Source organism: Anaeromassilibacillus sp. SJQ-1, from assembly GCF_046693725.1.
In the GTDB taxonomy this organism is placed as follows: Bacteria; Bacillota; Clostridia; order Oscillospirales; family Acutalibacteraceae; genus Anaeromassilibacillus.
The window spans coordinates 50,001-107,001 of sequence record NZ_JBKEIV010000010.1 but is presented as its reverse complement, the minus strand read 5'-3'; the positions used below and the strand labels follow the sequence as shown (position 1 = coordinate 107,001).

Annotated in this window: 51 protein-coding genes, 1 rRNA gene and 8 pseudogenes (1 of these 60 running past the window's edge); 35 read left to right on the top strand and 25 right to left on the bottom strand. The window is 47.5% G+C overall.

The window, feature by feature from the left end; all coding sequences use genetic code 11:
* Window positions 1-460: 460 nt before the first annotated feature.
* The 10 genes and pseudogenes from ACGCCZ_RS03510 to ACGCCZ_RS03465 form a co-directional block, all read right to left on the bottom strand.
* A complete protein-coding gene (locus ACGCCZ_RS03510) occupies window positions 461-1,255 on the bottom strand; it encodes an amidohydrolase family protein (RefSeq protein ID WP_411655298.1) in 795 nt (264 codons plus the stop codon).
* Between the two features lie 145 nt (window positions 1,256-1,400).
* Window positions 1,401-1,661 carry a 30S ribosomal protein S18 gene (gene rpsR, locus ACGCCZ_RS03505; protein WP_054323638.1) on the bottom strand — a complete coding sequence of 87 codons (261 nt, stop codon included), beginning with the start codon at window positions 1,659-1,661 and terminating at the stop codon, window positions 1,401-1,403.
* 40 nt (window positions 1,662-1,701) lie between these two features.
* Window positions 1,702-2,193, bottom strand: coding sequence for a single-stranded DNA-binding protein (locus ACGCCZ_RS03500; RefSeq protein WP_054323637.1), 492 nt, complete (start codon window positions 2,191-2,193; stop codon window positions 1,702-1,704).
* Window positions 2,194-2,198: 5 nt separating this feature from the next.
* Complete coding sequence (gene rpsF / locus ACGCCZ_RS03495; RefSeq protein ID WP_054323636.1) at window positions 2,199-2,513, bottom strand: 30S ribosomal protein S6; 315 nt, start codon at window positions 2,511-2,513, stop codon at window positions 2,199-2,201.
* Window positions 2,514-2,634: 121 nt separating this feature from the next.
* Window positions 2,635-3,510, bottom strand: coding sequence for a UTP--glucose-1-phosphate uridylyltransferase GalU (galU, locus tag ACGCCZ_RS03490; protein WP_085531956.1), 876 nt, complete (start codon window positions 3,508-3,510; stop codon window positions 2,635-2,637).
* A gap of 115 nt (window positions 3,511-3,625) precedes the next feature.
* On the bottom strand, window positions 3,626-4,705 hold the full coding sequence (locus ACGCCZ_RS03485) for an RING finger protein (RefSeq protein WP_085531958.1): 1,080 nt from the start codon (window positions 4,703-4,705) through the stop codon (window positions 3,626-3,628).
* A 346-nt stretch (window positions 4,706-5,051) separates the two neighbouring features.
* On the bottom strand, window positions 5,052-5,309 hold the full coding sequence (locus ACGCCZ_RS03480) for an HPr family phosphocarrier protein (protein ID WP_054323633.1): 258 nt from the start codon (window positions 5,307-5,309) through the stop codon (window positions 5,052-5,054).
* Between the two features lie 305 nt (window positions 5,310-5,614).
* The gene (locus ACGCCZ_RS03475) at window positions 5,615-7,537 is read right to left on the bottom strand and encodes a PTS fructose transporter subunit IIABC (protein ID WP_411655297.1); all 1,923 of its coding nucleotides are present in this window, start codon (window positions 7,535-7,537) and stop codon (window positions 5,615-5,617) included.
* A 32-nt stretch (window positions 7,538-7,569) separates the two neighbouring features.
* A pseudogene (gene pfkB, locus ACGCCZ_RS03470) lies at window positions 7,570-8,423 on the bottom strand (1-phosphofructokinase).
* The gene (locus ACGCCZ_RS03465; RefSeq protein ID WP_411655296.1) at window positions 8,317-9,192 is read right to left on the bottom strand and encodes a DeoR/GlpR family DNA-binding transcription regulator; all 876 of its coding nucleotides are present in this window, start codon (window positions 9,190-9,192) and stop codon (window positions 8,317-8,319) included. Before ACGCCZ_RS03465 ends, pfkB begins: the two are co-directional and overlap by 107 nt.
* A 415-nt stretch (window positions 9,193-9,607) precedes the next feature.
* On the opposite strand from ACGCCZ_RS03465, the gene ACGCCZ_RS03460 reads away from it, so the two are divergent.
* The 5 genes and pseudogenes from ACGCCZ_RS03460 (at window position 9,608) to ACGCCZ_RS03440 (ending at window position 14,597) form a co-directional block, all read left to right on the top strand.
* On the top strand, window positions 9,608-10,855 hold the full coding sequence (locus tag ACGCCZ_RS03460) for an aminopeptidase (RefSeq protein WP_054323631.1): 1,248 nt from the start codon (window positions 9,608-9,610) through the stop codon (window positions 10,853-10,855).
* Between the two features lie 31 nt (window positions 10,856-10,886).
* Window positions 10,887-11,831, top strand: coding sequence for an L-lactate dehydrogenase (locus tag ACGCCZ_RS03455; RefSeq protein ID WP_085531966.1), 945 nt, complete (start codon window positions 10,887-10,889; stop codon window positions 11,829-11,831).
* 353 nt (window positions 11,832-12,184) lie between these two features.
* The gene (locus ACGCCZ_RS03450) at window positions 12,185-12,409 is read left to right on the top strand and encodes a FeoA family protein (RefSeq protein ID WP_054323630.1); all 225 of its coding nucleotides are present in this window, start codon (window positions 12,185-12,187) and stop codon (window positions 12,407-12,409) included.
* 3 nt (window positions 12,410-12,412) lie between these two features.
* Window positions 12,413-14,417: pseudogene (feoB, locus tag ACGCCZ_RS03445) on the top strand (ferrous iron transport protein B).
* Between the two features lie 18 nt (window positions 14,418-14,435).
* Window positions 14,436-14,597 carry a FeoB-associated Cys-rich membrane protein gene (locus ACGCCZ_RS03440; protein WP_082402131.1) on the top strand — a complete coding sequence of 54 codons (162 nt, stop codon included), beginning with the start codon at window positions 14,436-14,438 and terminating at the stop codon, window positions 14,595-14,597.
* Between the two features lie 182 nt (window positions 14,598-14,779).
* On the opposite strand, the gene ACGCCZ_RS03435 is transcribed toward ACGCCZ_RS03440, so the two are convergent.
* Window positions 14,780-15,352, bottom strand: a complete 573-nt coding sequence (locus ACGCCZ_RS03435) for a uracil-DNA glycosylase (RefSeq protein ID WP_085531970.1) — start codon at window positions 15,350-15,352, stop codon at window positions 14,780-14,782.
* 1,002 nt (window positions 15,353-16,354) lie between these two features.
* Here ACGCCZ_RS03435 and ACGCCZ_RS03430 point away from each other — a divergent pair.
* The 3 genes and pseudogenes from ACGCCZ_RS03430 to pdxT all read left to right on the top strand — a co-directional run bounded on the left by ACGCCZ_RS03430 (window position 16,355) and on the right by pdxT (window position 18,714).
* Window positions 16,355-16,924: a PduL/EutD family phosphate acyltransferase gene (locus ACGCCZ_RS03430; protein WP_054323628.1), complete on the top strand. Its 570-nt coding sequence runs from the start codon at window positions 16,355-16,357 to the stop codon at window positions 16,922-16,924.
* Between the two features lie 279 nt (window positions 16,925-17,203).
* Window positions 17,204-18,078: pseudogene (pdxS, locus tag ACGCCZ_RS03425) on the top strand (pyridoxal 5'-phosphate synthase lyase subunit PdxS).
* 3 nt (window positions 18,079-18,081) lie between these two features.
* Window positions 18,082-18,714 carry a pyridoxal 5'-phosphate synthase glutaminase subunit PdxT gene (gene pdxT, locus ACGCCZ_RS03420; protein WP_411655295.1) on the top strand — a complete coding sequence of 211 codons (633 nt, stop codon included), beginning with the start codon at window positions 18,082-18,084 and terminating at the stop codon, window positions 18,712-18,714.
* Window positions 18,715-18,881: 167 nt separating this feature from the next.
* Here the strand turns inward: pdxT and ACGCCZ_RS03415 are convergent.
* Window positions 18,882-20,059 (bottom strand): annotated as a pseudogene (locus ACGCCZ_RS03415) (DegT/DnrJ/EryC1/StrS family aminotransferase).
* A 291-nt stretch (window positions 20,060-20,350) separates the two neighbouring features.
* Between ACGCCZ_RS03415 and ACGCCZ_RS03410 the strand changes: the two are divergent.
* The 14 genes and pseudogenes from ACGCCZ_RS03410 to ACGCCZ_RS03345 all read left to right on the top strand — a co-directional run bounded on the left by ACGCCZ_RS03410 (window position 20,351) and on the right by ACGCCZ_RS03345 (window position 31,844).
* A pseudogene (locus ACGCCZ_RS03410) lies at window positions 20,351-20,960 on the top strand (acyltransferase).
* Window positions 20,961-22,088 carry a DegT/DnrJ/EryC1/StrS family aminotransferase gene (locus ACGCCZ_RS03405; RefSeq protein WP_085531979.1) on the top strand — a complete coding sequence of 376 codons (1,128 nt, stop codon included), beginning with the start codon at window positions 20,961-20,963 and terminating at the stop codon, window positions 22,086-22,088.
* Window positions 22,089-22,123: 35 nt separating this feature from the next.
* Window positions 22,124-23,443 carry a nucleotide sugar dehydrogenase gene (locus ACGCCZ_RS03400; protein ID WP_054323623.1) on the top strand — a complete coding sequence of 440 codons (1,320 nt, stop codon included), beginning with the start codon at window positions 22,124-22,126 and terminating at the stop codon, window positions 23,441-23,443.
* A gap of 130 nt (window positions 23,444-23,573) precedes the next feature.
* Window positions 23,574-24,680, top strand: coding sequence for a Gfo/Idh/MocA family protein (locus ACGCCZ_RS03395; protein ID WP_054323622.1), 1,107 nt, complete (start codon window positions 23,574-23,576; stop codon window positions 24,678-24,680).
* 3 nt (window positions 24,681-24,683) lie between these two features.
* A complete protein-coding gene (gene wecB / locus ACGCCZ_RS03390) occupies window positions 24,684-25,766 on the top strand; it encodes a non-hydrolyzing UDP-N-acetylglucosamine 2-epimerase (RefSeq protein WP_054323621.1) in 1,083 nt (360 codons plus the stop codon).
* Window positions 25,767-25,841: 75 nt separating this feature from the next.
* The gene (locus tag ACGCCZ_RS03385; RefSeq protein ID WP_411655294.1) at window positions 25,842-26,636 is read left to right on the top strand and encodes a glycosyltransferase family 4 protein; all 795 of its coding nucleotides are present in this window, start codon (window positions 25,842-25,844) and stop codon (window positions 26,634-26,636) included.
* Window positions 26,566-27,024 (top strand): glycosyltransferase, encoded by a 459-nt coding sequence (locus tag ACGCCZ_RS03380; RefSeq protein ID WP_411655341.1) that lies wholly within the window; start codon window positions 26,566-26,568, stop codon window positions 27,022-27,024. Before ACGCCZ_RS03385 ends, ACGCCZ_RS03380 begins: the two co-directional genes overlap by 71 nt.
* A 235-nt stretch (window positions 27,025-27,259) precedes the next feature.
* A complete protein-coding gene (locus ACGCCZ_RS03375; protein ID WP_054323714.1) occupies window positions 27,260-27,667 on the top strand; it encodes a Fur family transcriptional regulator in 408 nt (135 codons plus the stop codon).
* A gap of 29 nt (window positions 27,668-27,696) precedes the next feature.
* Window positions 27,697-28,242 carry an NADH peroxidase gene (locus ACGCCZ_RS03370; RefSeq protein WP_054323620.1) on the top strand — a complete coding sequence of 182 codons (546 nt, stop codon included), beginning with the start codon at window positions 27,697-27,699 and terminating at the stop codon, window positions 28,240-28,242.
* Between the two features lie 228 nt (window positions 28,243-28,470).
* Entirely contained in the window at window positions 28,471-28,737 is a 267-nt protein-coding gene (locus ACGCCZ_RS03365; RefSeq protein ID WP_411655347.1) for a hypothetical protein, read from the top strand.
* Window positions 28,622-28,969 (top strand): COG2426 family protein, encoded by a 348-nt coding sequence (locus ACGCCZ_RS03360; RefSeq protein ID WP_411655293.1) that lies wholly within the window; start codon window positions 28,622-28,624, stop codon window positions 28,967-28,969. The genes ACGCCZ_RS03365 and ACGCCZ_RS03360 overlap by 116 nt, the downstream gene beginning before the upstream one ends.
* 14 nt (window positions 28,970-28,983) lie before the next feature.
* Complete coding sequence (locus ACGCCZ_RS03355; RefSeq protein ID WP_411655292.1) at window positions 28,984-29,886, top strand: aminoacetone oxidase family FAD-binding enzyme; 903 nt, start codon at window positions 28,984-28,986, stop codon at window positions 29,884-29,886.
* Entirely contained in the window at window positions 29,880-30,245 is a 366-nt protein-coding gene (locus ACGCCZ_RS03350) for an NAD(P)/FAD-dependent oxidoreductase (RefSeq protein WP_411655291.1), read from the top strand. Before ACGCCZ_RS03355 ends, ACGCCZ_RS03350 begins: the two co-directional genes overlap by 7 nt.
* A pseudogene (locus tag ACGCCZ_RS03345) lies at window positions 30,136-31,844 on the top strand (NAD(P)/FAD-dependent oxidoreductase). The gene ACGCCZ_RS03350 and the pseudogene ACGCCZ_RS03345 overlap by 110 nt, the downstream one beginning before the upstream one ends.
* Before the next feature lie 72 nt (window positions 31,845-31,916).
* On the opposite strand, the gene ACGCCZ_RS03340 reads toward ACGCCZ_RS03345, so the two are convergent.
* Window positions 31,917-32,426: a nitroreductase family protein gene (locus tag ACGCCZ_RS03340; protein WP_054323615.1), complete on the bottom strand. Its 510-nt coding sequence runs from the start codon at window positions 32,424-32,426 to the stop codon at window positions 31,917-31,919.
* 189 nt (window positions 32,427-32,615) lie between these two features.
* Between ACGCCZ_RS03340 and ACGCCZ_RS03335 the strand changes: the two genes are divergently transcribed.
* Together ACGCCZ_RS03335 and ACGCCZ_RS03330 are read left to right on the top strand one after the other, a co-directional pair.
* Window positions 32,616-33,221, top strand: a complete 606-nt coding sequence (locus ACGCCZ_RS03335) for a polysaccharide deacetylase family protein (RefSeq protein WP_411655290.1) — start codon at window positions 32,616-32,618, stop codon at window positions 33,219-33,221.
* A gap of 41 nt (window positions 33,222-33,262) precedes the next feature.
* Window positions 33,263-33,526 carry a hypothetical protein gene (locus ACGCCZ_RS03330; protein WP_411655289.1) on the top strand — a complete coding sequence of 88 codons (264 nt, stop codon included), beginning with the start codon at window positions 33,263-33,265 and terminating at the stop codon, window positions 33,524-33,526.
* Window positions 33,527-33,653: 127 nt separating this feature from the next.
* Here ACGCCZ_RS03330 and ACGCCZ_RS03325 read toward each other — a convergent pair whose 3' ends face one another.
* Window positions 33,654-34,772 carry a DUF3810 domain-containing protein gene (locus ACGCCZ_RS03325; RefSeq protein WP_411655288.1) on the bottom strand — a complete coding sequence of 373 codons (1,119 nt, stop codon included), beginning with the start codon at window positions 34,770-34,772 and terminating at the stop codon, window positions 33,654-33,656.
* Between the two features lie 312 nt (window positions 34,773-35,084).
* Between ACGCCZ_RS03325 and ACGCCZ_RS03320 the strand changes: the two genes are divergently transcribed.
* The 3 genes from ACGCCZ_RS03320 (at window position 35,085) to ACGCCZ_RS03310 (ending at window position 40,157) form a co-directional block, all read left to right on the top strand.
* Window positions 35,085-36,752, top strand: a complete 1,668-nt coding sequence (locus ACGCCZ_RS03320; RefSeq protein ID WP_082402128.1) for a Na/Pi cotransporter family protein — start codon at window positions 35,085-35,087, stop codon at window positions 36,750-36,752.
* Between the two features lie 146 nt (window positions 36,753-36,898).
* Window positions 36,899-37,390 (top strand): hypothetical protein, encoded by a 492-nt coding sequence (locus ACGCCZ_RS03315; protein WP_085531997.1) that lies wholly within the window; start codon window positions 36,899-36,901, stop codon window positions 37,388-37,390.
* 139 nt (window positions 37,391-37,529) lie between these two features.
* Window positions 37,530-40,157: a valine--tRNA ligase gene (locus ACGCCZ_RS03310; RefSeq protein ID WP_411655287.1), complete on the top strand. Its 2,628-nt coding sequence runs from the start codon at window positions 37,530-37,532 to the stop codon at window positions 40,155-40,157.
* 66 nt (window positions 40,158-40,223) lie between these two features.
* On the opposite strand, the gene ACGCCZ_RS03305 is transcribed toward ACGCCZ_RS03310, so the two are convergent.
* Complete coding sequence (locus ACGCCZ_RS03305; protein ID WP_411655286.1) at window positions 40,224-41,669, bottom strand: potassium/proton antiporter; 1,446 nt, start codon at window positions 41,667-41,669, stop codon at window positions 40,224-40,226.
* Between the two features lie 181 nt (window positions 41,670-41,850).
* On the opposite strand from ACGCCZ_RS03305, the gene ACGCCZ_RS03300 reads away from it, so the two are divergent.
* From ACGCCZ_RS03300 to ACGCCZ_RS03285, 4 genes are all read left to right on the top strand, one after another.
* On the top strand, window positions 41,851-43,164 hold the full coding sequence (locus ACGCCZ_RS03300; protein WP_054323612.1) for a bifunctional folylpolyglutamate synthase/dihydrofolate synthase: 1,314 nt from the start codon (window positions 41,851-41,853) through the stop codon (window positions 43,162-43,164).
* Between the two features lie 175 nt (window positions 43,165-43,339).
* Window positions 43,340-43,675, top strand: a complete 336-nt coding sequence (locus tag ACGCCZ_RS03295) for an STAS domain-containing protein (RefSeq protein WP_054323611.1) — start codon at window positions 43,340-43,342, stop codon at window positions 43,673-43,675.
* Window positions 43,659-44,102 carry an anti-sigma F factor gene (gene spoIIAB, locus ACGCCZ_RS03290; RefSeq protein ID WP_054323610.1) on the top strand — a complete coding sequence of 148 codons (444 nt, stop codon included), beginning with the start codon at window positions 43,659-43,661 and terminating at the stop codon, window positions 44,100-44,102. The genes ACGCCZ_RS03295 and spoIIAB overlap by 17 nt, the downstream gene beginning before the upstream one ends.
* Entirely contained in the window at window positions 44,095-44,745 is a 651-nt protein-coding gene (locus tag ACGCCZ_RS03285; protein WP_054323609.1) for a sigma-70 family RNA polymerase sigma factor, read from the top strand. Before spoIIAB ends, ACGCCZ_RS03285 begins: the two co-directional genes overlap by 8 nt.
* Window positions 44,746-44,853: 108 nt before the next feature.
* On the opposite strand, the gene vanT is transcribed toward ACGCCZ_RS03285, so the two are convergent.
* The 6 genes from vanT to ACGCCZ_RS03255 form a co-directional block, all read right to left on the bottom strand.
* Window positions 44,854-45,975 carry a serine racemase VanT catalytic subunit gene (gene vanT / locus ACGCCZ_RS03280; protein ID WP_054323608.1) on the bottom strand — a complete coding sequence of 374 codons (1,122 nt, stop codon included), beginning with the start codon at window positions 45,973-45,975 and terminating at the stop codon, window positions 44,854-44,856.
* Window positions 45,942-46,976: an acyltransferase family protein gene (locus ACGCCZ_RS03275; protein WP_054323607.1), complete on the bottom strand. Its 1,035-nt coding sequence runs from the start codon at window positions 46,974-46,976 to the stop codon at window positions 45,942-45,944. The genes vanT and ACGCCZ_RS03275 overlap by 34 nt, the downstream gene beginning before the upstream one ends.
* Window positions 46,966-47,160 (bottom strand): hypothetical protein, encoded by a 195-nt coding sequence (locus ACGCCZ_RS03270; RefSeq protein ID WP_054323606.1) that lies wholly within the window; start codon window positions 47,158-47,160, stop codon window positions 46,966-46,968. The genes ACGCCZ_RS03275 and ACGCCZ_RS03270 overlap by 11 nt, the downstream gene beginning before the upstream one ends.
* The gene (locus tag ACGCCZ_RS03265; RefSeq protein ID WP_411655285.1) at window positions 47,157-47,735 is read right to left on the bottom strand and encodes a D-alanyl-D-alanine carboxypeptidase family protein; all 579 of its coding nucleotides are present in this window, start codon (window positions 47,733-47,735) and stop codon (window positions 47,157-47,159) included. The genes ACGCCZ_RS03270 and ACGCCZ_RS03265 overlap by 4 nt, the downstream gene beginning before the upstream one ends.
* On the bottom strand, window positions 47,732-48,880 hold the full coding sequence (vanG, locus tag ACGCCZ_RS03260) for a D-alanine--D-serine ligase VanG (RefSeq protein WP_082402126.1): 1,149 nt from the start codon (window positions 48,878-48,880) through the stop codon (window positions 47,732-47,734). Before vanG ends, ACGCCZ_RS03265 begins: the two co-directional genes overlap by 4 nt.
* A 212-nt stretch (window positions 48,881-49,092) precedes the next feature.
* Window positions 49,093-49,623, bottom strand: coding sequence for a GNAT family N-acetyltransferase (locus ACGCCZ_RS03255; RefSeq protein ID WP_054323604.1), 531 nt, complete (start codon window positions 49,621-49,623; stop codon window positions 49,093-49,095).
* A 261-nt stretch (window positions 49,624-49,884) separates the two neighbouring features.
* On the opposite strand from ACGCCZ_RS03255, the pseudogene ACGCCZ_RS03250 reads away from it, so the two are divergent.
* Window positions 49,885-50,364, top strand: a pseudogene (locus ACGCCZ_RS03250) (flavodoxin).
* Window positions 50,365-50,479: 115 nt separating this feature from the next.
* Complete coding sequence (locus ACGCCZ_RS03245; protein ID WP_411655284.1) at window positions 50,480-51,610, top strand: aldo/keto reductase; 1,131 nt, start codon at window positions 50,480-50,482, stop codon at window positions 51,608-51,610.
* Window positions 51,611-51,930: 320 nt separating this feature from the next.
* On the opposite strand, the gene ACGCCZ_RS03240 is transcribed toward ACGCCZ_RS03245, so the two are convergent.
* From ACGCCZ_RS03240 to ACGCCZ_RS03230, 3 genes are read right to left on the bottom strand one after another with little or no spacing between them, the layout of a single operon-like run.
* Window positions 51,931-52,569: a DUF4097 family beta strand repeat-containing protein gene (locus ACGCCZ_RS03240; protein WP_411655283.1), complete on the bottom strand. Its 639-nt coding sequence runs from the start codon at window positions 52,567-52,569 to the stop codon at window positions 51,931-51,933.
* 41 nt (window positions 52,570-52,610) lie between these two features.
* Complete coding sequence (locus tag ACGCCZ_RS03235) at window positions 52,611-53,264, bottom strand: hypothetical protein (RefSeq protein ID WP_411655282.1); 654 nt, start codon at window positions 53,262-53,264, stop codon at window positions 52,611-52,613.
* The gene (locus ACGCCZ_RS03230; RefSeq protein WP_411655281.1) at window positions 53,261-54,112 is read right to left on the bottom strand and encodes an ATP-binding cassette domain-containing protein; all 852 of its coding nucleotides are present in this window, start codon (window positions 54,110-54,112) and stop codon (window positions 53,261-53,263) included. The genes ACGCCZ_RS03235 and ACGCCZ_RS03230 overlap by 4 nt, the downstream gene beginning before the upstream one ends.
* A 118-nt stretch (window positions 54,113-54,230) precedes the next feature.
* On the opposite strand from ACGCCZ_RS03230, the gene ACGCCZ_RS03225 reads away from it, so the two are divergent.
* Complete coding sequence (locus ACGCCZ_RS03225) at window positions 54,231-55,016, top strand: MerR family transcriptional regulator (protein WP_411655280.1); 786 nt, start codon at window positions 54,231-54,233, stop codon at window positions 55,014-55,016.
* A gap of 220 nt (window positions 55,017-55,236) precedes the next feature.
* On the opposite strand, the pseudogene metA reads toward ACGCCZ_RS03225, so the two are convergent.
* Window positions 55,237-56,185, bottom strand: a pseudogene (gene metA / locus ACGCCZ_RS03220) (homoserine O-acetyltransferase MetA).
* A 474-nt stretch (window positions 56,186-56,659) separates the two neighbouring features.
* Between metA and ACGCCZ_RS03215 the strand changes: the two are divergent.
* Window positions 56,660-57,001 (top strand): 16S ribosomal RNA (locus tag ACGCCZ_RS03215); it runs 1,173 nt beyond the window's last position.

Here is a 57,001-nt window from a genome sequence, read left to right as displayed (position 1 = left end):
AAAGGTAGAGGTATAGTAAGTCCAACAGTTTGGCACATACCCAAAGGGGGACCCATAGCTCTGCTGGAGAGAATAAGAGCCCCTACGCGTCCAGGCAATGTGACAAATCAACAGCAATCGTCTCATATCAAAAGGCTTCTGCGCTGGTACATAAAACCTTCCGTTTATGGGGATTGTGGAACTGCAAATGCGAGGGAATTTATTGGAGAGGATTTGCCAATAGGAAACCCTAATGGCTCGTTCACAAGCCCACAGTTTAACAGGAATCCATGACTATGTACCTTTGATAATAGGAAAAACATCGGCAAACTGGATGGGTTCAGACAAAATCGATAGAGGAGAAAACTGGGAAAGGATGCCCCCTGGTGAAAGCCAAGGCTTCTAAATACGGACTAGCTGCTCGACCGTTTTCCGTTTGAAAAGCTTCAGTTTGCCGATGAATGTAAAAAACAATGAAATATCAGGGGGTCAGCCCTAACAGACGCTGAGCATTTTTAAAATAAATATTTTCTTTTTCACGATCGGAGAGATGTGTTCGCTCAATGAATGCAAATTCATCACAGGAACGGCTCCAGGGACAATCGCTGGCGAACAAAACCTGTTCAGAACCATGTTTGGACACAAGGCGTTCGAATTGTTCCGGAGAACATAGGCGGGCGGACATCGCGGTATCGATGAATAACGGCAAGCCCGCCACAAATTCTTCTGCTTCCTGATAACGGGCCATCCCTCCCATGTGTGCGGCGATCATTGTCATATGTGGAAACTGCTTGACCACCTTGGCAACAGCCTGTGGTGTCGCGTGGACCTGATTGGGAGAGAGAGGGTCCCAACCGGTATGGAAGGTTACCGGCAATTCAAGAGAAGAGATGGCATCGTAAATGGGAAACATTTTGGGATCATCAATAAAAAAATCCTGATAGTCGGGATGTAGCTTTACACCGTACAAACCGAGATCCTTGATCCGCTGTAGCTCATCCAGTGCATCCGGAGCATCTGGATGTACGGATCCGAAACGATAGATCACAGGGTCGTCAATGGATGCAGCCCAGTTGTTGACGATCGTCTGTTGACTTGGCTTAGTGGCAATATTCATTGCTATAGCGGCATCGACCCCCCAATCTTGTAATTTTTCTTTTGTATCAGTGAGAGTACCGTTTGTAAAGTAGGGACTTTTGCAGATATTGGAAAGATTGGTCAGCGCCTTTTGCGCAATTTTTTCTGAAAACATATGGATATGTGCATCTATTAACATAGTAAGACTCCTGTTCCAAAAGGGATTCCCCGTTGATTACCAAGGAATATGGCTTCATGCGGGATAATACAAAAAGGATGCGAGCGCAACGCACCCGCATCCTTTTTATGCAAAGCCCTATGGGGCCTGCGATATTCTAATTTTATCAGTCGCTACTAAACGGGAGCAGCGCAAGATGACGGGCGCGCTTGATTGCCACAGTCAGTTGACGCTGATGGCGCGCGCAAGTGCCGGTTACTCTGCGGGGCAGAATCTTTGCTCTCTCAGAGATAAAACGGCGCAATTTTGCGACATCCTTATAATCGATGGTTTCGATCTTATCTACGCAGAAGCTGCAAACCTTCTTGCGGCCTTTGCGCCCACCCGGACGGCGATTTTCGCGCTCGGGTCTATCACCATATGCCATAACGGAAACCTCCTTTTTCAGTCTTTTCGATCATTTAGGATTAGAACGGCAGATCATCGTCAGAGGGAATCTCCTCAAAATCACCCGTATTTCCACTTGTATAAGCGGGGGCGGGCTGTTCTGGGATCGGCTCTGTTCTGGAGTGATAATTGTTCTCGTAGTTGCCTCCGCCGTAATTCCCGCCAGCATAACTGCCTCCACCGGAGGAGTCGCGTTTGGGTTCAGCGAAATGGACGTTGTCCGCAACGATTTCAAAAGCTTTGCGCTTGTTGCCTTGACTATCCGTATACGTACGGGTCTGAATTGACCCTTGTACAGCAACCAACTGTCCCTTGCGGAAGTATTTGCATACAAAATCCGCTGTATTACGCCAAGCCACAATATCGATGAAATCGGTTTGCCGGTCAGCGCCGGATTTTACATACGAACGGTCTACGGCGAGTGTAAAACTCGTCACAGAAATGTCGTTGGCCGTATGACGCAATTCGGGATCGGCCACAAGGCGGCCCATCAAAACAGCAACGTTGAGCATTTCAATCACTCTTTCTTTGCCTTTTCAGGTTCTTTCTTGATGATCAAGGAACGAAGAACACCGTCGGTGATCTTGTAGATACGGTCCAGCTCTGCGGTGAAGGCAGGAACGCTCGTAAAGTCGATCAGAACGTAATAACCTTCCGCCTCTTTGTTGATCAAATAAGCAAGTCTGCGCTTGCCCCACTCGTCAACTGCTTCGACCGTACCGTTAGCAGCGATCAGATCCTTGAATTTCTGAACCAAGGATGCGATGCCGTCCTCTCCCAGCTTAGTGGAAAGAATGAAAACGGTCTCATAGGAATTTGTTACTTCTGGCATTGTGTTGCACCTCCTTTTGGACATTAGGCCCCGCATAAAAATCCGGGGCAAGGATAGAAAGCCACTTATATGGCTAACAAACCTATTATATCAGTCAAAGAACAACGAGTCAACTAAAATTTTACAGACTTTTGCTGATTTCTTTCAGATATGCGCGGAAAGCATCCCCGATTTCTGGATGGCGCAGTGCCACCTCGACAGAGGCCTGCATAATTCCCAGCTTGTTGCCCATGTCATAGCGAGTACCGGTAAAATCCACAGCAACCATCCCTTTGCTGCGGGCCATAGTGCCCATTGCGTCAGTCAACTGGATTTCACCGCCAGCGCCGGGTTGCGTGTTGTCCAAAATATCAAAAATATCGGGTGTAAGGACGCAACGCCCCAAGATCGAGAACAAGGATAAAATCTTGTCCGGCGTGGGCTTCTCCACCATGTCCGTACACTTATAGTAATTGTCGTGGATGGGGTCCACCTTTAGAGAGCTGTATTTGGTGATCGCTTCCGGTGTGACCTCTTTTACGCCTAACACACCAAGGCCAAATTCCTCGTAGGCGCGGATTAATTGGCCGCAGGCCGGGTCCTCACCGATGATTACATCATCGCCATAAAGGACGGCAAACGGTTCCTTTCCGACAAAGGAACGCGCACAGTTTACAGCATGGCCCAAGCCGCGCGTCTCTTTTTGACGGACAAAATAGATGTTTGCCATATGCGAAATATCGACAATTTCTTTTAGAATCTTTTCTTTTTCCGGCCCGCCGCTCGTCAGACGTGCTTCCAATTCCGGGACACGGTCGAAGTGGTCTTCGATCAGCCCCTTGCCGCGGTTGGTGATGATGAGAATGTCCGTGATTCCGGAGTGTACAGCTTCTTCCACAATATATTGAATAGCGGGCTTGTCCACAATGGGGAGCATTTCCTTCGGCATGGATTTTGTGGCCGGAAGCACGCGTGTGCCCAGACCGGCTGCGGGTATGACGGCTTTTGTTACCTTCACTGGAATTCCTCCTTAAAGTCATGATGGAACGCGCGTTGCGCCTGCTTTGATCTGTCTTTAGCCTATGTGCAAATATCCATACTATGCTTTCCAATGAGATGTATTTTCCCTACGTCTAATAGAGAAAGAGCTGGGGAAGATAGACAACCATCATGTAGCAAACCAGCAAACAGATGGCGAGGGATGTATTGACACCTCCATTTAACTGAAGGCGAACTGCGTAGTCCGACGGATCGGGATTTTCTTCCCGAAGGGTACGTATTTTGTGAATACAGTGATTCATGTACATACGGTTTCCATTCAGACCAACAAATAACATGATGATAAAACGGATGAGAGAGAGCAGGCTGGGAGTCCATACGAGGAAGATCTGCCAAGGCGCTTGCTGCATCAACAGAGACATAAACTGTACGGACTGTTCCATGGTTGGATAAGCAGCATTGATGTCGACACCGACCTGTTGCATCAAGTCCATAATGATGGGAGTGGCGAAATGATAGGAAACAAAGGTTGAAAGTACGTAGATCAGCAGCATAATACCGGTGAAAATAGCGCCCCACTTATACTGCTTGCGGTAAAGCATCCACCCACCGGTGAAAAGAAACGCAGAAAAATTAAAACGGTTCCGATGGTAACGCTTCCGATTAAAGAATGTCGGAAGATAGTACTGAGGGTTGGTCTGCACAAATTTTGCCACATCCCCTGCTGTAACTCCTTCGTCCAGTTGTTCGTCCTGTCCAACACCGCCCATTGGATCAAAGGCAAACGGATAGGGACCTGTGTATGGAGCATTGGGCGCACCGGGATTTTGATAGGGGGGCGGGTTGGGCACGCCGGGGTTCTGATAGGGCGGAGTGCTGTTATGAGGGGGGCCATAAGGGGAATATCCTCCCTTTGGCATTGGCCCATTGGATTCCGCGCCGCTCAACGGTTGGCCACATTGATCGCAAAAGAGCGCTTCGCGGGCATTCTTTTTCCCACAGCGCGGACAAGCTTTCCCCTCATCTGTTTCCGCATTCTGTTCGGGCGGTTTCCAAGCGTCCGGAGTTCCATGTTTATCTTCAAAGATACAATGTCCAGCTTGCTGATAGCAGGCACGGTGATAGGGCGCACCGCACTCCGGACAAACAACAATATCGTCGTCAGTGCCAAACGGTTTGCCGCACACAGGGCATTTCAAACCGGTATAATCCATTTGATGTCCTCCTTGTTGGGGGTCTTACGAGCCCACAATCCATTAATATAGTATTCTATCGTTTTTTAGGAGAAACTGCAAGCTTTCCAAGGATAAGTTTTCAGCCTATTCATAGTTTTTGAAGAATACGGCAAAGAAGAATACGGTAAATTGGATACTTTTTGGAGTTCCCTTCAAGGATGGACGGAATCGTGGGGGATAGATGTTTGAATGCTTGTTGAAAAAACGGCGTGTTACGGTATATGAAAGGAAATAACAGAGCGATTTTTATCCATAAATGAGTGAACGAATGACACAAAAAAGCAGCTCTTGGAAATTTCCAAGAGCTGCCCGGTTGCATTATAGTTTACAGATTCTCTTTAAAGAATGCCTCTAGTGCAGGAGCCGCCGTATCTTCATCTGCACCTTCCACACATACTGTAACGGTCTCGCCCTTTTTAGCAGCAAGGCCCATCACGGAGAAAATCTTCTTTGCATCACCGCTTTTATCATCCTTTTTGATGGTGACAGCACTGGCAAATTCCTTCGCCTTCTTGACAAGCAGACCGGCCGGTCTGGCGTGGATTCCCTCTGCGTCGGTAATGACATACTGAAATTCCTTCATATCGAATATCTCCTTGTCTTTCAATTGGTCCAATGGATTCCAAACTTCCCCAGAGGACCTGTTATTATTCTTATTATAGGAGGAAAGTAGAGCCGGGTCAAGGGATTGGCGGCGGTTTTCAGCGTGGAAAGGAAAAAAGAATCGTTTCCGTCCAAAAACCTTTTTAGAGGGCTTTTTAGGCGGGTGGTATCCGCCGCCTGATTGCTTTAAAACGCTTAAAAACAATCGCATTTACCTTCCCAGAGTCTGGTAAAGACTCTGGGAAGGATCTGTGCCATACTTTTCAAAGGGGACGCAGGAAGCGATTATTGATCCTCTTTGATCGGCTTTTTGAGGAGTGCCAAAAGAATCATGGAGATAACCGAGCCGATCAAGAGAGAAACCAGGTACATCGGCCAATTTTGGACCACTGCGAATACAAAGATACCTCCATGGGGCGCTGGAAGCGTACAGCCAAACAGCATGGACAGAGCGCCGGCCACCGCAGACCCGACCACACAGGAGGGTATGACACGCAGCGGGTCGGCTGCGGCGAAGGGAATAACGCCCTCTGTGATAAAGGAGAAACCCATAATGTAGTTCGTAACCGTTGTTTGGCGTTCTTTTGCAGTGAAACGGTTTTTGAAGAATGTGGTGCACAGGGCCACGGCAAGAGGGGGCACCATGCCGCCAATCATAACGGCTGCCATCACACCGGAGGAAACCGGATCGCCGGCAGCGTTGATGAGCGAAGCGGTACCGAATACATAGGCTGCCTTATTGAAAGGACCGCCCATATCGATGCTCATCATACCGCCGACAATTGCGCCGAGAATCACGCCGCTGGTTGCATTCATGCTGGATAACGTGTTACTAATCCATAGGTTCAGTGCAGAAACCGGCGGATTGATAATAAATTGGATGATAACGCCAATAGCCAAAATACCGACAACGGGATAGATCAACACTGGTTTGGTGCCTTCCAGTGACTTGGGAAGTTTTGCGCAAAGTTTTTCCAAGCCAAGCATCAGGTAACCGGCGACAAAACCGGCGATCAATGCACCAAGAAACCCGGAACCGCCAGCATTTGCCAGCGCGCCGCCGACAAACCCTACAGCGAGGCCCGGACGGTCCGCAATACTCATAGCGATGAATCCGGCAAGAATGGGAAGCATGAAACCGAATGCCGCATTGCCGATGGTCTTAAAGAGGGCCGCGGCGGGGGAATTCATACCGAAGTTGGCGGGGTCGCCGCCCGGTGCAAGGATGGTATCGAGCAGAAAGGCGAGTGCGATTAGAATACCACCGCCAATGACGAAAGGAAGCATGTTGGAGACGCCGTTCATCAGATGCTTGTAGATCTGATGGCCGATCCCCTCCTTTTCGGCGGAGGCTTCGGTTTTTGTCGATCCGCCTTGTGCATGGAATACCGGTGCTTTGCCGTCGAGAATGGTCTGAATCAGTTCTTGTGGGCGAGAGATGCCATCGGATACCTGCGTCTGGATAACAGGCTTTCCGTTAAAACGGGGCATATCCACTTTTGTATCCGCGGCGACAATGATGCCGTCCGCGGCAGAGATCTCCGCCGGTGTCAAGACGTTTTTCTTTCCTCCGGACCCATTGGTCTCAACTTTTATCGTTACGCCCATTTCCTTAGCCTTTTCTTCAAGGCTTTCCGCTGCCATGTAGGTATGTGCAATTCCTGTTGGGCAGGCGGTTACAGCAAGGACACGGTAAGTACCAGGAGCAACATGCTTTGCTTCGGCCTCCTTTTTCTGAGTTTCCGCGACCTTTTTGTTTTCAGCTTCATCGACTAGGCGGAGAAATTCATCCTTATCTTTGGCATCGATCAGGCTCTGCCGGAAATCATCATCCATCAACAGGACACTCAGGCGGCCCAGGACATCCAGGTGTATATTGTCCTCCGTGTCCGGCGCTGCAATCAGGAAGAAGAGCTTTGTGGGTTCCCCGTCCAGAGATTCAAAATCCACGCCGTCATGTGCCACGATCACCGCCAGGCCGGCCCGTTGAACCGCCTTTGTCTTTGCGTGTGGGATCGCAACGCCTTCCCCGATGCCGGTAGAGCCGATGGTCTCCCGTTTTAAAACACATGCTTTATACACTTCTTTGTCGAGAATATTGCCAGACCGCACCATCAGGTCCACTAGAAGATCGATTGCCTCCGCTTTGCTTTTTGGTGCCGCATGCAGGTCCATAGCGTCTTTGTTTAGAAGTTCCGTAATACGCATAAAAAGTCCTCCTATCAAAAATCTCAAGCGGTTTATAGGGTTTTCAAGAGCTTCCGAATATCGTCGCCGCTGGCCAGCCACTCTTGAAACGCGGAGGCGCTGCCTGCGGCCAACCCAGTTTTAAAAGCAGTTTCATAGTTATGCGAAGAAGATAACCAGCGAGGAATCCCGCGACCATGGAATCGCCAGCCCCAACAGAGTTGACGACCTTCCCTTTTGGGGGAAGACTCTTGTGGATCGTTCCGCCTTCATCCACTAGGATCGCCCCATCTCCAGCCATTGAAATCAGAACATTGCGCGCCCCCATCTGTTGAAGTTTTTGCGCATAGAAGATGATCTCTTGATCCGTTCGAAGCGATTGTCCAAAGAGATCGCCCAACTCGTGGTTGTTTGGTTTGATGAGGAAAGGGTGGTACTTCAACACATTGCGCAGCAACTCCCCGGTAGCGTCTACTACCACGCGGATATTACGACCTTCCAGCTGTTGCAGAATCCTTTCATAAATATTGGATGGTAAGGTATTGGGGATACTTCCTGCTAATACCAAAAGATCTCCGTCTAAAAGTTGGTCCAACTTTTGGAACAGGTTTTGCAAGTTTTCTGTGGTGAGATTTGGCCCCTGTCCATTGATTTCACTTTCCTGTTCAGCCTGGATCTTCACGTTGATCCGTGAAAACCCTTCCGGTACTTGGATGAAATCTGTGCGGCAGCCACATCGATCGAGTAACCGGCAGATTTCGTTCCCAGTGAAACCGGCGGTAAAACCGAGTGCCGTGCTTTCAACACCCAGATTGCGCAGGACAATGGAAACATTGATTCCTTTTCCGCCTGGATAGAGTTCCTCCGCCTCCGTGCGGTTGACGCTGCCGAGCGCGAGTGTGGGCAGTTTTACAATGTAATCGAGGGAGGGATTGAATGTTACCGTATAGATCATAAAGCGGTCTCCTTTCCAGATCCGTTTCAATCACAGTGGTGTGGGAACGGATCTGTTTATCCGGCAAGCTGGTGGTAATGATGGTTGCTTGGGACAAGTCGGCAAAGATCACGGAAAAGAGTTGGTTGTATTTGGAGGGGTCCGCCAGAACATAACGTTTGTTACAGCGGCGTATAGCTTCTGTTTTTACCCGTGCTTCTTCAATGTCTGGAGTGCTGAATCCATCGCGGATACCCATTCCGTTTGTACCGAAAAAACCAATCGAAAAACGGTACCGCTGTAGGCTGTGTACCGCTTCTGTACCGACAAGTGCTTCGGTTACGGCCTTGACCTTTCCAGAGAGAATATAGGCCTCCAATCCTTTTTCCGCAAGCTTCCGCGCATGTACAATTCCGTTGGTTACATAAATAGCATTTTTTTCCGTAAGATACTCTATCATGCGTTCGGTTGTAGTGCCCGCGTCCAGGAACACAAAATCATTTTTATGTACCAGGGAGGCGGCACATTGTGCGATTCGGTTTTTCTCATCTACATGAAGGCTGTGACGCACAGACGTTTTATCTTCTGTCATTTGATAGACACCATCGACCGACGTGGCGCCTCCGTGTACTTTGTTTAGCTTTCCCATCCGGTGTAGAGCGGACAAATCGCGCCGTATGGTAGATTCTGAACTGTTGAGCAGTTCTGTCAATTCTAAGACGGATACGGCTTTTTTTTTCATTCAGTCGTTTGAGGATGGCAGCATATCGTTCCTCTGTCAACATTCCGATCACTTCCTTTGTTATGATAATACAATCAAATTCAATCAAAGTCAAGCAAAATCAATCATTAAATTGACGAAATATGAGCACAGAGATTGTGCAAAACTGCAATTTTAATAAAGATTACAGGGGCATTCTGTGCATATAAATGGTTGCTGTGATTGAAATTGAACGATTTTACGCAAGCGTATTGAAAGGAAGTCCATGCCAATTTGCACATACTTTTAGTTGTATTTTGCCAGGGAATCGGATATGATAGGTTCATACAGCGTGTTATCTACAAAAGTTTGTGCGATAAATGATCGATTATGAGCGAATGGCAACGGTTTTTCGGAATCAGAGAACCGACAATGGATACAGAAAAGGGGATGCAGAATGATTTCACAGGATATATTGCGTAAATATGCTGAATTGGCTGTGCGGATCGGTGTGAATGTACAACCGGGGCAACTGATGGTACTGACGTCCCCTGTGGACTGCGCCTTTTTTGCCCGCCTTTGTGTGGAGGAAGCATACCGCGCTGGGGCCGGAGAAGTGCGTGTCAACTGGGTCGATGAACGAACCGACAAATTGCGCTATCAATATGAAGCGCAGGACTCTATGACGTCCATTGCCCCTTGGCGAATAGAACAAAAACAAAATGACATTGACCGTCAATGCTGCTTTTTGTATTTGAAATCCAGCACACCCGGTCTGCTGGCGGATGTCCCGGGAGAAAAGCTTCAGGCCGTGCGCGTCGCAGAAGAACTGGCTTTTGAGAAGTTTGAGTTTTATACAATGGCGAATCATGGTCAGTGGAGCATTGTCGCCGTACCCTCTTTCGCTTGGGCCAAGAAGGTCTTTCCAGAATTGGAAGAACAAGCGGCACTGGATGCACTGTGGGATGCTGTTTTGGCGGGCGTGCGGATCGGCAGCCACCGCGATGCGGTCGCAGAATGGCGGGAGCATATTGCAAATTTGGCGGAGAACAGCCGGCGGTTAAATGCATACCATTTCGAATCCCTGCATTTTCAAAACTGCCTGGGGACCGATCTCTTGGTTGGGCTGGCAAAGGGGCATGTATGGGAGGGCGGAAGCTCTCGTGCAGACAATGATGCTGTTTTTGTGCCGAATATGCCCACCGAAGAAGTTTTTACGGCGCCGGATAAGTACCGTGTCAACGGGCGTGTTTATGCAACAAAGCCGCTCAATTATCAAGGGAAAATGATTCACAATTTCTGGTTCGTATTTCAAGATGGCAAAGTCTGTGAATACGGTGCGGAAAGCGGCGAAGATGTGTTGAAGAATCTCGTGGAATTCGATGCAGGAAGCGCGTATCTCGGCGAGGTGGCGTTAGTTCCAGACGATTCACCCATTTCGCGTTCAGGTTTGTTGTTCCTCACCACGCTGTTTGATGAAAATGCTTCATGTCATTTGGCGCTGGGAGCTTCCTATCCGGAAAATATTGCAGGAGGCGCTACGATGGACTGCGGCCAGCTGGAAGCAGCCGGAGCGAATCAGTCAAAAGAACACTGCGATTTCATGTTTGGCAGTTCAGACATGAAGGTCGATGGAATTTTACCCGATGGACGGGAAATCCCGGTGTTCCGCAATGGTGTGTTTGCTTTTCCAGATATGATATAGATCAGAAATAAAAGTAAAGGAGTGATCTTTGATGATGAACATTCAAAAAGCAGCAATGATCGGTTGTGGTGCGGTGGGCGCGACTTCTGCGTTCAGCCTCATTCAGAGCGGCTTGTTTTCAGAGCTGGTACTGATCGATGCAAACCAGGAAAAAGCGGAAGGAGAAGCGATGGACCTCAGCCACGGCCTTCCATTTGCCCGTCCCATGAAGGTCTATGCAGGAACGTATGATGATTTGGCCGACTGTTATTTGATTATCATAACAGCTGGGGCTGCACAAAAACCCGACGAGACGCGCATCGATCTGGTCAACAAAAATGTAAAAATCTTTAAGAGTATTATCCCGGAGATTGTAAAACGCAATACCAATGGCATACTGCTGGTCGTTTCCAACCCTGTGGATATTCTCACTTATGTGACTTTAAAGCTCTCGGGATTCCCGGCAAACCGCGTGATCGGGTCCGGCACGGTGCTGGATACAGCGCGCTTAAAATACCTGTTAGGAGAACATTTGCAGGTCGATAGCCGTAGTATCCATGCGTTTATCATCGGTGAGCACGGCGATAGTGAACTCGCAGTTTGGAGCAGCGCAAATGTCTCCGGTGTGGATTTGAATCATTTCTGTGAACTGCGGGGGCACTACAACCATATGGAAGCGATGGAACGCATTTATACCGACGTCCGTGACAGTGCTTATGAAATCATCGAAAAAAAAGGCGCCACCTACTACGGCATTGCAATGGCAGTGCGCCGCATCTGTGAAAGTATTATTCGGGACGAACACTCCATTTTGCCCATTTCCAGTTTGATTTGTGGGCATTACGGTTTGGGCGATGTCTGCATGGGTGTTCCGACCGTTGTGGGGCGTTGTGGAGCGGAAACCGTCTTGGATATTCCTCTCAGTGGACTGGAACAAAGAAAACTGATGGCTTCAGCCGATGCGCTCCGTACGGTATTGGACGGGATTGAACTGTAATTTTATCTTTCGATCAAAGAGGGTATCCCAAAAGTCATGAAATGACGGAAGGATACCCTCATTTTTTTTAGAAACTCAAATATTTTTGCAGACAGAAAGAGGACGCCCCTTTCCTATGAATCGAAAAATTCGTAGTTTTGGGGTACCCTCTTTTGTAGATTGTGCGCATAATGGGTTCCATCGATTATGAATGAGGGGGAAAGGGATTGGTCCCAATATATGAAAAGAAATCTTTCTGGCTGTCGTTTGATTGAAATAGTTAACCTTGACAAAGTTTTGATAGTGGGCTTATAATACATAAGGTAGCATAGGCTAACTTTTAAAAACATTATCAAATGGGGGATTGAGGGAATATGACATTAAACGAATTGAAGATCGGCCAAAAATCCCGAATTTTAGCGGTGAATGGGCAAGGGGCGCTGCGCCGCCGCTTGCTGGATATGGGGCTGACACCCCATACAGAAGTGATGGTCCGCAAGGTTGCGCCAATGGGGGACCCAATTGAGTTGCATTTGCGCGGCTATGAACTGACCCTCCGCATAGAAGATGCGAAAAACATCGAAGTGGAGGAGGAATAAACCATGATGTTTGCATTGGCTGGGAACCAAAATTGCGGAAAAACGACCTTATTCAACCAGTTAACTGGTTCCAACCAACATGTGGGAAATTTTCCGGGCGTGACTGTGGAAAGCAAAGAGGGGGTCATCCGTGGCTATAAAGAGAATACTGTGGTGGATCTCCCTGGGATTTATTCGCTTTCCCCCTACACAAATGAAGAGATCGTCACGCGTGACTTCCTTTTAAAAAACAAGCCGGATGGGATCATCAACATAGTGGACGCCACGAACATTGAGCGAAATCTTTATTTGAGTATGCAGCTGATAGAGCTACATATCCCTATGGTGATCGCACTAAATATGATGGACGAGGTGCGTGCCAATGGTGGGACCATAAAAATTGATAAGCTTCAAGAAGAATTGGGAGTGCCAGTTGTCCCGATTTCTGCCAGTAAAAATGAAGGAATCGATGAACTGATCGACACAGCTGTTCGGACGGCGCGCAACCGGCAGTATCCCCGCCGGCAGGATTTTTGTTCTGGAGCTGTGCATAGAGCGATTCATTCCATTGCTCATCTTGTGGAGGATCACGCAGAACGCATTCAGACTCCACCTCGTTTTGCTGCTACCAAACTGGTCGAAGGCGATGAACCCATGCGAAACGCCTTAAACCTTTCGGAAAATGAAAAAGATATGGTGGAGCATACGGTCTCCGAGATGGAACATGAACTCGATACGGATCGAGAGGCTGCATTGGCGGATATGCGTTATACGTTTATCGACCATCTCTGTGCAGACAGCGTGGTAAAATGCGGAGAGAGTAAGGAACACGCGCGCAGTGTGAAAATCGATAATCTTTTGACGAATAAATATTTAGCGATCCCGATTTTTCTGCTGATTATGATGACGATTTTTTGGCTCACTTTTGGGGTAATCGGCAGTTTTTTGAGTGACCTTCTCTCGGAAGGAATTGATCTTCTCACCGCTGTTGTAAGTGATGCGCTTACGGCTTATGGAATGAATTCTGTGGTACACTCCTTAGTAATCGATGGAATCTTTGCGGGAGTGGGGAGTGTTCTATCCTTTATTCCAACAATCGTTGTACTATTTTTCTTTCTTTCGATTTTGGAAGACAGTGGCTATATGGCGCGCGTCGCATTCGTCATGGACAAGCTTTTGCGTAAAATAGGGCTTTCGGGCCGGAGCTTTGTTCCGATGTTGATTGGATTTGGCTGCTCTGTTCCTGCCATTATGGCTACGCGGACTCTGTCCAGCGAGAGAGATCGGAAGATGACCATCTTGCTGACACCGTATATGAGTTGCTCAGCAAAGCTTCCCATTTACGGAATGTTTACCATGGCCTTCTTTCCGGAAAACCGCGCTTTGGTGATGATTGGTCTTTACGTTCTTGGCATGGCGGTTGGCATTTTAATGGGATTATTGTTGAAGGGAACCCTGTTTCATGGGAATCCAGTGCCATTTGTAATGGAACTTCCCAACTATCGGCTACCCAGTCCCAAGAGTGTCTGTATGTTGTTGTGGGATAAGGCAAAGGACTTTTTGACCCGTGCCTTCACTGTGATTTTTGTTGCCACAATTGTTATATGGTTCTTACAGAGCTTCGATACCCGCTTGAATCCTGTTTCCAGTGGAGAAGCAAGCATGTTGGCCGGAATCGGCCGGTGGATTGCCCCGGTCTTTGCACCGCTTGGCTTTGGGGACTGGCGTGCTTCGACTGCATTGTTGACTGGATTCAGTGCAAAAGAGGCAGTTGTGAGTACCTTTGCAGTTCTTACGGGTGCCAATACGGCGAATATGCCCTCTGCTCTTGCGTCCGTATTTCTCTCCGTTGACCGCATTCTCTTTTCTGGTGTTTACATTACTTTACACACCCTGCGTTGCAGCCATTAGCGCAGTGCGTAGGGAAATGAACAGTGGAAAAGCGGCAGTCGGTGTGGTTTTTTTACAGACAGGTGTTGCTTGGATTGTCTCGTTTGCCATTTATCATCTGGGGATGTTGTTTGTGTGACAGAGAGGACATGATTTTATGAACGGAATCGATTTTGCCATTCTAGCGATTATTTTTGTGTTGGTTGTTTTAGCAGTTCGCTATGCTTGGAACCATCGGAATTCCTGTGGTGGGAATTGCTCCGGATGTTCCCACAGTCAATCGTGCCAGAACTTACGCGACCATTCAGAGAAGAAATAACGAGTAGGATTTTGATGATTTTGTATTTGGTGAGGAAAAGCATAATACAACAAAAGACGCCCTGTATCACGGTATGTTTAACCGGATACAGGGCGTCTAGCCTTGTTAGCAGATTTTGCTTAGTCGGTTGCGATCGCCTTTTATCTTGACAATCCATTCTTCAGCAAGTCGAACCAAGTTGCCTATTCCACCGAAATTCCAAGCTCGTCCATCTTCTCCCTCAGTTTTAAGAAGTCCTCAAAAGCGCCGGGCTTACTGCTCGGATTGCGCAATAAAGCGGCGGGATGAAGTGTGGCCATCATCCAAACGCCATTTTTTTCTGTAAATATGCCGTGCTCCTTTGTGATTTTAAAATCCGGGCGGATAAGTTTCATCGCTGCAATACGGCCGAGACAAACAATTATCTTTGGTCGAATGAGATATACTTGATTGCGCAGCCAATGGATACAAGTCTCCTGTTCCTCTGGTAGAGGATCACGGTTTTGGGGCGGACGGCATTTGACAATATTTGCAATATAGATGTTCTTTTGACGGTCTAAATCAATGGCATCCAACATTTTGTCCAAAAGCTGGCCGCTGCGTCCTACAAATGGTTCTCCTTTCAAGTCTTCCTGTTCTCCAGGGCCTTCTCCAATAAATAGAACCTTGGCTTCTTTGTTACCAACACCAAATACCAGGTTGGTTCGCCCGGAACACAGGCCGCACTTTTGACATCCCATACAGGCGGTTTCCAGCTCTTCCCAAGTTTGATACATATGGATTTTCTCCTTTATATCATTTTTGCGAAATTTTTTTAAACATGACCGTTGTGATCGCTAACCATATTGGCAGATAAGGTGATTCTACTTTACTCTTTAGTGATCAGAGGGAGGCGAGCTTTAGCGAAGCCGGCTTCCGGTTACAGCGTGAGGTTATCTAAAACATCCGAGTTTGAAGAATGGAAAGGCACTAATAGAAAATTTGCGAAATCACAAAGCCGGATGTTTCAATGTTCTCTCAGCCGTCGGAAGAGGGCGAGCTTTTGCGAAATCGACTTCCGGTTACGGCGCGAGGTTATCTAAAACATCCAAGCTCGAAGAATGGAAAGGCACTAATAGAAAATTTGCGAAATCACAAAGCCGGATGTTTCAATGTTCTCTAAGCCGTCGGAAGGATGCGAGCTCTGGCGAAGCCGGCTTCCGGTTACGCGTGAGGTTATCTAAAACATCCGAGTTTGAAGAATGGAAAGGCACTAATAGAAAATTTGCGAAATCACAAAGCCGGATGTTTCAATGCTCTCTCAGCCGTCGGAAGGAGGCGAGCTTTGGCAAAGCCGGCTTCCGGTTACAGCGTGAGGTTATCTAAAACATCCAAGCTTGAAGAATGGAAAGGTGCCAAGAGAAAATTTGCGAAGCCACAAAGCCGGATGTTTCAATGCTCTCTCAGCCGTCGGAAGGAGGCGAGCTTTGGCAAAGCCGGCTTCCGGTTACAGCGTGAGGTTATCTAAAACATCCAAGCTTGAAGAATGGAAAGGTGCCAAGAGAAAATTTGCGAAGCCACAAAGCCGGATGTTTCAATGCTCTCCAGCCGTCGGAAGGAGGCGAGCTCTGGCGAAGCCGGCTTCCGGTTACGGCGTGAGGTTATTATAACACGAAATATTCCCCAGGAAAAGAAGGGAATTCCGTTGAATTTTCTTGCGTCCTGCGGTACAATAAATCCAGAACCAATTACCCTTTTAAGCAATTCGCATATTTTATAGAATTTAGGAGATGGATGATATGAAAATTATGGTGGAAACGTCCGCGCGTCATGTGCATTTGACGCAGGAACATTTGGATATTCTATTCGGAAAAGATTATGCCCTCACTCCCAAGAAAGCATTGTCCCAGCCTGGCCAGTTTGCTTGTGTGGAAAAAGTAGAAGTAGTTGGTCCAAAGGGATCTCTGAAAATGTCCATTTTGGGACCGGTCCGTCCAGAGACACAGATTGAAGTCTCAAAGACGGAAACCCGTACCTTGGGAATTGATGCGCCGCTGCGGATGTCTGCCGATTTAGAGGGAACGCCGGGGTGTAAAATCATCGGTCCCAAAGGGGAGATCACCGTTGATAAAGGTGTGATCGTTGCAAAACGCCACGCGCATTTTACGCCAGATGATGCAAAGGCATTTGGTGTGACAGATGGACAAGCCATTCAAATCAAGTTGGATTATAATGGCCGTGCATTGATTTTTGGAGATGTGATTGCTCGCGTAAGCAAGACGGCTGGTTTGGCTGTGCATATCGACACGGACGAAGCAAATGCCGCAGGTCTGACAGGGACTGTTGACGGCGAAGCAATTGTCGGCTGATTTTATCCGTTTTTTATGAAAGGGATGCTGCACGAGAAGCGGCATCCCTCTTTTTGATTTAAAACTGACCTGGTTAAATTTGCAAAAATTGGATATTGTGAAAGATACAGATGCGATTATAATAAAGACAACATGGGGAAGCCCTTGTTCCATCGGATGGAGTGTTTTGGCGCCGGATCAATTGGGAAATGTGGTTGCAAACACATACCCATTTATACAGGCTTGGAAGGGATCAATTTGTTGAGGCCTGTAATATCAACTGGATAGGAGGCCATTGAAATGCAAAATAACCGTTACGAATTGAACAAACAGCTTGCCCAGATGCTCAAAGGCGGAGTAATTATGGATGTTACAACACCGGAGCAGGCAAAGATCGCAGAGGCGGCAGGTGCTTGTGCTGTTATGGCTTTGGAGCGTATACCAGCGGATATTCGTGCAGCTGGTGGTGTCTCTCGTATGAGCGATCCAAAAATGATTAAAGGAATTCAGCAGGCTGTGTCGATACCAGTGATGGCAAAGTGCCGGATCGGACATTTTGCAGAGGCGCAGATTTTGCAAGCCATTGAGATCGATTATATTGACGAAAGCGAGGTTCTCTCTCCGGCAGACGATGTTTATCACATAGACAAAACAAAGTTTCAGGTTCCGTTTGTCTGTGGGGCAAGGGATTTGGGAGAAGCCCTTCGTCGAATCAGCGAGGGAGCCTCGATGATTCGCACAAAAGGGGAGCCAGGGACAGGAGATATTGTCCAGGCTGTGCGCCATATGCGCAAAATGAATGCAGAAATTGCCAGATTGACAGCTATGCGTACGGATGAGCTCTATGAGGCGGCAAAAGAACTGCGTGTTCCATACGAATTGGTACAATATGTCCATGAGAATCGAAAACTTCCGGTTGTCAATTTTGCAGCGGGAGGTGTGGCAACCCCAGCTGATGCGGCGCTCATGATGCAACTTGGCGCAGAAGGAGTATTTGTAGGCTCTGGAATCTTTAAGTCTGGAAATCCAGAAAAAAGGGCCGCTGCCATTGTTAAATCGGTTACAAATTATATGGATGCTTCCCTTTGGCCGAGCTTTCCGAAGATCTGGGAGAAGCCATGGTTGGTATCAACGAACAGGAGATTGAGATTCTAATGGCAGAGAGGGGAAAATGACCCATGCGAATCGGTGTTTTAGCCGTACAAGGGGCATTTATAGAACATGAACAGATGTTGCGAAAATTGGATGTAGAGACTTTTGAGATCCGACGAAAAGAAGATGTAAGCCAGCCTTTGGATGGACTCGTTCTTCCAGGTGGAGAGAGTACCGTTATGGGAAAGTTGTTGCAGGAACTGGGGCTCTTTGAACCACTGCACAAGCAAATAGTACAGGGGTTGCCTGTATTGGGGACCTGCGCTGGATTGATCTTGTTGGCGGAAACACTTTCTAATGATTCGCATACGTATTTTGGTACGTTGCCGGTCACAGTACGGCGGAATGCTTATGGGCGGCAGTTGGGAAGTTTTTTAAAGATTGGGCAGATAGATGGCCATGAAGCATTTCCTATGGTTTTCATCCGAGCGCCATCTATTGAATCGATTGGAGCAGATGTAGAAGTTTTGGCAACCGTTGACGGAAAGACCGTCGGTGTGCGATACAAAAATCAGATCGGCGTTTCGTTTCATCCGGAACTGACCAGAAACCTTACTTTTCATAGACTCTTTTTAAAAATGATAGAACAATCCAAAAACAAATCGGAAAAGCGTCGATTTCCCGATGTAGAAGGATGGGAAAAAGTAGGATTGGATTGAAAGCCGTATAGCTCGATTAAAAGATCGTTTGACAAAAGCGCACCTTGGATTGGCCTTTTACAGCCAATATCTCAAGGTGCGCTTTTCATAGCTTGATTATTTTGTGATCTTTAAGCGTCAAAGCGTATGCTAAATCAAAGATTTAATAACGCCTTTCAACGCCTTTATCACTTGTGATATTTTTCCACAATGTCCGTCACAGCGTCAATCACGTATTGTACCTGCTCGTCCGTCATGGTGGGATAAAGCGGAAGAGAAATCAATCGTTCGAAGTGCTTTTGTGCCATCGGAAAATCACTGTCAGCAAAGCCAAAACGCTTCTTATAGGCGGACATATTGTGAACCGGAATGAAGTGGACACTGGTGCCGACATTTCGTTCATTGAGTTCTATGATGAATTGGTCGCGATCAATGGCCAAAAGCTCGGGAACAATGCGAAGCACATACAGATGCCAACAATGTGTGGCGTAGTCCGGGACGAAAGGCGGGTCTAAAGCGTCAATCTTTCCAAACGCTTCCTGATATTTAGCGGCGATCTTCAGACGCGCGGCCTGCATTTCCTCCAATCGGGAAAGCTGCACCAACCCCAGAGCGGCTTGAATGTCGAACATATTATATTTAAAACCCGGCTCTGCAATATCATATCGCCAAGAACCGCCTTTTGCATAGCGATTCCATGCATTATGGCTCATCCCCTGGCCGGCAAGGACGCGCGCTTTTGCATCAATTTCATCGCTATCGGTGACAAGCATTCCACCGTCGCCTGTACACAGATTTTTTGTTGCGTAAAAACTGTAGGAAGCGGCTCCCTGCAACCGATTGCCGATCAAGCGTCCCTTATAGCGGCTCCAAAGCGCATGCGCTGCATCTTCGCTTACATACAAGCCGTGTTTATCGGCAATGGCATAGATACGGTCCAATCGCATACCTGCCCACTGTAATGTACAGGAACAATGGCTTTCGTCCGGGAAGTAACTTTTTTTTCAATCTCGTCTGGATTGATGCAACCAGTCCGATAATCAATATCTGCAAATACAGGGGTAGCGCCCGTGTGGATAATGGTGCTCGCGGTGGAAGCGAATGTCATTGGAGTTGTAATCACTTCGTCGCCTGGACCAATCCCTTTTGCAAGCAGCGAAATATGCAGTGCCGCTGTACAGGAGTTCATAGCAATGGCGTGCTTTGCACCGAGATAACCGGCAAATTCCTGTTCAAAACGGTTGGTTCGAGGGCCTTTTGCAACCCAACCGGATTTCAGGGTTTCTACAACTTCGTTGATTTCCGCATCGGTAATGTCCGGTACATTATAAGGGATAAAATCGTCCCTTTTCTGAAAATCACTCATGAATCAATTGCCTCTTTTTCTCACAAAATATGGGCATACCATATAACGTGCAACCTGGATGGGAGTTCCTTGCAAATTTGCTGCGGCCGCACAGCCACACAAGAGTATTTTACGCCCAATATGCGGTTTTACTAATAATTACGTGTAAATCATAATACGATTGATACCTATTGTCAACACTAATTCCATGGCGAAAGATTGACTAAAAAGGGCCTTCGAGCTATAATGTTAGGGAATAAATGGCGGGAAGAATCGGGTAAAATAGGAAAAAACGGCGTGTTCTTTCCGCTGATAAGGAATGGGGCTTGTTCGTGGAGACATACCGCAAACGACACATTTTTTGTTCATCCGAGTGCATGTGTAGACACAAATGTGCAGATCGGCGAGGGAACAAAGATCTGGCATTTTTGCCATATCAGTCAGGACGCCTCCATTGGGAAGAATTGCACGATGGGGCAGAATGTCTTTGTTGCACCCGGGGGTAAGAATTGGAAACTTCTGTAAGATTCAAAACAATGTCTCCGTATACGATGGCGTCGAACTGGGCGACTACGTATTTTGCGGGCCGTCCATGGTCTTTACCAATGTGCAGCGGCCTCGTTGCAAATATCCGCAATCCGGGCATCAGTTCTATGTGCGGACGCCTGTGTGTGAAGGCGCTAGTATCGGCGCAAACGCAACCATTGTATGTGGCCATCGGATTGGCCGGCATGCATTTATTGCTGCTGGAAGTGTGGTCACAAAGGATGTGCCCGACCATGCCATTATGATGGGTGTCCCGGCAAGGCAACATGGATGGGCTTGTGAATGCGGAGAAACGTTGGATCAATCGCTCCACTGCCCCAAATGCGGTAGAAATTATCGCGAGGGTGCAGAGGGCCTTGAGGAGGAAGTCAAATAAATGCAAAAAATTGCTTTTAATGATTTGGAAGCGCAATATGCACATTTAAAAGAAGAAATAGACGCGGGAATTGCCTCCGTGATTAAAGGGTGTCATTTTATCTCTGGACCCCAGGTGGGAGAACTGGAACAAGCGCTCTGTGCTTATACGGGACGGAAATACTGTGTGACGGTGTCCAGCGGAACCGATGCGTTGTTGATGCCCCTGATGGCGTGGGACATTCATGAGGGTGACGCCGTATTCGTGCCGGGCTTTACGTTTTTTGCTACGGCAGAAGTGGTTAGTTTGACCGGTGCGACTCCGGTATTCTGCGACATCAATCCCCATACGTTCAACCTGGACCCGGATTCCTTAAAAGAGCAGGTAGAGCGCGTGCTGCGGGAGGGAACGCTTACCCCGAAAGCTGTGATTCCGGTGGACCTGTTTGGTGAGCCCGCGGAATTCCCAAGAATCGAAGAAATCTGCCGGGAGTACCATCTTTTATTGATGGAGGATGCCGCACAGGGATTTGGCGGCGCTATCCAGGGCAAACGCGCATGTTGCTTTGGCGATGTTTCAGCTACCAGCTTTTTCCCGGCGAAAGTTCTGGGGTGTTACGGCGACGGCGGCGCGATATTTACGGACGATGAGGAGATGTATCAAAAGCTGCTTTCCATCCGTGTGCACGGAAAAGGCTCTGATAAGTATGAAAATATACGTCTTGGCCTAAATGCACGCTTGGATACGATGCAGGCGGCAATTCTGCTGCCGAAACTCCGGGCTTTGGATGAGGAGATAACCGTCCGGAATCGGATGGCCGCGCGCTATTCCGAGCAGTTGGAAGGGATTGTAGAGCCTCAGGCGGTATTGGACGGCTATTTTTCTAGCTTTGGATATTATACAGTTCAGGCAAGGGACGGCGCACATCGGGACGCCATCATGAAAGAGCTGAAGGAGCAGGGAATTCCAACGATGATTTATTATCCGATTCCGCTCCATCTTCAAAAGGTATATGAACCATTGGGCTATCAAAAGGGAGACTTGCCGGTTTGTGAAGCACTGTGCGAGCGCGTATTTAGCTTGCCAATGCACGGTTATCTGACGCAGGAACAGGTCGACTTTATCTGTGATACAATCAAAAGCCTTTGAGAAACAATAAAATTAGAATAAGGTAGGTATGAAAGATGTCTGATGTAAAAAAGCAGCTGCTGGATAAAATCGCAAATAAAACCGCAGTGGTCGGCATTGTGGGCTTGGGATATGTGGGGTTGCCCCTTGCAACCGAGTTTGCAAAATCCGGCTATAAGACCATTGGCTTTGATGTACAGGACAAGAAGGTGAATTCAGTCAATGCAGGCCATAACTACATTGGGGACATTGTGGACGATGTTTTCAAAGAGGTTGTGGAGTCTGGAAAGCTTTCGGCCACATCGGATTTCTCCTTTATTAAAGATGTAGATGCAGTGGCCATTTGTGTGCCGACCCCGCTGGACAAGTATCAGCAGCCGGACATCAGCTATGTAAAGGGTTCTACAGAATCCGTGGCTAAGTACCTACATGCTGGCATGGTTGTGGTTTTGGAGTCCACCACCTACCCGGGAACAACAGAAGAGCTGTTGATGCCCATCTTGGAGGCCAGCGGACTGAAATGTACAGAGGATTTTTATCTCGCATTTTCTCCGGAACGTGTGGACCCGGGCAATAAGCAGTATAAAACTAAAAATACGCCGAAGGTGATCGGCGGTGTGGGTAAGGACTCCACTGAAGTGGCGGCTACTTTGTACCGCAACGTCCTTGAAGGCGGCGTCTATGAGGTTTCTTCTCCGGCTGTGGCAGAGATGGAGAAGCTTTTGGAAAATACCTATCGCAACATCAACATCGGTTTGGCCAATGAGATGGCGATTATCTGTGATCGTATGGGGATCAATGTGTGGGAAGTGATCGATGCGGCAAAGACAAAACCGTATGGATTCCAGGCATTTTATCCAGGTCCGGGGCTCGGCGGGCACTGCATCCCGTTGGACCCGTTTTATCTGGCGTGGAAGGCGCGCGAATATGACTATCACACCCGCCTGATTGAGACGTCGGGAGAAATCAATACGGGCATGCCGGAGTATGTGGTTGACCGTGCGATGAAGGTGCTCAATAAAAATAAGATCGCTATGAACGGCGCAAAAGTGCTCGTTCTCGGTGTGGCGTACAAGTCGGACATCGACGATTACCGTGAAAGTCCGGCGTTAAATGTCATTGACCGCTTGAATGAACAGGGAGCAGTCACGACGTTCTATGATCCGTATATCCCGGAGTATAAGCACAAGGGTATGGTGCATACTGGTGCCAAGGAGTTGACAGATGATATGCTGAAAGAGGCGGATATTGTCATCATTTGTACAGCACATGAGTGCTTTGATTATGACCGGATTCAGAAGTGCAGCAAAGAGATTTTTGATACGCGCAATGCGATGAAGAACGTCAAAGATCGTTCCAACATCGAGCTGCTGTAAGGTTTTAAACCAGCAAAATTCCCCCGTTCTGCGACGGGGGAATTTTTCCAACTGACGCAGGAGCCTGTGCAGGACGGCATCCTGTCCCTGAACCTGCTTAAAAAAATGCAAATAGGAGAGAATATGAAAAATGAAGAAACTTCGTTTTGCCTTGATTGGATGCGGCCGTATTTCGAAAAATCACATTGTTGCTTCTGCGGAGAATTCGGAAATCTGCGAATTGGTTGCAGTTTGCGACCCGGTGACGGAACGTGCGCAACAGAAGGCTGCCCAGTATGAAGAGCTGATGGGTGTTCGGCCGGCCGTTTATGGGGATTATAAAACCATGTTGGAAGAGATGGAGATCGACTGTTGCGCAATTGCTACAGAGAGCGGTTATCATGCAGAAATTGCCCTTTACTGCATACGGCACGGCAAACATGTTTTGGTAGAAAAACCGATGGCGCTCTCCACCGCGGATGCAGATGAGATGATTGCAGAGGCAAAGGCAAACGGCGTTACGTTGGGGGTATGCCACCAAAACCGTTTCAATGCGCCCATTCAGCAGCTGCATCGAGCACTGGAGGATGGCCGTTTTGGAAAGCTGGTCAACGGCACAGCGCGTATTCTCTGGAACCGTACGATGCCGTACTATGAGCAGGCGCCTTGGCGTGGCACTTGGGCGCAGGACGGCGGAACGCTGATGAACCAGTGTATTCACAACATTGACCTACTTCAATGGAGCCTTGGCGGGGAACCGGATACGGTTATGGCTATGACAGGGAATTTCCTGCGCGATATTCAGGCAGAGGACTTTGGAGCAATTTTGATTCGTTTTAAAAATGGAGCTATTGGCATTGTAGAAGGAACTGCCTGTGTGTACCCAAAGAATCTGGAAGAGACGCTCTCCATCTTTGGAGGGACTGGCACTGCAGTTATCGGTGGTCTGGCAGTGAACCGTGTGCAGACCTGGAACTTTGAGACCCCAGCTCCACAGGATGAAGAAGTGGCGCAGCTTGCGGGAAACGATCCAAAGGATGTCTATGGAAGTGGACATACACCCCTTTATGCGAACTATATTCAGGCCATTCACAATGGCGTGGACCCACTGGTGAGCGGCACAGAGGCCATAAAAGCGATGAAAATCATTTTGGCGGCCTATAAGTCCCAGAAGACCGGAAAGCCTGTCCAATTCGATGACCTTCAGTTTTCCACACTGGATATGCAAGATGCCGATGTGCGTTGGAACAGGGGGTAAGGGATGAAAATTCTAACCGTAGTGGGTGCCCGCCCGCAATTCATTAAGGCATCTGTCGTTTCAGAGGCATTGAAGGGGATTTGTGAAGAAAAGATCGTGCATACCGGTCAGCATTACGACCCCAATATGTCCGATGTCTTTTTTGAAGAGCTTGGAATCCCTAAGCCGGCCTATAACTTGGGAGTTGGCTCTGGCACACATGGCCACCAGACCGGCGAAATGCTGATGAAAATTGAAGATGTGTTGTTGGAAGAAAAGCCCGATATTCTACTGGTCTATGGGGATACCAATTCAACACTGGCAGGGGCGCTTGCGGCTTCAAAACAACATATCCGAGTAGCTCATGTAGAGGCGGGGCTGCGCTCGTACAATATGCGTATGCCGGAAGAACAGAACCGTGTTCTGACCGACCATATTTCGCAGTGGTTGTTCTGTCCGACGCAGACAGCCGTGGATAATTTAAAAAAGGAAGGGCTCACGAAGGGGGTGCAGATTACCGGCGACGTGATGTTGGATTCGGTACTGCATTTTCTGGAAGTAGCCCGCAACAATCCGGATAAAATGGCTCTGCTGAATACATTGGAAATTTCTCCAAAGCAGTATCGCTTAGCCACCCTGCACCGGGCAGAGACGACGGATGGCGGTGTGGATGCGATTGTACGTATTTTTCGCGCATTTGAGCAGTTGCCGCAGCGTGTGGTGATTCCAATTCATCCGCGTACACGCAAGTTGGCCGAACAGGCGATTGCACAAGAAGGCTTCCATAACATCCAGTTGATTGATCCGGTTGGATATTTGGAGATGCTCTTGTTGACTTCCAATGCTTGTCAGGTATTGACCGACTCCGGCGGCCTGCAAAAGGAAGCTTGGTTTATGGAAGTACCATGCGTCACTCTGCGCAAGGAAACGGAATGGGTCGAGACGTTGGACGGCAATTGGAATGTGCTTGCGGACCTAACGACTGAGGATATCTTAGAGAAAGCACTGCACACGGTTCCCGATCCGGCTGCTCGTGGAAAGCTGCCGTTTGGCGATGGTAAAGCCAGTCAGAAGATCGCAGAGGCATTGAAAAAAGAGACGGAGTGAGTGTCCTTTGAATATCGTCTATATCAACCATTACGCTGGTTCGGATAAGCATGGATGGAATACCGGCCATATTTCATGGCAAAACGCTGGGTGGAGGCCGGACATCATGTCACGATTGTAGCAAGTTCGTACTCCCATCTGCGGACCAAAAATCCCGATATGCAGGGAAAAAAAACGATGGAAGAGCTGTACAATGGGGTTCGATACCTGTGGCTTGAAGGGCCCTCTTATCAGGGAAACGGCCTGGGGCGCATTAAAAATATGCTCTCCTTCTTGCGTGGTTTAAAAAAATACCGCGCACAGATCACAGCTCAGGGAAAGCCGGATGCTGTGATTGCTTCCTCTACCTATCCGCTGGACATCTATCCTGCCAGAAAGATTGCCAGGGAATCCGGCGCCCTTCTAATTTATGAGGTGCATGATCTTTGGCCACTTAGCCCGATTGAGCTTGGAGGAATGAGCCCGCGGCATCCTTATATTGTTTTGATGCAAATGGCAGAGAACTACTGCTATAAACATAGTGACTATGTGGTGTCCTTGTTGCCCTGTGCAGAGGGGCATATGAAAGAGCATGGTTTGGCCGATGGAAAATTCGTTTACATTCCCAATGGGATTGTAAAGGAGGATTGGGAGAAGTCCCCGGGGAATCCACCGGTTTATGCGGATAAGTTGGGACAGTATCGCCGTGATGGCTGGTTCCTGATTGGCTATACAGGCGCGCATGGAATTGCCAACGGGTTGGACAGCTTCATCGAAGCGGGAAAAGGCGTTACAGGGAAAAAAGATCAAACTGATTTTGGTGGGACAGGGGCCGGAACGGGACCGCTTGGTACAGAAAGTTCAAGATCTTCATTTGGAAGAGAATGTTGAGCTTTTGCCGGCGGTTAAACGCGACGCGGTTCCAGAGCTTTTGGCGCAATTTGACGCCCTGTATGTGGGGTTGCAACGGCAACCGTTGTTCCGGTTTGGCGTTAGTCCCAATAAGCTGATGGACTATATGATGGCCGGAAAGCCTGTGATCTTCGCAATTGATGCGGGGAATGATATGGTGGCGGATGCATCCTGCGGTATTTCGATCGAACCTGAAAATAGTGCTGCCATCGCAGATGCAGCGGTTCGGCTTGCAGAGCTTCCAAAGGAAGAGTTACAGAAGATGGGGGCCCGTGGGAAAGCTTACATCTTGGAGCATCACGAATATGGTGTTTTGGCAAAACAGTTCCTGGATGTCTTTTCCATGCCAAGGAGAGAAAACAAATAAATCCTAGAACGAGCAGGCAGAAGAAACTCTCTGTCTGCTTTTTTGTTGGTTATTTATCTGCAACAATCTCTGTAAAATTTCAAAGAAAAAAGCAATAAGAGGGAAAAGTTGTAAAAAATTTGGAAGGACCTCTTTACAAATCAGTTTCCTTATGCTATGATTACATCCAGTAATAGGAATTGTTATCAATTATGATCTGACACATTCTGAAATGAAGGAAGGTGCCGATGTTTCCATGGAAAAGCGACAAAACTTCAGCCGTAAACGAGAAGCGATTCTGATGACCATCCGCAATGCAACCATTCATCCTACAGCGGAATGGGTATATCAGCAACTGAAACCGCAATATCCGGATTTAAGTTTAGGGACGGTTTATCGCAATATTGCTCAATTTAAGAGTGACGGGATTATCAACAGCGTTGGCGTTGTCAATGGACAGGAGCGCTTTGATGGAGATGTCCGTCCACATACACATTTTATTTGCACAAAATGTGGTGCTGTAACCGATATTCCAGGGGAGTTTGTCGGTCCCCGGGTGAGCAAACAAGTGGCTAAGGAGAATGGACTGTTGGTAGAAAGCTGCGAAGTTGTGTTTCGTGGCACATGTTCCGATTGCATGAAAAGACAAGAAAGTCTTTCCTAATAATTTTTATCTGTATGGAGGAACCAATCATGAAAAAATTTGTGTGTTCTGTATGTGGCTACGTGTATGAAGGCGAGCAGGCTCCAGAGTTTTGCCCCCAGTGCAAGGCTCCGAGAGAGAAGTTTATCGAGAAAAAGGAAGGCGCTTCTTTTGCTTGCGAGCATGAAGTCGGCGTTGCACAGGGCATCGACAAGGAAGTCTACGATGGCTTGGTCATGAACTTCAACGGCGAGTGCACAGAGGTTGGCATGTATCTTGCGATGAGCCGTCAGGCAGAGCGCGAGGGTTATCCGGAGGTCGCAGAGGCATTTAAGAGATATGCATTTGAAGAGGCCGAGCATGCTGCAAAGTTTGCCGAGCTGTTGGGTGAAGTAGTTATGAATAGCACAAAGAAAAATGTACAGATGCGTGCAGAGGCTGAGGCAGGTGCATGCGAAGGGAAGCTGCAGATTGCAAAGCGCGCAAAGGAGCTGGGATACGATGCAATCCATGACACGGTTCATGAGATGGCTAAGGACGAGGCCCGTCATGGAGCTGGCTTCAATGGCCTGCTGAAGAGATATTTCGCAGACTAATTTGCAAAACGCTACATAGAAATCACACAGGGTGGGATGGCAAAGTGGCCATCCCACCCTTTTCTATTCTGTAAAACAGGTTTTAATTTGTGATATTTCTGTTAAAACCAATCAAAAAGGTTGCCAGAATCGCTAAAAGTGGTTTATACTAAGATAAATTTGCTTCGTCTGTGAAAGGAATTGGGTAGTCACAGCGGACAAGCGTTTGGTGAGAATTGGAGGAACAAAATGGATTCCATTGTTGAGGCAATCGTACAGACATTTAGCAGTTCTGCATCCCGGGAGCTGATTATTTTCCTGGTGTCCATGATGCCGATTCTCAGAGCTGCGCGGCGGCATTTTAGCGGCGAGTTTATTGGGGGTAGATTGGCTAAGGGCGATGACCATTTGTTTTGTTGGAACAATCCTGCCGATCCCATTTATCTTGTTGTTTATCCGCCAGATCTTGGAATGGCTGAAAAATACGCGCTTTGTCAAGTTGGTACACCGGATTGAAGCCAAAGCAGAGCAAAAAAGCAAATCCATCGAGAAATATAAAACCTTTGGTTTGTTCCTATTTGTTGCGATTCCATTGCCTGGAACAGGCGCTTGGACAGGAGCTTTAGTCGCTGCTTTGCTCAATATGCGCTTTAAGCACGCCATGCTTTCCATCACGTTGGGGACCTTGACCGCAGATGTGATTATGGTTGTGCTTTCTTATGGCCTTTTGGGCGCAATTCTTCCGTAAGGCAGGGGGATTTTATGGAGAGATATGACATTGTGGTGTTAGGTGGAGGCGCCGCCGGTTTGATGGCCGCCGTTTCTGCTGCTGAAGCAGGGAACGGCGGCCTCCGTGTGTCCGTCCTGGAGGGGAATGCACGTGTGGGGAAAAAGTTACTCGCCACAGGGAACGGGCGCTGCAATTTGAGCAATCGGTTTGTAGCACCTACCCATTATCACGGCGATGTTAGCCGCGCTGCTGGACTGTTGAAACGGTTTCCCACGGAGAAAGTGATCGGGCAGTTCGCACATTTGGGATTGCTCTGCCGGGAACTGGATGAGGGACGCATCTATCCGTACTCATTGCAGGCAGCTTCCGTTCTGGAAGTTCTTCGTCTCCACCTGGAACAGCGTGGAGTGGTTGTGCAGTGTGGGATGCCTGTTACGGAAGTTCGTAGGGAAAAAGGCGGTTTCTGCCTACAATGCGATGGGAAATGGCTGCAAGCAGCCCGGGTGATTTTTGCGACCGGCGGCCTTGCGTATCCACAGCTTGGTGCAAATGACAGCGGATATCGGATGTTACGAGCATTGGGGCATACTGTGACCGCTTTGCGGCCGGCATTGGTACAGATTCGAACCGAACCGCGCAGGGCGAAACCCTTAAAAGGGATGCGAAGTTCGGCCGAGGTGACACTTTTGGTCAATCACCGGCCGGTGCAGACGGCAAAGGGGGAGGTTCAGTTCACAGAACACGGACTGTCCGGCATCTGTATGTTTGAACTATCCCGCAAAGCAGGAGAATGTTTGGAGCGGAAGATGGGACCGGTGGAGTTGGGACTGGATTTGATGCCGGAATATACGGAATCACAAATTCTTTCTATGCTATACCGGACGATCGAACGGTTGCCAGATCTTCCAGGGGCGAGCTGCTGGGAGGATTGTTAAACCGTACAGTGGGGCGGGAGGTTTTGCGCACGGCCCTTCCGCAGACGCCCAAAGCGGCCGCTCACTTTTCAAAGGGACAGCTTACAGCGGTGAGCCGGATGATAAAATGTTTTCGATTTCCTGTTTTGGGTTTGCTGTCGTGGGACAGTGCGCAGGTCACGGCCGGCGGAGTACCATTGGGAGAAGTGGATTGCCGGACGATGGAATCGAGAACGTGTAGGGGGCTCTACCTAGCAGGGGAATTGCTCAATGTGGACGGAGACTGCGGTGGATACAACCTTCATTGGGCTTGGAGCACCGGAATGGCCGCAGGGCGCGCCAGTGCACATTCCCTGCAGAACGGTATATCGGAGGGATAAAGCAATGCTATACCGAATTTCAGATCTATCGCTGCCGCTCGATGGAACCATCGAGGACTTGACGAATCTTGCAGCGAAACGGTTGGGGGTTTCGCCGGGGGAAGTCCATCATTTGACTTTGCGAAAGAAATCCGTGGATGCACGCAAAAAGGATGATGTCCATTTTACATACACCGTAGAATGCGTGTGCAATCGTGCACGGATTCGGGGAGACCGCAAAGTCGCAGAAGCGGTTCCTTATCATTACACAATACCAGCCAGCCGGCCGCTTCCAATACGGCCGGTTGTCGTGGGGCTTGGGCCAGCCGGTCTCTTTGCAGCTTTGCTTCTAGCGCAAGCCGGACAGTGCCCGATTGTTTTAGAGCGTGGGCAATCCGTGGAAAAGCGCAGCGAAGCGGTAGAGCGGTTTTGGCGCGAAGGGATATTGGATCAGCAAAGCAACGTCCAGTTTGGTGAAGGCGGCGCAGGGACTTTTTCAGACGGAAAGTTGAACACAGGGACAAAGGATCCCCGCGCCCGGAAAGTCTTGGAAGAGCTAGTTCAAGCAGGTGCGCCAGAGGAGATTCTCTATATGGCTAAGCCACATGTTGGGACAGACCGGCTTCCACACACGGTTAAAAAGATTCGGGAGACCATCTGCGCGTTGGGGGGAGAAGTGCGGTTTGCTTCTACCATGGATGCGCTGGTTTGTAAGGATGGGCGCATAAAAGGGATTCGTGTCCATCCAGCTGGAGGGAACTCTTATATCTTGGAGGCCAGCCATGTCATACTTGCGATCGGACACAGCGCTCGCGATACGTTTGTTATGTTGGAGCAACATGGAATTCCGATGACGCCAAAGCCATTTTCGGTGGGAGCCCGAATCGAACATCCACAAGAGGTCATCAATCGGGCACAATATGGCCGGTTTTCCCAGCATCCTGCCTTGGGAGCGGCGGATTACAAATTAGCGGTTCATCTTCCCAATGGCCGGGGGGATATACATTTTGCATGTGCCCCGGTGGACAGGTTGTGGCAGCAGCCAGTGAAGAGGGACGAGTGGTGACCAACGGAATGAGTAATTTTGCGCGTGATGGTAAAAATGCCAACGCAGCTTTGTTGGTCGGAATTGGTCCGGAGGACTTTGGCTCAGATAGCCCGTTGGCCGGGATGGTGTTTCAACGCGAGTTGGAAGAAAAGGCTTACCGGTTGGGTGGTGGCGGTTACGCGGCACCGGTGCAACGCGTGGAGGACTTTTTAAAGGGACGGGCGTCCAAACGGCTTGGAGATGTACAACCAACTTACCGGCCGGGGGTGACTCCATGTTCCATAGCAGAGTGTTTTCCGGCAGAGCTATCGGATGCGATGCGCCAGGGAATTGTGCAGATGGAACGTTACTTACATGGGTTTTCGTATCCCGATGCACTGCTGACCGCGGTGGAGAGCCGAAGCTCGTCCCCGGTTCGCATCCTGCGGGGAGAGTCGTACGAATCCCCTGCGGCGGCGGGGTTGTATCCCTGTGGAGAAGGAGCTGGATACGCAGGCGGTATCATATCCGCTGCGGTGGATGGGATTCGATGTGCTGAAAAAGTTTTGGAAGATTCACATAAGTCTTATTAAAAGCAAAAGCGGCATCTGCTCCTCTGCAAAAATGTAGAGATAGCAGATGCCGTTTTTTCATTAAATATGGATTCAACGCACATAGGAGACATCGTCCGTACGACGCGGTACAGGAGGTTCTGCGTGTTCCTTGGGATAACCCAAAGTGATGCAGCTATAAGGAATGTATCCTTCCGGCAGTTTTAACCGGGACTGGAAAGCAGGTTCCCGAAGGATGTCGCGTACACAACCGATAAAGCAGGTTCCCAAGCCGTAAGAATGTGCGGCTAGCATGAGATTCATAATGGCGCAGCTGGTATCCTCCGGAGCGAAGCGTGCATCTGCCGGTGCGGAAAGCACGATGACAGTGGGCGCGCCATAAAAAGGGTCCTCTATGGCGCCTTGCATAGCTGCACAAATGTCCGATAAGAGTCCTTTATTTTGAATGACAGTGAAATGGCGGGCTTGCCGGCCCATTGCAGATGGCGCATATTTTCCTGCTTTTAGAACATCGGTTAGCTCTTCTTCGCTGATCTGTTCACTCCGATACGATCGAATCGAGCGGCGCTCCATCAATGCCTCTACTGTATGGTTTAAGATCATGAGAAACTCCTCCTTTGCATATTGTCTTTATTATATTCTACCATTTTGGGTTTCGCAAGGACTTCTGTTTTCCGAATGAAAAACGGTTGTAACCGTGGATTACGAAACTTTAACTGCCGTTTTATTCGTAAGATTGCTATAATGAAGAAGAGAAAAGATCGATCTCAATCGATGAAAGGAGGACTTCAGATGCGGCGAGCAAAACACTTCAAAAAACGTTCAGGAGAAAGAGCGATCCCCATCCTGGCAACTTTGTTGCTTTTTACCCTTTTTTCCAGCACTTGTTTTCCACTTTCACAGGCGCTTCGAACAGAAGAAGTCCCTTCTTTGCCTGCGATTGCCGGCCAAATTGAAATAAAAGGAGCACTTTCGGCTCGACCAGAGTGGACCGTTGAGACAGCTTCGGAAGAAAATGCTCTGCCAAATGACCCCTATCCATTGCTATATACGGCAAGCGTTTCTCCACAGGATGTCAAGCCAAAAGAAAAGGTGGCTTACTTGACTTTTGACGACGGCCCATCCAATTTGACGCTTCCTCTGTTGGATGTACTGGATCGCTACGGCGTCAAAGCGACGTTCTTTTTGGTTGGAAAAACAGGAGAAGAAGACCGGAAGGCTATGCGCGAGATTGTCCAGCGAGGTCATGCGATTGGCGTACATAGCTATTCGCACGATTACCAGAAGATCTATGCCTCCGTGGATGCTTTTCTATCGGATTTTGCAAGGATTCATCAATTGATCTTGGAGGAAACCGGTGTGGATACACCGATCTATCGCTTTGCGGGGGAAGTGTAAACGCCTATAATCGGGATACGGCGAAAGCAATCATCACGGAGATGAACCGAAGAGGGTATGCTTACTTCGATTGGAATGTGGATTCAGGGGATGCTACGGTGGGAATCACTGCACAGCAGATTTATCAGCATGCGGTCAACGACAGCAAAAATTTCGATCAACCAGTGATTTTGTTTCACAATACTGGAACCAAAGAGATGACGCTAGAGCAAATGCCGGCGATTATTGAAGCACTTCAACAAGCTGGATATCGGTTTGAAACATTGAAGGCGGACTCTCCGCCAGTTCGATTTCGCCTCCCATAGATCCACGTTTTTACAATGATCGTTTGTGGAGGAATTGTAGCAGGAAAAAATGATTGTAAAATAAAGCAACCGGGTGTGCTCGATGGCAGGATGGCCATGGAGAACCCCGGTTGTTTTTTGTCATTACTCAAGAATCATTAGTTGCTGTTTGTTCCTCCCGCCATTCAGCAAGAAGAAGATCTACTACCCGGCCATAGCTTTTGACGCCGTCGTATTGCCGGTTGGCTTTTAAGTAGGCATTGTTTACCTGTTGTGCGACTTCGGCCATAGGGGTTTCAAATTGATCCCAATAGGCAGTGTTGGCGCTCAGGTCAAGCGCCACGCCTTCTCCCAAAGAAGCGGAGATCTTCTGCGCTGCTTGGGGATTTTCAGCATACAGAGCATTTGACGTATAGATATACGCCAACATTTTTCCGGAATATTGAAATTCTATTCGCTCGCTGCGCTCACAGGCGAGATACGCAATAAAGTTCGCCTCGTCTTCCCGCATAAAACCACTCAGATGTGCCAGTTCATGGCACATAGTGGAGGGAAGAGAGTAGTCCGGGATGTCGGTATTTACATTTGCTTCCAACGTAAATGGAAAAAAGATGCCAGTGATATTGCAATGGGAAAGAGCGCGGGAAAAAAGAACCGGTTTAGGCCCCAGATAGGTCCCATCGAGCAGCGGGTAGTCGGAAGCGGCTTTCTGCATGGCGGAACGAGCGTACCCAGTTATATCTGAGAAGGTAGCGTCCAAAGACATGATGCCATCTGAGTCGGTATTTACCTGTTCGCGCAGAAGGGTTACTTCTTCAGCGAGGGATTGACAGAGTTGCTGCAATTCCTCCTCAGAAGAAGGGGTTAGGTGGAGTCCAGAAGTTTGTGAAAAGGTATACCGACTATAGTTGATACCACAAAAGAGAGTGAACAGAAAAAGCAAAAGGCTGATGATACTCAGCAGGCCACGGGAAAACCGGAGGAGAAGCTTACACCACATTTCACGTTTCTTGAGGAAGACCCATACAAAGAAAACCACGCAACCGATTATGGATAGAAACGCGGTAAGAACCAGCATTTCTCCCACGGAAAAGTAAGCCAGAGAGGTAAGAAGGTTTCCCCAATGGGAAAGCACACGGTAAGGACCGGTAGCATACCACTCTGCAAATGCGGGCAGGTTTTGTGCCAAAAGCAGTAGAAAAATGGAAAGAAAAAGAAGAATGGCTGGAATCCAGTTGGCTGGTTTGATTGGACGGTGCTGTTTCATAAAAGACTCCTCAATTATTAGATCGATCTCATCGTGTTGTAATTTTAGGAATACAAAATCATCACCAAGAATTTACCTTCCTATTTTACCATATTGTCGAAAAATGTACAGACGCCGTGTTCATAAAAATACTCATTTTTTATGAGTTAATTAGATACGATGAATTTTTTTCCAATTTAGAGGTTATTTTTTCTAATTCGACATAAATATAGCTTGAGAATGTATTATCATTTTTACATAAAGTTAATCTGGCTTTAACGAATAGCCAACAAAAATTAGTAACTAAATTTTAATGATTGGCAGGTTGCTCAGATGACAATTGAGAATTTCATGATGTTGCTTTGCGGACTCGGACTCTTTCTGTATGGTATGAAACTTATGGGCGATGGATTGGAATTGGCGGCCGGGTCCAGGCTCAAAACCATGATCGAACGGTTGACCACCAACAAGTATATGGGGGCATTGATTGGCCTAGCAGTCACAGCGGTGATTCAAAGCTCCTCCGCGACCACTGTCATGGTGGTTGGTTTTGTCAACGCCGGCTTGATGAGCTTGGCACAGGCGGTCGGTGTAATTATGGGCGCGAATATCGGAACGACGGTGACAGGATTTATGATCGCAATCAAGCTCAATAGCTTGGCGCCAATTGCGATTTTCTTGGGCGTCGTGATGATGATGTTCTGTAAAAAGAACAACCATAAGCATGTTGGGCAAATCATCTGCGGATTTGGCATTTTGTTCTATGGGATGACCGTGATGAGCACGGCGATGGAGCCGTTGAGCGAATCGGAATTTTTCCGTAATTTGTTCATCCAAATGAAGAACCCCTTCCTGGGCTTGCTGATTGGCCTTGTGTTCACAGCGCTGATTCAGAGCTCTTCTGCTTCTGTTGGCGTTTTGCAAGCGCTGGCGGCATCGGGAGCGATTGGTTTGGACTCTGCGATTTTCGTCATCTATGGCCAGAACATCGGAACCTGTGTGACGGCAATGATGGCATGTGCAGGGACGACCAAGACGGCAAAACGTACGGCGACGGTACACTTGTTGTTCAATGTGCTCGGTGCAACTATGTTTACGATTATCACATTGGTAACACCGTTTACGGATCTTGTAAAAAGCATCTCTCCGGACAATGTGATGATGCAGATTTCGATTGTTCATATTTTCTTTAATATTGTGACGACGGCTATTTTGCTGCCGCTGAGCGGTTATCTGGTGAAGCTTGCGTGCAGAATTATTCCAGGAGAGGATCGCCAGCGCGAAGCGCTTCGCTTGAAGTATCTTGACCAGAGAATTCTCAATACACCTCCGATCGCGGTGGTGCAGGTCCTCAAGGAAGTGGAACGCATGGGGGCGTTGGCGCGCGAGAATTTCTTAAATAGTATGGAGGCCCTCTTCCATAAGGACCCCCAAAAGCTGGAAGAGGTAGCAGAAAACGAAAAGGTCTTAAACTTCTTAAATCAGAAGATCACAGAATACTTGGTACAGATCAACGGTTTGGAGCTACAGGACCCGGACCATGAGGTGATTGGGGCGCTGTTCCATGTGGTAAGCGACTTTGAGAGAATCGGGGACCACAGTACAAATATCGGGGAAATGGCGCAGATTATTATTGATAAAAAGGCCTCTTTGAGCGAAACGGCGGTCAAAGAACTGCAACATATGCAGGAATTGGTCGTCACCATTCTGGATGATTCGGTGCGCCTCTTTGAAGACGGCGGCCGGAATAAAGATTTGGCGGATCAAGTCAATCGGATTGAGCAGACCATTGACGACGAGACCGACCGTCTCAAGGAAAACCACATTCAGCGTCTCACAAACGGTACATGTACGCCGCAATCTGGTGCGATATATAACGATATGCTGATGAATCTGGAGCGTATTGCCGATCATTCGACCAATATTGCGTTTTCAACCGATCACATTGCGCACTTGCCCGCAAAGGGGCTGTTGCCTAATTTGACCAATGTGACAGCATAAGGAACATAAGGAGCCGGGGACCGACATCCCCGGCTTTTTTACGTTTTTCTGAGGATGAGGACATTTTCGGTTGCGATAAAAGCGTAAAAATGGTACAATACTATCCTAAGAAAATGGAAAGGCGCGACTCGAGAGGAGGCTGCAATTTGAATTTGTATCTCAAGCAGGATACGGAGGCAAATGCGGGCCTTTTTACGGTCTACGATGCCTGCGGCCGCATGTGTTACCGTTTGACGGGGGACGCGCAAACCCTGGGTGGAAAAATTTTTTTGTGCGATACAAATCATAGAGAAGTGGCGCGTATCACGCACATGGGATTGGCGGGGATTTCCCGCTATACCATAGTAATTGCCGATAAGGAACGTGCGCGCATCTTGCAAAACTTGGCGTCTATCAAAATGCCGTTCCGGATTCGAGGAATTTCATGGAGATTGCGGGGAGACTTGGTGTTGCGTTCCTTTGACATCGTAGATGTATCGGATGCGTTGGTGATGTCGCATGGACGTTGCTGGGAATCAAATGGCGAGTGCTTTGCGCTTGACATTGCGCAAGAGAAGTATGCGCCATTATGCATTTGTATGGCCGCTGTGATTGATAGTAGCGCACAGTCAGGTTCTGCTGTAGCGTTGCCGGTTTGATCCTGCCTGCGCCCATTGACAAAAAGGGGCGTGAATGGCATACTATAAAATACATTTCTTTGCAGAATTTCGTAAAAAAACGCCGCTGCGCTCTTTGCTCCAGCGCTTGCGGCGATTGTGTTGATTAGGGGGAAAATGCATGAGCAGGGAATTGGCAAAAACCTACGATCCGCAGGAAGTGGAAGATCGAATTTATGACTTCTGGCTGAATGGCGGTTACTTCCATGCAACGGTCGATCCGGAGAAAAAACCATACACCATCGTGATTCCGCCGCCCAATATTACAGGCCAACTCCATATGGGGCATGCGATGGATGAAACCCTTCAGGATATTCTGATTCGTTGGAGAAGGATGCAGGGGTATTCGGCTCTGTGGCTTCCTGGCACGGATCACGCTTCCATTGCAACGGAGGCGAAGATTGTTGAGGCGATGCGTCAAGAAGGGCTTTCGAAGGAGGACCTGGGACGCGAACAATTTTTGGAGCGCGCGTGGGCTTGGAAAGAGAAGTACGGCGGCCGTATTGTTGAGCAGCTCAAAAAACTCGGTTCTTCCTGCGACTGGGACCGTGAGCGCTTTACGATGGATGAAGGTTGCAATAAAGCCGTGCGAGAAGTGTTTGTGCGGCTGTACAATAAGGGACTGATTTATCGCGGGGAACGGATTATCAACTGGTGTCCGCATTGTAAGACCTCGATTTCCGACGCAGAAGTGGAGTTCAGCGAGCACGACGGTAATTTCTGGCATATCCGCTATCCGTTTAAGGATGGAAGCGGTTATCTGGAGCTGGCCACTACCCGCCCGGAGACGATGCTGGGGGATACCGCTGTAGCAGTTCATCCGGAGGATGAGCGCTATAAGAATATCGTTGGAAAAATGTTGGTGCTTCCACTTGTCGGCCGGGAAATTCCGGTTGTGGCGGACACGTATGTTGAGCAGGATTTTGGAACGGGTGTCGTCAAGATTACGCCGGCTCATGATCCGAACGACTTTGAGGTCGGTCTGCGCCACCATTTAGAGATCATCAATGTGATGAACGAAGATGGCAGCATCAACGAAAACGGCGGAAAATTTGCAGGTATGTCCGGCCTAGAGGCGCGCAAGCAGATCGTCAAGGAGCTCGACGAACAGGGCTTCCTTGTTCGCGTGGAACCCATTAAGCACAATGTTGGCACCTGCTATCGCTGCCATACCGTGGTAGAGCCGCGTGTTTCCAAGCAGTGGTTTGTGAAAATGGAACCGTTGGCAAAACCGGCAATCGATTGTGTCCGGGACGGCCATGTGCGCTTTATTCCGGAACGCATGGAAAAAATCTACTTCAATTGGATGGACAATATTAAGGATTGGTGTATTTCCCGCCAGTTGTGGTGGGGACATCGAATCCCGGCCTGGTACTGTGAGGACTGCGGGGAGACGGTTGTCGCAATGGATACACCGCATGCCTGCCCCAAGTGTGGTTCTACAAAGCTGCATCAGGATGAAGATACATTGGATACCTGGTTCTCTTCTGCTCTGTGGCCATTCTCGACGCTCGGTTGGCCGGACCAGACTGAGGATCTCAAGTATTTCTATCCCACTGACACCTTGGTCACCGGTTATGACATTATCTTTTTCTGGGTAGCCCGTATGATTTTCTCCGGCATGGAGCATATGGGGGAACCGCCCTTTAAGACGGTCTTTATCCATGGCTTGATCCGTGATGCACAGGGCCGCAAGATGAGTAAATCCCTTGGCAATGGAATTGATCCTTTGGAGGTCATTGCACAATATGGTGCGGATGCACTGCGCTTTACATTGGTGACCGGCAATAGCCCCGGAAACGATCTGCGTTTTTCACAGGAGAAGGTGGAAGCTAGCCGCAATTTTGCCAATAAGATCTGGAATGCTTCCCGTTTCATTCTGATGAATATCGATGGCCACGATGTTCCCAATCAGTTGCCCGAGAAATTGGCTCTGGAAGATAAGTGGATTGTTCATCAGTTTAACCAGGTGGTTAAAGAGGTTACAGACAATCTGGAACACTTTGAAATCGGTATTGCGGTTCAAAAACTGTATGACTTCCTTTGGGATGAGCTGTGCGACTGGTACATTGAGATTGCAAAGATCCGTTTGCAGTCCAGCGATGAAACGACCGCGCAGGCAGCCCGTCAGGTATTGGTTTGGGTGATGACAGGTACGCTTCAATTGTTACATCCGTTTATGCCATATATTACCGAGGAAATCTGGCAGTCCCTGCCTCACGAGGGCGAGTCCATTATGGTTTCAAAATGGCCAAGCTTTGAGCAGGCACATTGCGATCCACAGTCAGCCTCCGATATGCAGAATATCATGGATGTTATTCGTGCCGTGCGCAACCGCCGTTCGGAGATGAATGTTCCGCCGTCGCGTAAGACGCACCTATATATTGCCACTGCGGCTGCTCAGGTGTTCCAGGAGGGCGCCCCGATTATTGAGCGATTGGCCTTTGCCAATGGTGTGGAAGTGGGGGACGCATTTGAAATTGAAGGCGCTGTAAATATTGTCACCAGCGGCGCTAAGACGTATATCCCAATGGATGAATTGGTGGACAAAAAGGCCGAACTTGCACGTTTGGCCAAGGAGCTGGAGTCTGCGCAAAAGCAGTATGCGACGACGCAACAGAAGCTGAGCAATGAGAAGTTCCTGTCCAAGGCGCCGGAAAATGTTGTAGAAGGTGTCCGCCAAAATGCTGCAAAGCTGAAAGAGCATATCGCTTTAATTGAGTCCAGTATGGAGGCATTATCCCATTAAGAGTTGGTAGCAAATAAAAGGCATACTTCCAGAACCGGAAGTATGCCTTTCTCTACAGTCTTTCTTTTATTTGATAGTAGACGATTCGGCGGGCAATATTGCGCGCAGGGTTTCTTGATCGGCTCCGCTTAAAACAAGAATGTCACCGGCCTTCAAAGAAGTCGAGCCGCGTGGTACAAGGGACTTTTTATTCCGTTGAATCAGGACGACCAGCACACTTTCGGGAAGATCGATGTCCGATAAGGCACATCCGCACCACGGATGTTCTTGGGTAAGCCGCATTTCAGAGAGTTCCATATCATTTTTTTCTTGATAATCATTGAATGTCCTTAGGATGGAGGTCTCCTTTTCAACTAAATCCAGTTTTTTGGCGACTGTTGGCATGAGGGTTCCCTGAACGAGAACAGAGAAGAGTACCAAAAAAAATACGATATGAAAGACATCTGTCTGTAACATTGCGCAATCCGTCACTGCATAGATGGCGAAAACAATCGAGGCAGCGCCTCGAATACCAACCCAGGAAACCAATATTTGTTGACGTACGGGAATCTTAAACCAACTCAAAATGGCAAACACTGCAGCAGGGCGTGCCACAAAGATCATGAATAGAGAGATGAAGATGCTTTGCCAGGCCACCGCCGGAAGACGCGAAGGAAAAGAGAGCAATCCAAGGGCAAAGAAAAGTAATATTTGCATCAGCCAGGAGATACCGTCGAAGAAGTGGACTAAGCTGCGTTTATAAGGAATCTTGCTATTGCCGAGCAGGATACCAGCTATGTAGACACATAAGAAACTGTTGCCTCCGATGACGTCGCAGAGCGCATAGCAGAGGATAGCAACGGCTGTGACGAAGAGGGAATAAAAGGCCTCCACTTCAAAGCGGACATGACGGAGGAAATAGACTGCGCCTACCCCCAACAGGCCGCCGATAAGGAGGCCAAAGCCGAGCTGTTGGAATAAAAGAAGAGCGAAATGATTGTCCCCTTTCCCAGACATCATGGTCAATAAAATAATGGTCAGCATAAAGGCAAACGGATCGTTGCTGCCGCTTTCAATTTCCAATAGGGAGGCCATTCCACCTTTTAAGTTAAGTTTGCGCGAACGCAGAATGGAAAAGACGGAAGCGGCATCCGTTGAGGCAACAATGGAGCCAAGCAGTAGGCTTTCCAATAGGGGAAATTGCAAGACAAACCGGCAAAAGAGGCCGGTTAACAGAGCGGTCAGAGTAGTACCAACGGAGGAAAGTAGTATAGCGGGGGCGGCCACCGGCTTGGCAGCCTTCCAATTGGTACTGAACCCGCCGAAAAACATGATGAAGGTCAGTGCAACAGAGGAGAGTGTCTGTGCAAGGGCGTAATCGTCGAAATAAATTCCGCCGATTCCATCCGAACCTGCGAGCATGCCGAGGACGATGAAAATTAAAAGGGACGGTACTCCAAAGCGATACAGTAGCTTGCTAAAGCCGATGCACAGCAATAAAATGGCGGCGCCAGCAATCATGTAATAGGCCATGAACAGCCTCCTTTCTGTATATAAAAATGAAAATATTTGCAGAAAAAAGGCGAAAATCCCCCTGTAAGTCTGATAATAATAACTTTTCCAGTATAAGTATACCATATTGAACCGGATAAATCGAAGGAAAATCCGGTGAATATTTTCTGAATTTTTGTATTTCCAGAAGGCAGGTGATTTTATGACATATGAACAAGCTCTAGCAGCGATTCATTCCTTTCCACGCTTTGGCGGCTCCCCTGGAGTGGAACGGGTCCGAACATTTCTGAATGATTTGGGAAATCCACAAGAGGGGCTGAAATACATTCACGTAGCTGGGACAAATGGGAAGGGCTCCACTTGTGCAATCCTGGCTTCGGTACTAAAGCAGGCAGGGTATCGCACGGGACTGTTTACTTCGCCTTTCATCAGCGACTTTTGTGAACGAATTCAGGTGGATGCTCAGCTGATTCCGCGGGAAGCCCTCACATCGTTGGTGGAGGAAACCCTTCCGGTTGCCCACCGTTTGGAGGAAAGCGGGGAAGCGCTTACGGAGTTTGACTTTACAACCGCATTGGGCTTTTTGTGGTTTGCCCGCCAGCGGTGTGATTTTGTCGTTTTGGAAGTTGGATTGGGCGGCCGGATGGATGCTACAAATGTCATTGGAACCCCACTTGTGTCGGTACTTACCTCTATATCCTTGGATCACACCCGTATACTGGGAAACACTGTGGAACAGATTGCCGCAGAAAAGGCGGGGATCATCAAACCGTATGGGGTGACCGTTGCCTATGGAGATCAAATGCCCGGTGTGCTGGAGGTGTTCCGACGCACGGCGGCCAGGCAGCATAACCGGCTTTTGGAGGTATCCTCTTCTGTGGTATCGGTTATATCCAGCAATCTACAAGGAACCGATTTCCTCTATGGGGGACTGGCCTTACATTTGCCGCTTTTGGGAGAGCATCAGATCAAAAATGCGGCTACGGCATTGACCGCCTTGTCGGTATTGCAAGAACAGGGATATTCTATCTCAGAACAGGCGGTTATGGAAGGATTCGCTTCTGTGCGTTTTCCTGCCCGCTTGGAACGATTGGGCGACCATCCGCTTGTGCTTTTAGATGGTGCACACAATCCAGATGGAACGCGTGTCCTTGCAAAAGCGCTGCATTTATATCTGAAGGGACGTCCCTTGGTGGGATTGATTGGAATGTTAGCGGATAAGGACGTCCCGACAGCGGTCCAAAATTTGGATGGCCTGTTCAGGCAGATTGTGACCATTACGCCGGACAATCCGCGGGCTATGCCGGCCGAAGAACTGGCAGAAATATGGCGTGTACGGGGTACCAGAGCAATCCCGGCAAAAAACAGAGAAGAGGGCTTGAAGAGGGCGTTCTCTTTTGTACAGCCAGGTGGCGCGTTGGTTATTTGCGGTTCTTTGTTCCTTGCGGGAGAGATACGGCCGCTTTTATTGAGGCACATGCGGGAAAAAGTCGGCTTGTCCGCAGAATTCGAGTAAAATTTTAGTGAGAACCCTTTATCTTTATAGATAAAGGGTTCTTTTTATGAGATGGCAGAGGCTTTTTGTTTGGGCTAGTTAAAAAAATTTCCTAAAGCTTACATATAGCGGAAAAAAATGGACAGCCTTTATGATGGCTATTGTTTTGAATATCGATTACATAGGAGGCAGTCGAATGGGTGTCAGGCTGATTTTAAAGGATGGATGTCTTACGGCTTTGCTCAGCGGAGAGATCGACCACCATGTTGCGAGAGAATTGCGGGAGGAGATCGATGAAACGGCGATGCGAACACAGCCAAAACAATTAAAACTGGATTTTTCCGGCGTGCAGTTTATGGACAGCTCTGGAATCGGGTTGATTATGGGGCGCTATAAACTTATTCAGACTTGGGGTGGCGGCGTGACAATTGCCAATTTACCGCCAAAACTGGAAAAAATCGTATCCCTATCAGGCCTGCGGGATCTCTGTACCATTGTAAAGGAGGTGAAGGAAGTTGAAGGCGAAGAATGAGATGCGCATTTCATTCCCCAGCAGCTCCAATAATGAAGCATTTGGGCGGGCTGTGGTGGCAGCTTTTGCTGCACAGTTGGACCCGACCATCGATGAGTTGAGCGATATTAAGACGGCCGTCTCAGAGGCAGTGACAAATTGTATTGTACATGCCTACCGGGATACGATCGGTATGATTTACATAAATGCCAAATATGACGACCGAGGAACTTTACAGATTAAAATTCGCGACAAGGGATGTGGCATTGAGGACGTGGAGCAGGCCATGCAACCCCTCTTCACAACGGCGGGGGAAGAACGCGCAGGATTGGGTTTTGCAGTCATGGAAAGTTTTATGGACAAGCTTCGTGTGACTTCAAAACCAGGGCATGGCACCACCGTCACGATGCAAAAAAACCTTGCGCGGCGTGTGATGAAGAATGGATAGGGATCAACAGGTACAGGAGAATATCGGCTTAGTACATGCCTGCGCCAAGCGATTCAAGGGGCGCGGGATTGAATACGACGACCTCTTTCAAGCGGGATGCTTAGGATTGGTAAAGGCGGTCGATCACTTTGATGAAAGCCGCGGACTCAAATTTTCCACCTATGCTGTTCCGGTGATTTTGGGAGAGATGCGCCGCCTGTTTCGTGACGGAGGAGCAGTTAAAGTGGGACGTTCCCTCAAGGAGCTGTCGATTCGCGCTTCCCGAAAGGCCGCCGATTTTGCGGACAAGGAAGGGAGATCTCCAACCGTTGGGGAACTTGCCAAACTTCTGGGAGTGGAACCGGCGGAAGCTGCACAGGCGCTTGGAGCAGCGCAGATGCCACTTTCTTTGACTGCATCTGAGGAAGAGGGTGGCGGACAAATCGATGTCAGCATTGATGGGGAGGATGAGAAGATTGCAGAGCTTCTTTCCCTAAAACAAGTGGTAAAAGAGCTGCCGCAAAGGGACCAGAATATTATCTATTTTCGCTACTACAAGCATCGTACCCAGACCGAGACTGCGCAGGCCCTTGGTATGACACAGGTGCAAGTATCCAGAAGGGAGAAAGTGATTCTACAGGAGCTTCGACGAAAGCTGGTTTAAATAAGAAGCATTCGAAAAAGACAGGATTTTATTTGGGTCTTACAGCGTAGAAGTAGTGAAATATCAAGAAAAATGGTGACACGCCAAAGCGTGCCACCATTTTTTGGTTTATTCCCTTTCGAAGCGGTCCAAACGATTTCCCAATCGACTCAGGATTTCGTTGGAGATAGTCCCGACCTGGCCGGCAACTTCACAAACGGTAATCTGTTGCCCACCGGAATGGCCGATCAGCACGGCTTCATCGCCGGGAGAAACGGACGGGATCGCGGATACATCCACCGAGAGTTGATCCATACAGATACGCCCAATGATGGGAGCTTTTTTCCCATGAATCAGCACATACCGTTGCTGTAGGCTATTGCGCGGAACTCCGTCTGCATAGCCGATGGATATGATAGCGATTTTGCGGTCGGTGGAACAGGAAAACGTTCGCCCATAACCGAGTGTCTCACCCGCATAGAGTATTTTTACGCATGAAACCCTTGCTTTAAGGGTTAAAACTGGTTTTAAGCGAGGATGTACCTGGATGCGGTCGTTAGGGTGGCTTAAAGCCCCATAGAGTGCGATGCCAATCCGCGCGTAGTCAAAGGACAGCGTGGGGTAGTTCAGTACTCCGTAGCTGCCTTGGATATGTGTTTTGAAGGGCGGGAACCCTTTTTGGCGCAGTGCTTTTGCCACCGTTTGAAAGCGTTCGAGCTGTGTTAAAGTAAAGAGCCGGTCCTCCGGTGTACTCCCATCGGATACACAGAAATGGGAAAACAGGCCGGTAATCTTGAGATGTGGAAGCTTCCAAATCGAAAGAATATCATCCAACGCATCGCTGCGTTCTCCCAACCGCCGCATTCCGGTATCGATGCCGACATGGACAGAAAGTGTTTTTCCATACGCACTCAGGATCTGCGCATACGTGTGATCTATGACGGTTTGAACCAGATTGTAGTGAGAAAGCTCTGCAAATAGGGAAGGATGGGTATATCCAAGGACGAGGATTTGTCCGGTTATTCCAGATTGGCGAAGTGCAATACCCTCCTGAACAGTGGCGACACAAAAATCGGAAATGCCCAAATCTTGTAGGGCTTTTCCAATCAAAACTGCCCCGTGCCCATAGGCATTTGCTTTTACGACAGCCATGATTTTCGTATGGCCAGGAAGGATTCCCTGCAGTTCACGGACATTGTGAGATAAATTTGCCCGGCTTAACTCGATCCAGGCCCTTCCCGTTTGGCACATTTTACGTTTCTCCTTCCCAGATAAAATAGAATTCCAGCACTGCACGCCGTTGAGAGGAAGCAGACGCTTCCGTAAAGGATCATAGAATTATCGACAAATATTTGAGTAAGGCCTGTAAATTTGGCAAGTCCACGGACGAGGACGATCACGGCAGGATGAACCAAATACAAAAGGGTGGACGTTTTCCGGAGATAATATGGAGCTTGTCCCCGCACTTGCAATAGCATTTGAAACAGGAAGTACATGACCAGCGGCAAAGAGAGGTACATGCTGTTGTGGCGCTGTAAATGCAGGAAATCGGTCCAAAACCCTTCCAATAACAAGATAGGGACAAAAATAGCCAGTCCCCACTTGCATGCAAATTTGGAACAGCGGTTTTGCGGAGTAGCGATCGCCAAACCGAGAAACAGAAAGATGGGCGTAAAAAAGAACCCATTCCGGGTATAGCTGCTAAAGGAAAAAAGAACATCATAGAATTCCTTAAGAAAAGGGACGGATGAAATCAAACCGTAGTAGCTATCGCCCGCTAATCCGACTATATAGGCAGCCACACTATAGATGCAGGCCGCACGCATGGAGATTCGTACCAGAAGGACGACGATCCAACATCCAATTATGGCCGCAGGAAAGTACCAAAGATGATAAAAGGTTCCGTCGAAGCATAGGGCCTTTAGGAATTCTTTAACATTGTGAGGGAGATTTCCGGCATACCAGCTAATTGGCAAATAAAGAATGGTGGCGGTAAGATAGAGCCATAGATTGTGCTTAAGATATGAAGAAAAACGGTTTGTTTTGCGCAAGCCACTTTGTATATAAGGGCCTAGGACAAAAAAGCCAGTGGTCATCAAAAAGAAAGGAACGGCTATTCGGAAAAGGCTGTAGGTGAGGAGAACATCCAGAGTAGGGTTCCAAACAGCAAAGGGGGCGATATGGATGGCAACGACCATCCATGCGGCAAGGATGCGAAAATAGTCGATCCCAGCATAATTTTTATTCTGCATAAGCTGGCCCCCAGAGCATTAAGACGATGCCGCCCTCGTTTGTACCAGAGACCGAATCGTTTATTTCCTCCGAGAGCTCGATCTGCTTGGCTTCTTCACGTTCCAACGGCAGGTAAAATAGAGAGTAAGTGATCCCATGAATACATACATGAAAGGGATGCTGGGGGTTGGTCGTTTCTTTCAAAAAACGGATGTATTCCTCCAAGACCATCCCTTTTTCGAGAGAATCTCAGCGTGTGGCACTCCAACATATCGAAAATGCCAAGGCTCTTCGGCAATACCTGTAACGCTCTCTTTTCCTCGCAAGTATCGTTCAATCCACCCATAGCGTGGGGCTATTTCTCGAAACTGCTGGAATATGCCGGTTCGCGGGAAATCTGGACAAATAAAGTCAATTTCCGATTTTTGTTCGGCTAGATCGATGGCTAGACCTGTTTGATGCTCGCTGTGGCCGGGAATAGCAACAAATTGTCTTGCAAAAGGGAGCCCTTTCTCTGCAATTGCATCCTCCCAGATGTGTTGCTGTTCGTCCTGTGTACGATACCCACTGACAGCGGCAAATTGCGTGTCACAGTGCAAATGGCGAAACACTTGTTGCAGGGATTCAGCAGCCTTAGCTTGTAAAAGAATTTTGGACTGACCGGGGATTGCCGGAACCAAGCCTTGTATATCAGTAACGTGTGGCAGTGGATGATTGGGGGTGACTAGGAGCAAATCTCCACGGAAGCTATCCTCATATTGTATAAGAATGGATCTCATATGCATTCCCCCATTTTCAACAACTGGTGGATTACTTCGGAAAATGTCCACCCGGCAGCTTTTAACATGTTGGGATACCGGCTGTGTGGAGTGAATCCGGGGATGGTATTGACCTCATTAAACACGATTTTCCCCTCCGGAGTCAGGAACAGGTCAACTCGTGCAAATCCTTTGCAACCCAAAATCGTATAGATTTGTTTGGCTGTCTCTTGAATTTCTTTTGCTTTTTTGTCTGAAATACGGGCAGGAACATGGATTTTTGCGGTTTCTAGGGTGTATTTTTCAGTATAATCGAAGAATCCCTGCGATAGTTCGATTTCATCGACAGCCCCAATGGTCAGTGGATTTGTCCCCAGGATGGCGCATCCCACTTCGAAGCCGGGAATCGTTTCCTCCAAAAGAACATGGGAGTCGTGAACAAAAGCGCGCTCGATGGCGGGAAGTAGCTCCTGTTCAGTCAATACTTTTGTGATTCCGAAAGAGGAACCGGATCGCACTGGTTTTACAAAGATGGGATAACCGAGCGTTTGTATATCATGCATCAACTGTTCTTTATCAAAGGCAGGCTGGATTAAGATGGACTTAGGAGTCGCAATCCCTTCTGCTGCAATCAAACGGTGGGCCAGCTCCTTATTCATACAGAGCGCGGAGCTCAGAAGGTCACATCCGATGATTGGAATTCCGGCCAGTTCCAAAAGGCCCTGGACCGTTCCATCTTCTCCGTTTTTTCCATGAAGAATGGGAAGGGCAGCGTCAAATGAGATTGAGCGTACAGAATGGTCTTTCACATATTGAACTCCGTGGATGGAACGATCTGTGGTTGGAAATACCGGTACACAAAATTCCTCGACACACCATTCGCCGTGTAGAATGCGCTCCGGATTGCCCCGATACCAATACCATTGGCCGGTTTGGGGATGGAGGCCGATCAGAAACACGGAATAACGTGAAGTGTCGATCTGCAAGAATACAGAGTAAGCGGATTGTAGAGAGACATGATATTCGGTAGAACATCCACCGAATAGAAGGGCAATGGTGGCTCGACTGCCGGAAAGGTTCTGTGAGGGTGTATGTGAATGAAACTGCCCAAAGGAATCCGGAAACTGGTTAGAGGGATTCTCTTCTATCGTTTGATTTCGATTCATTTTCATTTTCTCCTTCCTGAAAGACATGAAAACGGGAACTACCTTTTTGTAAGGCCATACGCTATAGAGGCTCGTTGTTTTTGTGACAAAATAAAAGATCGTTGCCGTTCAGGTTTTATTCTACCGAACAGCAGCGATCTTTGTTTTACAATTCACGTTTCAACTTCTTAAGAAACCAAAAAGAACATATTAAGATTTTCTGAAGATGGTTTTCATAAATAAAGGTTCATCCATTTTGCATCAGCAAAACGACCATCATCGTAGTGAAAAAAGCGGGGATAGCAACCTACTTCTTGAAATCCGTACCGCCGATACAGACGAATGGCGCGTTCGTTCTCTGCATGGACCGTTAAGCCGATGACTTGGATCTGTTTAGAATCCCGCGCAAACTGTATAAGTTGTTCCATTAAGATCTGAGCGATGCCTGAACCCCAATCCTTTTTTCGCACAGAGATCGAGAGTTCGCTTGTGTGTGATATGCGCGGTGCATTTTGTGCGGTAAGGTCGCCCATAGCAGCTAATTCTCCATCGACTCGAACAATCCATAAACTCTGGTTAGGGGCCTGAAAGTGTTCAATATATTTTTCCTCTTCAACGATGGATATTGGAAATCCATCTTTACCAAAGGTCAGAAACTCACTTTCTCCGCCAATGCAATTGAGATATTCGATGATATCCTTTGCATCGGAGGGAATTGCTTGGCGCAATTCAGCAGTTCTTCCATCTTTCAATAGAACAGTCATTTGATACCTCCTAAAGTCTCTCTATTTAGTAAGATTCCATATGTATAATAATAGAATAAGAATAACCTCTATCATATACGCTTGTCAATTCAAAAGGAATTCGTATGGGTGCGGGCGGTTCTTGTGGCTTCAGCCAACAATGAAATATCGCCTATTTTGAATTCTAAAAAATGTTGAAAATATATTTTAAATACGCTATACTGCATGCAGAAGAAGTCTTTAAACAACTATGACAAATAAACATGAAATGGGGGAATCAAAATGAGCAATGTATTAGTCGCGTTTTTTTCAGCTAGTGGTGAGACAGCCCGTTTGGCAAAGACCTTAGCCGATACTGTAAAAGGGGATTGATATGAAATTCAGCCAGGAGTACCCTATTCATCTGCTGATCTGAATTGGAATAATCAAGCAAGCCGCAGCAGTGTGGAAATGAACGATAAAACCGCTCGGCCGGTCATTAAAAATCGCGTGGAGGATATGACCTCGTACGATGTCATTTTTATTGGATTCCCTATCTGGTGGTATGAAGCGCCGCGCATCATACATACTTTTCTGGAAAGCTATGATTTTTCAGAGAAAACTGTGGTCCCATTTGCCACTTCAGGTGGCAGCGGAATGGGAGAGACGGACCATATCCTGAAACAAACTTGTCCAATGGCCCGCTGGTTGCCGGGAAAACGATTCAGCAGTAGAGCAAATACGGAAGAAATTTCGGCTTGGGTCAAAGGCTTAAAAATGTAGCAAGACAGGATGAAATCAAATCAACATAGAAAGAATATGGAAGTTGTATAGACAAAGAGGGATTCACTGTATTTGTATGGACGAATGGATTGGAATCATCTAAGGAGGAATTCCTATGTCTTATCTAGGGGAAGAAATCAAAAAATTGGGATTTGGTTTGATGCGTTTACCTCAGAAAGCTGGACGTATCGACATAGAGCAAACAAAAACAATGGTTGACCTATTTCTGGAGGCAGGTTTTACATACTTCGATACGGCTTGGGCCTATGCGGGCAGTGAAGATGCGATTCGTCAGGCGCTAGTCGAGCGTTATCCGCGGGAATCCTTCCAGCTCGCAACTAAAAATGCCGCTTGGATCAACTGCAAAACGCGGGAAGAGGCAATCGCTCAGTTTGATGTTTCTCTTAAGCAGACAGGGGCAGGATATTTTGATTTTTATCTGCTTCATAACCTGGGAGAGGGGCGGACGCACTTTTTTGATGATTTTGACATGTGGAGCTTTGTACAAGAAAAGAAGAAGGAAGGTCTCATCAAACATGCCGGTTTTTCTTTCCACTCCACACCGGAAGAGTTGGATGAATTGCTGACAAAGCATCCGGAAATGGAGTTTGTTCAACTGCAAATTAACTATGCAGACTGGGAATATCCAGCTGTGCAATCCCGTCGATGCTATGAAGTGGCAAGAAAACATGATAAGCCAGTGATTATCATGGAGCCGGTTAAGGGAGGTATGTTGGCGAATCCGCCCGTACCTGTTCAGAGAATTCTCAAGGGCGCAGAGCCAGATCAGTCCTTTGCTTCTTGGGCAATCCGGTTTGCAGCCGATCTGGAGGGAGTGATTACGGTTCTTTCCGGTATGAGCAATGTAGAACAAATGCAGGACAACCTATCTTATATGAAGAATTTTACAGGCCTTACAGCAGCAGAACAGAAAACGCTCAGAGCAGCTCAGGAAGCGCTTAGTCATATTTCGTTAATTCCCTGTACATCCTGCAACTATTGTGCAAAAGTCTGCCCCAATAATATAGGAATTTCTGGAACCTTTACAGCGATGAATTATCTAACCCTTTATCGAGATCAGGCAGCAGCAGCTCATCAGGAGGCATGGCTGGTGGGGGGCCATGGGAAGAACAAGGCGAATGCATGTATCCATTGTGGAAAATGTGAAGAGGTGTGTCCACAGCATATTTCCATCCGCACAGAGCTGAAAAAAGCGACGGAAATGTTGGGGATTGGCATTGAGTAGAGACTTATTCACTTTTTGAATGGAATTTCGTTTGAATAGAGTATACTGATTCCGTCCCAATATCCCTTTAACCAAAGCTGTGGGGAAAACAAAACGGTACGCCTGATTACAGTCCATACCACAGTAATCGAGCGTACCGTTTTGCAATATCAATAAAGAGCCTTTTGTAACCGTTTCTTTTTTAATCCCTTGGGTTTTAGAATACACGATACATTACCGAAAAGATATGTCTGATAGGATAAGAGACGAAGGGCCAATCAGGGGCTAATGATCATTCCACTGCATTTTTTGATAAGAGTATCAACGAGAGCGAGAAGGGGTTATTCCTTCACAAACTCAATATGAATATCCCCGTTATTATTAGAGACGCTTAAAACTTTTTTCCCTCCATCTTTCTGAGAGGGTAGATTGCTTTCGCCTTTTTTGATTTCGCAGGATATGGTATAGTCGTCGTAGCTTCCGATTATGGTACCGTTGATATTCCCGTTTTTTGTCTGTATAGCCGTGGTATGGCCGATGCTCAATCCATCCAATAAGATGTCTCCGCCATTTGTAGTAAGAGTGACGTCCTTTGTCACAGTTAAAGGGGCAACAGAGATATTTTCATTGGTAGTGTCCAGGGTTAAGGAGGAGACAAGCGAATCGGGAACATACAAAGTAATGGTGCGTTTGTCTATGGGAGCGCTACCTCCAATATAATCCGTCCAATTCTTGTTGGATACAGATGTCATGGTCAATGTGCCAGAGTCTGCAGTAGAGATGTTATAGGCTTCCTTAGGGCTCTCATAGTAATCTATTCGTATTTGGTCATCCTCAGAAGGGATTACTTCGATCTTTCGGTCTTGGACTTCCAGTTCGATTTCTTGCACCTGTGTATGGTTTATCACATAGCTTTCCGCAGAAAAATCTTCATCCGTAGAAGAGCATCCAGTTAAGATTGCTGATCCAAGTAACAACATGCATGCAAAAGAAAACAGTTTTTTCATGGGAACCTCTTGTATTAAAGTGTTTTTCTTTTTAAAACGACCAGGCCGATGATCGATAGGCCTGTACTGAGCAGAGCACAAACTCCTATGTGTAGAAAAGCATTGCTATTCAGCATGATTATTTGAAAGAATCCGGCCAAGAGCTGGCGAAGAGGTGTAATTGGCGTAAAAATACAGATCATTGCTACCAATATGCCGTCCGTCAACCAGCCATACCAGTGGGACTGCATCGATAGAAGTACATGAAGAAAAGTCATGGTGAGAAAGAGAAATATTCCCTGCTGGAGGAAAGCTATAAAAACGCCATTTTCCATCCAGCCACATATATCCATCAGATTCATCACGGTTTGTGTATGATTTAGTGGGTCGAATATAAGGTGGATTGTAGTATTGGCTAGAGAGACGAGAAGGGCAAGGAATCCATAGCAAACCAGACTTCCGGCATAGAAATCTTTTTTACTTGTCCCCAAATACATGAGTTTGGGGTAGACATAAAAGACGAAAAAGAAAGGGGACATAGCGGCCAACAACCAAGTATAGTTTCCATTGCTTAAGGCGATTGCAGAGTCGCCTGAAGTTGTCGCGCAAAGCACGACAAGGGCTGTAAGGATGAAGCTCATTTTATTGCTTGCAAGTTCCCGTTTTACAACTGCAAATGTTGCGTTCATTTCTGAATACCTCCTCTATGACCGACCATCTGAATGAAGAAATCTTGTAAAGTTAAAGGATGAATCTCTAAGGACGCTATTTGTTTTGGGGGTGTGTCAAAGATATAGCTGGTTACAAGCCCGCCAACCGAATCTTGACCGATCACGTTTAAGTTTTTAGTGGCGGCTTCGACATCGCTTTTCAATCCGCTAATGCTGTATGCTTGTTTTTCGACGGCTTGTAGGGTGTCAAAAAAGCGGATACGCCCTTTATCAAGGATGATTAATTTTTGAATCGTTTTTGTAATTTCTTCGATAATGTGGGTGGACACAAGGATGATGCGGGGATGTTTTTGGAAGCTTTCGGACAGCATATTATAGAACTCTACCCGCATGATTGCGTCAAATCCCAGCACGGGTTCATCTAAAAGAATGACATTTTTATTACTTGCCAGGCAGATGATTGTGGAAACCATGGCTTTCATACCAAGGGACAGATGGTGAAACTTTTTCTTGCCATCTAGCTCGAAGCGCTCCATCATCTCTGTAGCAAATGCAAAGTCGTAATTGGGGTTTACCTCTCCCGCAATATGAAGCAATTTTTTCACGGGGAGGTGGAAATGCTTTGCAAAATTTTCGATATAACTTACGCCTGTATCCAGTGTTGCGGTCGTAATCAGTTGATTGTTCACGCGAATCTCACCATAAGAGATATTTTGGTAACCTGCAATTGACTTGAGTAAGGTGGTCTTGCCAGCGCCGTTTCGACCAAGTAGGCAATAAATCCCTGGTTCGTCAATGGTCAGAGAGACGTCTTTTAGTACCGCCGTCTGTCCGTATTGTTTTGTTACACCAGAAAGTTCAATCATGATGATATTCCTCCGCTCCATGTTTACGATTAAGAAAGTAGATTTGATATGCGTTTCTCTTCGTGCGAGTACAGTATAAACCTTTGTGTAACACAAAGGTCAAGAAGGAAGTTAAAAAGTGGAGAATTTTTTTTCAATCAGCGAAGCGGCAAAAATGGCCAATATGACGAGTGAGACATTGCGTCACTATGATCGAATCGGTCTTGTTAAGGCAAGCAGAAGAGATGAAGCGTCAAAATATCGATATTATACAAAAGAAGATATTGTCCGCTTGCATACCATCCGAGCATTACAGCAGATGGACCTCTCTTTACATGAGATTAAATGTATTTTGGAATACGATGATCTTCAAATGGTTGTAGACTTTTTGAAAAAAGCGGAGAAAACAGCTGACGAAAAAATTGCAGAGTTGCAATATAGCAAGTCCAAAATCCAATTGGCCAGATCGGATTATGAAAAGAAACTGTATAGGCAACAAAATCGAACCGAATTTTACACGAGATATTTTCCCAAGCGTGTGATTTTGTTATCGAACTCATTAGAAGCACCGACACTTAACAATTTGTGGAATTATCTAAGCCATTTTTATGATCGAATTGAGCCATCTCAAAGAGATCTTTTTGCATTTGAGGATTTAGCAGGAATTTACACGGAGAAGAACCTGTCTCGTCTCTTCGCGGTATGCATTCGCTATACAGATATGGATGGATTAAAAATATTGCCATCGGGTACCTATCTCTGCGCGGACTGTACAGAGCAGACACGTGGACAGGTTCTTTCGAAACTCATTCAAATTGCCAAAGAACAATATCACCTGGAACCAACATTTACAATACAGTTAATTGTTATTTCCGGAATCTTACAGTGGAATTATCAGATACAGATTTTAATTGAAGATGAATGAGTGCGAATCAGTGAATAGCTGTAGCTACTGGATAGTATAAATATGTGGACGTGCTGAAAGATTCCGATCGGCCCACCATATTGGGAGTATGGGCTCTATAATCGGACAAAGGTAGACTTTCTGTTTTATGATACAATCATGAAGAAAACCGGAACCTTTCTTTAATAAAGGTTCCGGTTTTGAGATTGAATCAATCCATTAAGATCCAAAGGTTGACATATTAAAATGGAGTAGCTTCATTATAACCGATCTTTGACAGGGAAGAAAGATCATAGGGAGTGGACTGATAGACGTAGTAATTCAGCCAATTGGCAAATAGAAGATGTGCATGACTACGCCAAGTAAAACGTGGCTGTAAAGTTGGATCGTCGTTTGGAAAATAATTTTCTGGGACGCGAGGTTTTAATCCCTTACGCTCATCACGGAAATATTCATTGGCTAAAGTGTCCCGATCATATTCGCCGTGGCCGGTGACAAAAAACTGACGGCCATCTTTTTTGGCGACCAGATGAACACCTGCCGTACTAGAAGTCGATAAGATTATAAGCTCATGATGTTGTTCAATGTCTTCCCGTCGAATATCGGTATTTCGTGAATGTGGTACATAAAAACTGTCATCAAATCCCCGTACCAATGGATGGTGGGGATCTAAAACACGGTGTAAATAAACGCCGCTTAGCTTTTGGGGGAGCTGATATTTTGGAATTCCATAATGATAATAGAGTCCCGCTTGCGCTCCCCAACAAATATGTAAGGTAGAATAGACGCTCTTTTGACTCCATTCCATTATCTCACAGAGCTCAGGCCAGTAGTCTACTTCTTCAAAAGGCATATTTTCAACTGGTGCACCAGTAATAATCATGCCATCGAATTTTTCGTTCTTCAAATCCTTGAATGTCTTATAAAAAGTATTGAGATGCGATGCAGAGGTATTCTTGGAAACATGCGATGCCATTTGCATCAATTCAACGTCCACCTGCAATGGTGTGTTACTCAAAACACGCAGCAGTTGTGTTTCCGTTACGGGTTTAATCGGCATCAGATTAAGTATGACAATCTTTAATGGGCGAATATCCTGCATTTCTGGCTCGTTCATGTGTCATTACGAAGATGTTTTCCCCCTCTAACACCTTTATAGCAGGAAGTTCAGCTTGTATTTTAATAGGCATACGATTCGCTCGATTCTTTTTAGATTTTGTAGTATAATCAATGCATAACAGTGTATACTAGTCTTAAGTATACCAAATTGACAGAGAAACTGCAATATAATTGGTAGAAAGGGACAGACATAAAATAAATGTAAAAAAAGCGTTGACATTGTAGAATGAGTGTGATATTATAGTGAAGCCGTCGAGAGAGACAGAAAAAACACTTGACACCACAAAGCGAGTGTGATATGATGTTAAACATCACCTCTGAGCTTGATCGATGAGGCGAAGGACCTTGAAAATTAAACAACGTTACGAAATGAAAGGACCCGTAATGACTTTGAGAGAGACGGGACCATCTGAGAGGATGGGAACGGAACTTTCGGACGAAACGAGAATCCAGACTCGAGAAACTGGAATACACGTTAGTGTATCGAAAAGAGCTATTCAAAACTCTAAGATGATTTAAACGCTCTACGGAGCGATTAAATACAAGTTTTAGAGAGTTTGATCCTGGCTCAGGACGAACGCTGGCGGCGTGCCTAACACATGCAAGTCGAACGGAGTTAAGAGAGCTTGCTCTTTTAACTTAGTGGCGGACGGGTGAGTAACGCGTGAGTAACCTGCCTTTCAGAGGGGAATAACATTCTGAAAAGAATGCTAATACCGCATGAGATCGTAGTATCGCATGGTACAGCGACCAAAGGAGCAATCCGCTGAAAGATGGACTCGCGTCCGATTAGCTAGTTGGTGAGATAAAGGCCCACCAAGGCGACGATCGGTAGCCGGACTGAGAGGTTGAACGGCCACATTGGGACTGAGACACGGCCCAGACTC

Excerpts from the sequence above, each read along its gene's own strand:
- ACGCCZ_RS03510 (WP_411655298.1), bottom strand. The coding sequence starts at position 1,255 with ATGTTAATAGATGCACATATCCATATGTTTTCAGAAAAAATTGCGCAA.
- rpsR (WP_054323638.1), bottom strand. The coding sequence starts at position 1,661 with ATGGCATATGGTGATAGACCCGAGCGCGAAAATCGCCGTCCGGGTGGG.
- ACGCCZ_RS03500 (WP_054323637.1), bottom strand. The coding sequence starts at position 2,193 with ATGCTCAACGTTGCTGTTTTGATGGGCCGCCTTGTGGCCGATCCCGAA.
- rpsF (WP_054323636.1), bottom strand. The coding sequence starts at position 2,513 with ATGCCAGAAGTAACAAATTCCTATGAGACCGTTTTCATTCTTTCCACT.
- ACGCCZ_RS03485 (WP_085531958.1), bottom strand. The coding sequence starts at position 4,705 with ATGGATTATACCGGTTTGAAATGCCCTGTGTGCGGCAAACCGTTTGGC.
- ACGCCZ_RS03480 (WP_054323633.1), bottom strand. The coding sequence starts at position 5,309 with ATGAAGGAATTTCAGTATGTCATTACCGACGCAGAGGGAATCCACGCC.
- ACGCCZ_RS03475 (WP_411655297.1), bottom strand. The coding sequence starts at position 7,537 with ATGCGTATTACGGAACTTCTAAACAAAGACGCTATGGACCTGCATGCG.
- ACGCCZ_RS03465 (WP_411655296.1), bottom strand. The coding sequence starts at position 9,192 with ATGAAAAAAAAAGCCGTATCCGTCTTAGAATTGACAGAACTGCTCAAC.
- ACGCCZ_RS03460 (WP_054323631.1), top strand. The coding sequence starts at position 9,608 with ATGATTTCACAGGATATATTGCGTAAATATGCTGAATTGGCTGTGCGG.
- ACGCCZ_RS03455 (WP_085531966.1), top strand. The coding sequence starts at position 10,887 with ATGATGAACATTCAAAAAGCAGCAATGATCGGTTGTGGTGCGGTGGGC.
- ACGCCZ_RS03450 (WP_054323630.1), top strand. The coding sequence starts at position 12,185 with ATGACATTAAACGAATTGAAGATCGGCCAAAAATCCCGAATTTTAGCG.
- ACGCCZ_RS03440 (WP_082402131.1), top strand. The coding sequence starts at position 14,436 with ATGAACGGAATCGATTTTGCCATTCTAGCGATTATTTTTGTGTTGGTT.
- ACGCCZ_RS03435 (WP_085531970.1), bottom strand. The coding sequence starts at position 15,352 with ATGTATCAAACTTGGGAAGAGCTGGAAACCGCCTGTATGGGATGTCAA.
- ACGCCZ_RS03430 (WP_054323628.1), top strand. The coding sequence starts at position 16,355 with ATGAAAATTATGGTGGAAACGTCCGCGCGTCATGTGCATTTGACGCAG.
- pdxT (WP_411655295.1), top strand. The coding sequence starts at position 18,082 with ATGCGAATCGGTGTTTTAGCCGTACAAGGGGCATTTATAGAACATGAA.
- ACGCCZ_RS03405 (WP_085531979.1), top strand. The coding sequence starts at position 20,961 with ATGCAAAAAATTGCTTTTAATGATTTGGAAGCGCAATATGCACATTTA.
- ACGCCZ_RS03400 (WP_054323623.1), top strand. The coding sequence starts at position 22,124 with ATGTCTGATGTAAAAAAGCAGCTGCTGGATAAAATCGCAAATAAAACC.
- ACGCCZ_RS03395 (WP_054323622.1), top strand. The coding sequence starts at position 23,574 with ATGAAGAAACTTCGTTTTGCCTTGATTGGATGCGGCCGTATTTCGAAA.
- wecB (WP_054323621.1), top strand. The coding sequence starts at position 24,684 with ATGAAAATTCTAACCGTAGTGGGTGCCCGCCCGCAATTCATTAAGGCA.
- ACGCCZ_RS03385 (WP_411655294.1), top strand. The coding sequence starts at position 25,842 with ATGGCAAAACGCTGGGTGGAGGCCGGACATCATGTCACGATTGTAGCA.
- ACGCCZ_RS03375 (WP_054323714.1), top strand. The coding sequence starts at position 27,260 with ATGGAAAAGCGACAAAACTTCAGCCGTAAACGAGAAGCGATTCTGATG.
- ACGCCZ_RS03370 (WP_054323620.1), top strand. The coding sequence starts at position 27,697 with ATGAAAAAATTTGTGTGTTCTGTATGTGGCTACGTGTATGAAGGCGAG.
- ACGCCZ_RS03365 (WP_411655347.1), top strand. The coding sequence starts at position 28,471 with ATGGATTCCATTGTTGAGGCAATCGTACAGACATTTAGCAGTTCTGCA.
- ACGCCZ_RS03360 (WP_411655293.1), top strand. The coding sequence starts at position 28,622 with ATGACCATTTGTTTTGTTGGAACAATCCTGCCGATCCCATTTATCTTG.
- ACGCCZ_RS03355 (WP_411655292.1), top strand. The coding sequence starts at position 28,984 with ATGGAGAGATATGACATTGTGGTGTTAGGTGGAGGCGCCGCCGGTTTG.
- ACGCCZ_RS03340 (WP_054323615.1), bottom strand. The coding sequence starts at position 32,426 with ATGATCTTAAACCATACAGTAGAGGCATTGATGGAGCGCCGCTCGATT.
- ACGCCZ_RS03335 (WP_411655290.1), top strand. The coding sequence starts at position 32,616 with ATGCGGCGAGCAAAACACTTCAAAAAACGTTCAGGAGAAAGAGCGATC.
- ACGCCZ_RS03330 (WP_411655289.1), top strand. The coding sequence starts at position 33,263 with ATGAACCGAAGAGGGTATGCTTACTTCGATTGGAATGTGGATTCAGGG.
- ACGCCZ_RS03325 (WP_411655288.1), bottom strand. The coding sequence starts at position 34,772 with ATGAAACAGCACCGTCCAATCAAACCAGCCAACTGGATTCCAGCCATT.
- ACGCCZ_RS03320 (WP_082402128.1), top strand. The coding sequence starts at position 35,085 with ATGACAATTGAGAATTTCATGATGTTGCTTTGCGGACTCGGACTCTTT.
- ACGCCZ_RS03310 (WP_411655287.1), top strand. The coding sequence starts at position 37,530 with ATGAGCAGGGAATTGGCAAAAACCTACGATCCGCAGGAAGTGGAAGAT.
- ACGCCZ_RS03305 (WP_411655286.1), bottom strand. The coding sequence starts at position 41,669 with ATGGCCTATTACATGATTGCTGGCGCCGCCATTTTATTGCTGTGCATC.
- ACGCCZ_RS03300 (WP_054323612.1), top strand. The coding sequence starts at position 41,851 with ATGACATATGAACAAGCTCTAGCAGCGATTCATTCCTTTCCACGCTTT.
- ACGCCZ_RS03295 (WP_054323611.1), top strand. The coding sequence starts at position 43,340 with ATGGGTGTCAGGCTGATTTTAAAGGATGGATGTCTTACGGCTTTGCTC.
- ACGCCZ_RS03285 (WP_054323609.1), top strand. The coding sequence starts at position 44,095 with ATGGATAGGGATCAACAGGTACAGGAGAATATCGGCTTAGTACATGCC.
- vanT (WP_054323608.1), bottom strand. The coding sequence starts at position 45,975 with ATGTGCCAAACGGGAAGGGCCTGGATCGAGTTAAGCCGGGCAAATTTA.
- ACGCCZ_RS03275 (WP_054323607.1), bottom strand. The coding sequence starts at position 46,976 with ATGCAGAATAAAAATTATGCTGGGATCGACTATTTTCGCATCCTTGCC.
- ACGCCZ_RS03265 (WP_411655285.1), bottom strand. The coding sequence starts at position 47,735 with ATGAGATCCATTCTTATACAATATGAGGATAGCTTCCGTGGAGATTTG.
- vanG (WP_082402126.1), bottom strand. The coding sequence starts at position 48,880 with ATGAATCGAAATCAAACGATAGAAGAGAATCCCTCTAACCAGTTTCCG.
- ACGCCZ_RS03255 (WP_054323604.1), bottom strand. The coding sequence starts at position 49,623 with ATGACTGTTCTATTGAAAGATGGAAGAACTGCTGAATTGCGCCAAGCA.
- ACGCCZ_RS03245 (WP_411655284.1), top strand. The coding sequence starts at position 50,480 with ATGTCTTATCTAGGGGAAGAAATCAAAAAATTGGGATTTGGTTTGATG.
- ACGCCZ_RS03240 (WP_411655283.1), bottom strand. The coding sequence starts at position 52,569 with ATGTTGTTACTTGGATCAGCAATCTTAACTGGATGCTCTTCTACGGAT.
- ACGCCZ_RS03235 (WP_411655282.1), bottom strand. The coding sequence starts at position 53,264 with ATGAACGCAACATTTGCAGTTGTAAAACGGGAACTTGCAAGCAATAAA.
- ACGCCZ_RS03230 (WP_411655281.1), bottom strand. The coding sequence starts at position 54,112 with ATGATTGAACTTTCTGGTGTAACAAAACAATACGGACAGACGGCGGTA.